The sequence below is a fragment of the Pseudomonas sp. NBB genome, assembly GCF_032701105.1.
Taxonomy (GTDB): Bacteria; Pseudomonadota; Gammaproteobacteria; order Pseudomonadales; family Pseudomonadaceae; genus Aquipseudomonas; species Aquipseudomonas asiatica.
This window is the reverse complement of record NZ_CP103994.1, coordinates 3523142-3580071: the sequence shown is the minus strand read 5'-3', so window position 1 is coordinate 3580071 and position 56930 is coordinate 3523142. Positions and strand designations below refer to the sequence as shown.

Genomic DNA, 56930 nt, shown 5'->3' with positions numbered 1-56930 from the left:
CAACACATCGCCGGCGACGGGGCTGCGGCCTGGGACATCCACTATCGCGCCCTGGCGCTGCAGGCCGAGGGTAGGGATATCCTGCTGCTTTCGGTGGGTGACCCGGACTTCGACACCCCCGCGCCGATCGTCGAGGCGGCCATCGACAGCCTGCGTTCGGGCCACACCCATTACGCCGATGTGCGCGGCAAGCTGGCGCTGCGCCAGGCCATCGCCAACCGCCACCGCCAGCGCAGCGGCCAGGCCGTCGATGCCGACCAGGTGACGGTGCTGGCGGGGGCCCAGTGCGCGCTGTACTGCGTGGCCCAGTGCGTGCTCGACCCGGGTGACGAGGTAATTGTCGCCGAGCCCATGTACGTTACCTACGAGGCGGTGTTCGGGGCTTGTGGCGCCAAGGTGGTACCGGTGCCGGTCAAGCCGGAGAACGGCTTTCGCGTGTGCCCGCGTGACGTGGCCGCGCGCATCACCCCGCGCACCCGCGCCCTGGCCCTGAACAGCCCGCACAACCCCTCGGGGGCGAGCCTGCCGCGCGCCACCTGGGAGGCGCTGGCCGAGCTGTGCATCGCCCACGATCTGTGGTTGATCTCTGACGAGGTGTATAGCGAGCTATTGTACGACGGCGAGCATGTCAGCCCTGGCAGCCTGCCGGGCATGGCCGAGCGCACCGCCACCCTCAACAGCCTGTCGAAGTCGCATGCCATGACCGGTTGGCGGGTGGGCTGGGTGGTCGGTTCGACCGAACTTGCCACCCATCTGGAAAACCTCGCCCTGTGCATGCTGTACGGTTCGCCGGACTTCATCCAGGACGCCGCCGTGGTGGCACTGGAGCAGCAGCTGCCGGAACTGGATGTTATGCGCGAAGCCTATCGCCAGCGTCGCGACCTGGTGTGCGAGCAGTTGGCCGACTGCCCGGGCATCAAGGTGCTCAAGCCCGATGGCGGCATGTTCGTGATGGTCGATATCCGCGAGACCGGCGTATCTGCCCAGACCTTTGCCGACTACCTGTTGGACAGCCAGGGCGTGTCGGTGCTTGCCGGCGAAGCGTTCGGTCCCAGCGCTGCCGGGCATATCCGCCTGGGCCTGGTGCTGGGCAATGCGGCGCTGATCGATGCCTGCCGACGCATCGCCTACTGTGCCGACGAACTGAAACGGGACTACGGCCATGCGTGAGTATGCGCGGCTGTACATCGACGGCGCCTGGCAGGTACCGAGCGGGCAGGGCATGGCCGAGGTGATCGACCCGGCCACCGAACAGGCCATCGGCCGGGTGCCGCTGGGCGCCGAGGCCGATGTCGAACGGGCGGTCATGGCCGCGCGGCGGGCCTTCGATGGCTGGTCGCGCACGCCGTCCAGCGTACGTGCCGGCTATATAACGGCGCTGGCTGCACAGCTGAAAAGCCGCGCGGCGGAAATGGCCTCGGTCATCACCGACGAGTTGGGCATGCCGGTGCAGTGGTGCCAGGCGGTACAGGTGGAGGGCCCGATTGCCGGGCTGGAGCAGTACGCCGAACTGGCCGGGCTGATGGATGAGGTGCGCGAAGTCGGCAACTCGCTGGTGTACCGCGAAGCCGTTGGCGTGTGCGCGTTCATCAACCCGTGGAACTACCCGCTGCACCAGATGGTCGGCAAGCTGGCGCCGGCTCTGGCCGCCGGCTGCACGGTGGTGGTCAAGCCCAGCCAGGAAACACCGCTGCATGCGTTCCTGCTGGCCGAGATGATCGAGGCCATCGGCCTGCCGGCCGGGGTGTTCAACCTGGTCAGCGGGCCGGGGGCCAAGGTTGGCGAGGCCCTGGCCCGGCACCCGCAGGTGGACATGGTGTCGTTCACCGGCTCCACCGGCGCCGGGGTGCGCGTGGCACAGGCGGCCGCGCCGACGGTGAAGCGGGTGTGCCTGGAGCTGGGCGGCAAGTCGCCGCTGCTGATCACCGCCGACGCCGACCTGCACGCGGCGGTGCGCCATGGCGTGCAGGACGTGATGATCAACTCGGGGCAGACCTGCACGGCCCTGACCCGCATGTTGCTGCCGGCCAGCCGCTACGCCGAGGCGCTGGAGATTGCCGAGGCCGAGACCCGTGCGCTGGTCATGGGCGACCCGCGTGACCCGGCCAGCTTCCTCGGGCCGATGTGTTCGGCAGGCCAGCGGCGCACCGTGCTCGACTACATTCGCCTGGGCCAGGAAGAGGGCGCGCGCCTGCTGTGCGGCGGTGATACGCCAGCCGGCTTCGAGCGCGGCTTCTACGTGGCGCCGACCTTGTTCGCCGATGTCGACAACCGCATGCGCATCGCCCAGGAGGAAATCTTCGGCCCGGTGCTGTGCCTGATCCCCTATGCCGACGAGGCCCAGGCGCTGGCCCAGGCCAACGATTCGCCGTTCGGCCTGTCCAGTGCGGTGTGGGCCGGTAGCCGTGAGCACGGCCTGGCCCTGGCGCGGCAGATACGCGCCGGGCAGTGCTTCATCAACGGTGGCGGGTTCAACTACCAGGCACCGTTTGGTGGCTACAAGCAGTCGGGCAACGGGCGCGAGTGGGGCGAGGAGGGCCTGGCCGAGTTCGTCGAGGTGAAAGCGGTGCAGTGCTGAGCACAGCTGGAAGACAACCTGTTTTGTGTGAGGAGAATGTTTGTGAATGTACTGATCGTCCACGCTCACCCCGAGCCGCAATCGTTCACTGCTGCCCTGCGTGACCAGGCCGTGGAAACCTTCCGCGCCCAGGGCCACCAGGTGCAGGTCAGCGACCTGTACGCCATGGGCTGGAACCCGGTGGCCAGCGCCGATGACTTCAGCCAGCGCGAGAACTCCGAGTACCTGGTGTATGCCCTGGAGCAGCGCCAAGGGGTCAAGCGTGGCGCCATTGCCGCGGATATCCGGCAGGAGCTGGACAAGCTGCTGTGGGCCGACTTGCTGGTGCTGAACTTCCCGATCTTCTGGTTCTCGGCGCCGGCCATGCTCAAGGGCTGGATCGACCGCGTGCTGGTGTCGGGGGTGTGCTATGGCGGCAAGCGCTTCTACGACCAGGGCGGTTTGGCGGGCAAGAAAGCGCTGGTGACCGTGACCCTGGGCGGGCGCGAGCACATGTTTGGCGACGGGGCGATTCATGGGCCGCTGGAGGACATGCTGCGGCCGATCTTGCGCGGCACGCTGGCCTATGTGGGGTTCGAGGTGCTGCCGCCGTTCGTGGCCTGGCATGTGCCGTACATCAGTGACGAGGCGCGGCAGGTGTTCTTGCAGCAGTACCGGCAGCGCCTGGAGCAGCTCCCGGACGACCAGCCACTGGTGTTCCCGCGCCTGGAGCAGTTTGATGAGGCGCTTTACCCACTAACCTGACTTTTCTCCTGTACCAGCCACTGGGGCCGCGTTGCGGCCCTTTCGCGACACAAGGCCGCTCCCACAAGGACTGCGCAGCCTTCGAAGCCGGCAGTGAACCTGTGGGAGCGGCCTTGTGTCGCGAAAGGGCTGCAAAGCAGCCCCAGAATTCTGTCGGCGTACGACATTCCGCCAAAAAGCGACCACCCACACATTCGGGGTATGTCCCCCTTCGGCAAATCCCTCGATAGTGCCCCCATCGGCTCGATCCCGAGCATTCACACGATGGAGTTGCCATGCGCAAGGTACTGAAGGTGATTGGCGGTCTGCTGCTGGCGTCTGGCGCCAGCCTGGCCCAGGCGGCAGAGGTGGACAGCGGTAACACGTTGCGGTTGTACAACTGGACCGACTATATCGGCGAAACCACCCTGGCCGACTTCGAGAAGGCCACCGGCATCAAGGTCATCTACGACACCTTCGACGGCTACGAAACGGTGCAGACCAAACTGCTCACCGGCCGCTCCGGCTACGACCTGGTCATGCTCAACGCTTCTCTGGTCCCCCCGCTGATCAGCGCCGGGGTATTCCAGGCGCTGGACAAGCAGCAACTGCCAAGCTGGCACAACCTCGACCAGCAGGTGGTGAACAACCTGCAAGGCTACGACCCCGGCCTGAAATATTCGGCGCCCTATACCTGGGGCAGCTCGGGGGTAACCTACAACGTCGACAAGATCACCGCGCGCATGCCCGATGCCCCCATCGGCTCGCTGGCCATGCTGTTCGACCCCAGGATCGTCTCGCGCTTCGCCGACTGTGGCGTCACCCTGATGGACGCGCCGACCGAAGTCATCCCGCTGGCCCTGCAGTACCTGGGCAAGGACCCACGCAGCGCATCACCGGCCGACCTCAAGGCGGCCGAACAACTGCTGTTGGGCATTCGCCCGTACATTCGCAAGTTCGATTCGGTCAACTACCTCACCAGCCTGCCCAACGGCGATGTCTGCCTGGCCCTGACCTGGTCCGGCGACTACGCCACCGCCCAGGCCCGCGCGGTGGAAGCGAAGAAGGACATCAAGCTGTCGTTCTTCATCCCCCAGGAAGGCTCGCTGATCTGGTTCGACAACCTGTACATCCCCAAGGATGCGCCGCACGCGGCCAACGCCCACCGCTTCATCGAGTTCCTGCTGCAGCCGCAGACCATGGCCAAGGTCACCGACTACATCCACTACGCCAACAGCAACGCCGCCGCCACGGCGCTGGTGCGCGACGAGATCCGCCAGGACCCGGCCATCTACCCCGACGCGCAAACCCGCGAGCGCCTGTTCGCGCAGAAAACCCAGAGCCCGAAGGACATGCGCGCCATCACCCGGGTCTGGAGCACGGTCAAGACCGGTTTCTGAACACTGCCCAACGATCACTGCCAAGGAGCTGCCCATGGCCACCCCAAGCAAAGCATTCGCCATTGCCCACGACCCGCTGGTGGAAGCCGACAAGGCCCACTACATGCACGGTTACCACGTGTTCGACGAGCACCGCGAGCAAGGCGCGCTGAACATCGTTGCCGGTGAGGGCGCCTACATCCGCGATACCCACGGCAACCGCTTCCTCGATGCCGTCGGCGGCATGTGGTGCACCAACATTGGCCTGGGCCGCGAGGAAATGGCCCTGGCCATCGCCGACCAGGTACGCCAGCTGGCCTATTCCAACCCGTTCTCCGACATGGCCAACGACGTGGCCATCGAGCTGTGCCAGAAGCTTGCGCAGCTGGCGCCGGGTGACCTGAACCATGTGTTCCTCACCACCGGCGGCTCGACCGCGGTCGACACTGCCTACCGGCTGATCCAGTACTACCAGAACTGCCGTGGCAAGCCGCACAAGAAGCACATCATCGCCCGCTACAACGCCTACCACGGCTCCACCACGCTGACCATGTCGCTCGGCAACAAGGCCGCTGACCGGGTGCCGGAGTTCGATTATCAGCACGACCTGATCCACCACGTGTCCAACCCCAACCCGTACCGCGCCCCGCACGACATGGACGAGGCCGAGTTCCTCGACTTCCTGGTGGCCGAGTTCGAGGACAAGATTCTCTCGCTGGGGGCCGACAACGTGGCGGCGTTCTTCGCCGAGCCGATCATGGGCTCGGGCGGGGTGATCATTCCGCCCACGGGCTACTTCCAGCGCATGTGGCAGCTGTGCCAGACCTACGACATCCTGTTCGTCGCCGACGAAGTGGTGACCTCGTTCGGGCGCCTGGGCACCTTCTTCGCCAGCGAGGAACTGTTCGGCGTAACCCCCGACATCATCACTACCGCCAAGGGCCTGACCTCGGCCTACCTGCCGCTGGGGGCGTGCATCTTCTCCGAGCGCATCTGGCAGGTGATCGCCGAGCCGGGCAAGGGCCGCTGCTTCACCCACGGCTTCACCTACAGTGGCCACCCGGTGTGCTGCACCGCGGCGCTGAAGAACATCGAGATCATCGAACGCGAGCATTTGCTGGAGCACGTCAAGGATGTTGGCGGCTACCTGGAGCAGCGCCTGCAAAGCCTGCGCGAGCTGCCGTTGGTGGGGGATGTGCGCTGCATGAAGCTGATGGCCTGTGTCGAGTTCGTTGCCGACAAGGCCAGCAAGACGCTGTTCGCCGACGAGGTGAACATCGGCGAACGCATCCACAGCAAGGCCCAGGCCAAAGGGCTGCTGGTGCGGCCGATCATGCACCTGAACGTGATGTCGCCGCCGTTGATCGTCACCCATGCGCAAGTGGACGAGATTGTCGAAACCCTGCGCCAGTGCATCATCGAAACCGCGCGCGAACTCACGGCGCTTGGCCTGTACCAGGGCCGATGAACCTGGCGCAAAGGGCTGTGCGCGGGCGTGCCTGGCAGGCTAGACTGCCGGGCATGACCCAGGCCTCTCCCGACACCCCGCTTACCCTTTCACTGGGCGCGCTGCAGCAATGGCATGCGGCGCTGCAGCGCGCACTGGCCCACAGCGAAACGCCCGAGGCGCTGGCGCATGTGGCAGCCGCCATCGGCCAGCTGGTGCGGGTGGAATCGATGATGATCAGCCTCGAGTGCCAGGGGCGGGCACCGCAACTGTTGTACCAGCAAGGCATCCCCGACCTGCACCGCGCCGCCGTGCTGGAGCGCTACTTCACTGCCGGCTACCTGCTCGACCCGTTCTGCCTGGCCGTGCAGAGCGGCCTGGCCGAGGGCTTCTACCACCTGCAGGAAATCGCCCCGGACAACTTCTTCGACAGCGACTACTACAAGGCCTACTACCTGGGTACCGGTTGCAGTGAAGACAGCTACTACATCGTCGATCTCAGCGCTGGCCGCAAGTTGTCGCTGAGCCTGTTCCAGGGCTGCAGCGGCACGCGCCTGAGTACGGGGCAGATCGACCTGCTGCGTGCGCTGGAGCCGATGGTACGCGAGCTGCTGGGGCGCTACGCCCGGCACCATCTGGAGCCCGGCCCCGCTTCGGCGGAGCGTGGCAGCCTGCAGGCGGCGTTCGACAGTTTCGGCTGCCAGGTGCTGACCGACCGTGAGCGGGAGGTGGCGCACATGATCTTGCGTGGGCATTCGGTGAAGTCCACCGCGCTGGAGCTGGGCATCTCGCCGGAAACCGTACGCATGCACCGCAAGAACCTGTACCTGAAGCTGGAGATCAACTCGCAGTCGGAGTTGTTTGCGCGGTTTATCGACTGGCTGCGCGGTGATCGCCTGGCGGTCTAGCAGCAAAGGAGCAACTGCCTTACTCAAATCTGAAAGCTGGCGCGATCCCTGTGGGAGCGGGTTCACCCGCGAAGCAGACACCGCGGTGGATGGCACGGGCTTCGCCCGTGTTCGCGGGTGAACCCGCTCCCACAGGTATAGCGCTGCCCCCAATAACTCTCAGCCCCTGCCTTTAGCCAGATAGGCCGCAAACTCCGCGTCCGGCACCATGCTGCCACCGGTCCCCCACACCAGATGCGTAGCCCGGCCCATGCGCCCGGCCGACAGGCCCATGCGCGCCAGGTACTCAGGCGCTTCAAGCACCCTGACCATGCCCGGCATCCCCGCCAGCGCCGAAGGCTCCAGCCGCGCATTCTCCTGGTCATGGGCCAATACCAACAGCCGGTACAGCGCCTCGTCGCTGACTGTGTAATAGCCATCGAGCAAACGCTGCATCGCCTTGCCGACAAAGCCGGAAGGGCGGCCCACCGCCAGGCCGTCGGCGGCGGTCAGGTTGTCGATGCCGAAATCCTGCACGCTGGTGGCGTCATGCAAACCGCTATACACCCCCAGGAACATGCACGGTGAGTGGGTGGGCTCGGCGAAGATGCAGTGCACATGGTCGCCCCAGATCAGCTTCAGGCCGAACGCCACGCCACCGGGGCCACCGCCGACCCCACAGGGCAGGTAGACGAACAAGGGGTGCTCGGCATCTACCTTGATGCCCGCGGCTTCGAACTGGGCGGCCAGCCGCTCGGCCGCCACGGCATAGCCGAGGAACAGGTGTGGCGAGTTCTCGTCGTCGACGAAGTAGCAGCCCGGGTCCGCCGCCGCCTGCTGGCGCCCTTGCTCCACCGCCACGCTGTAGTCGCTTTCGTACTCGACCACGTTCACGCCATGGGCGCGCAGTTTGTCCTTCTTCCACTGGCGGGCATCGGCCGACATGTGCACGGTCGCCTGAAAGCCCAGTCTGGCGCTCATGATGCCGATCGACAGGCCGAGGTTGCCGGTCGAGCCGACCGCAACCTTGTACTGGCTGAAGAATTGCCGGGCCTGGTCGCTGGCCAGTTCCCGGTAATCGCTGTCGAGGCTGATCAGGCCGGCTGCCAGGGCAAGGTCTTCGGCATGCTTGAGCACTTCATGAATACCGCCGCGGGCCTTGATCGAGCCAGAGATCGGCAGCTCGCTGTCGGCCTTGAGCCAAAGTGAACCGCTGGCAGGCAGGCCCGCTGCCTGCAGCAAGGTGGCATGCAGTTTGGGCAGCGGGCGCAGTGGTGACTCGATGATGCCGCCGGTGGCGGCGGTATCCGGGAACACGCTGGCCAGGTAGGGGGCAAAGCGTGCCAGGCGGGCACTGGCAGCACTGACATCGGCGGCGCTTAAACCGACGTCGGCCAGGGCTTGGGCGGCCGGGGCAATGTGCGGGTTGAACCAACGGGTTTCGCGCAGGGCCACCAGGTCGTCGATCAGGGGGTGGGAGCTGCACCATGCTTGCAGTGTCTTGCCGTGAATCATGCTGGGTATTCCTGTTGGTTGATGATGGCCGGGGTGTGACACAAAAGTGCGCCTACAGACAGACGCGGACCCTGTGGGAGCGGGTTTACCCGCGAAGAATTCAACTCGGTGCATGGCACGGGCTTCGCCCGTGTTCGCGGGTGAACCCGCTCCCACAGGGGGCAGGTGTTTAGCCAGACCGTTGATTCCAGGAGCGCGCCCTCATTCGGCCTGTTGTGCAATCAATGTCAGGCAGCGCTGCACGATCGGGCTCACATCGCCCTTGCGCCGGCTGAGGATGATCGGGCTGACGGCGCCGCTGTCGAGCAGGCTTACATATTCGATATCGGTGCGGTGCTGCTGTTGCACCGACGCCGGCACCAGGGTCACGCCCACGCCGACGGCCACCAGGCCGATGGCGGTCTGCAGTTCGTTGGCCCATTGGCTGACGTGGATGCTCATGCCGTGGTGGGCGAACAGTGCCAGCACATGGTCGGCATAGCTGGGCCGCGGGTTGGCCGGGTAGAGGATGAACGCCTCGCCAGCCAGCTGGGCAAGTGTAAGCGGGCTGCTCGCCAGCGGGTGATCCTTGGGCAATACCGCCACCAGCGGGTCCTCGCACAGCACTTGTTGGTGAATCGCCGGGTCATCGATGCGAATGCGCCCGAAGGCGATGTCGATGCGCCCGCTTTTCAGCGCCTCCACCTGCTGCAGCGTGGTCATCTCGTTGAGGCCCAGTTCCAGCTCGCTGTCCTGGCGCAGCTCGCGGATCAGCTCCGGCAGCACCTTGTACAGGGTCGACGGGGCGAAGCCGATCCCCAGCCACTGGCGCTGGCCCTGGCCAATGCGACGGGTGTTGTCGCTGATGTTCTGCAGCTGCTGCAGCACGGTGCAGCTCTGTTCGTAGAAGAAGCGACCCGCCTCTGTCAGCCGCAGCGGGCGCTCGCGCACTACCAGCAAGGTACCGAGCTGGTCCTCGAGTTGGCTGATCTGCCGGCTCAGCGGCGGCTGGGCAATGTGCAGCAGCTCGGCGGCGCGAGTGAAGTTCAGGGTTTCGGCCAGGACCTTGAAGTAACGCAAGTGGCGCAGCTCCATCAGACCTCCAGGGTATGGTGGGAGATTCATTCGATATTGGACGGCTATCAGGGTCTCGCGCAATCCTTGAACAAGCAAGTAAATGCACCACTCGGGCCCGCGGCTGGCAGCCCGAAACAACGGGACCTGGCAACAATGACAAGTGTGCTGATTGAACGTATCGAGGCAATTATCGTAGACCTGCCGACCATTCGCCCGCACAAGCTGGCGATGCACACCATGCAGCAGCAGACCCTTGTGGTATTGCGTGTTCGCTGCAGTGATGGCGTGGAAGGCATCGGCGAGGCCACCACCATCGGCGGCCTGGCCTATGGCTACGAAAGCCCGGAGGGCATCAAGGCCAACATCGATGCGCACCTGGCGCCGGCGCTGGTTGGCTTGCCGGCTGACAACATCAACGCCGCCATGCTCAAGCTGGACAAGCTGGCCAAGGGCAATACCTTTGCCAAGTCGGGTATCGAAAGCGCCTTGCTCGATGCCCAGGGCAAACGCCTGGGCCTGCCGGTCAGCGAACTGCTGGGTGGCCGCGTGCGCGACAGCCTGGAAGTGGCCTGGACCTTGGCCAGCGGCGATACCGCCCGGGACATCGCCGAAGCCCAGCACATGCTGGAGATTCGTCGGCATCGGGTGTTCAAGCTGAAGATTGGCGCCAACCCGTTGGCCCAGGACCTAAAGCACGTGGTGGCGATCAAGCGCGAGCTGGGCGACAGCGCCAGCGTGCGGGTCGACGTCAACCAGTACTGGGACGAATCCCAGGCCATCCGTGCCTGCCAGGTGCTTGGCGACAACGGCATCGACCTGATCGAGCAACCGATTTCGCGTATCAACCGCAGCGGCCAGGTACGCCTGAACCAGCGCAGCCCGGCACCGATCATGGCCGACGAGTCGATCGAAAGCGTCGAGGACGCCTTCAGCCTGGCTGCCGACGGCGCGGCCAGCATCTTCGCCCTGAAAATAGCCAAGAACGGCGGCCCGCGGGCCGTACTGCGTACCGCGCAAATCGCCGAGGCTGCCGGCATCGCCTTGTATGGCGGGACCATGCTCGAAGGCTCGATCGGCACCCTGGCTTCGGCTCATGCCTTCCTGACCCTGCGCCAGCTCACCTGGGGCACCGAGCTGTTCGGGCCGCTGCTGCTGACCGAAGAAATCGTCAACGAGCCGCCGCAATACCGCGACTTCCAGCTGCACATTCCACGTACCCCAGGCCTGGGCCTGACCCTGGACGAACAGCGCCTGGCGCGCTTCGCCCGCCGCTGAACGAACACACACAGAACCCTGTGGGAGCGGCTTTAGCCGCGAAGCAGGCGACGCGGTGGATGGCACGGGCTTCGCCCGTGTTCGCGGGTAAACCCGCTCCCACAGTGTTTGCGCCAAATCAGAGAAAGGAGATACCAGCATGCTGTTCCACGTGAAGATGACCGTGAAACTGCCGGTCGACATGGACCCGGCCAAGGCCGCCCGGCTCAAGGCCGACGAAAAGGAACTGGCCCAGCGCCTGCAGCGCGAAGGCACCTGGCGCCACCTGTGGCGCATTGCCGGGCACTACGCCAACTACAGCGTGTTCGATGTACCCAGCGTCGAGGCGCTGCACGACACCCTGATGCAGCTGCCGCTGTTCCCGTACATGGATATCGAGGTAGACGGTCTGTGCCGGCACCCCTCGTCGATTCACAGCGACGACCGCTGAGTCGCACCTGTCTACCTGACAAGAACAAGATGAGGCAAGCACGATGACCGTTAAAATTTCCCACACTGCCGATGTTCAGGCGTTCTTCAAGGAAGTGGCCGGCCTGGGCCATGCTGAAGGCAACCCACGCTTCAAGCAGATCATCCTGCGTGTGCTGCAGGACACTGCACGCCTGGTCGAGGACCTGGAAATCACCGAAGACGAGTTCTGGCATGCCGTCGACTACCTCAACCGCCTGGGTGGCCGTAACGAAGCCGGCCTGCTGGCGGCGGGCCTGGGCATCGAGCACTTCCTCGACCTGTTGCAGGACGCCAAGGACGCCGAGGCCGGCCTGACTGGCGGCACCCCGCGCACCATCGAAGGCCCGCTGTATGTGGCAGGCGCGCCGCTGGCGCACGGTGAAACGCGCATGGATGACGGCAGCGACCCGGGCGTGGTGATGTTCCTCCAGGGCCAGGTGTTCGATGCCGAAGGCAAGCCGTTGGCCGGCGCCACCGTCGACCTGTGGCATGCCAACACCCAGGGTACCTATTCGTACTTCGACACTACCCAGTCCGAGTACAACCTGCGCCGGCGCATCATCACCGATGCCGAAGGGCGCTACCGCGCGCGCTCCATCGTACCGTCGGGGTACGGTTGCGACCCGCAGGGACCAACCCAGGAATGCCTGGACCTGCTCGGCCGTCACGGCCAGCGCCCGGCGCATGTGCACTTCTTCATCTCTGCGCCCGGGCACCGGCACCTGACCACGCAGATAAACCTGGCCGGCGACAAGTACTTGTGGGATGACTTTGCCTATGCCACCCGTGACGGGCTGGTCGGCGAGCTGCGCTTTGTCGAGGATGCTGCGGCAGCGCGTGCTCGCGGCGTAGAGGGTGAGCGCTTTGCCGAGCTGGCGTTCGACTTCCATCTGCAGGCGGCCAAGGCGCCAGACGCCGAGGCGCGCAGCCACCGCCCGCGCGCGTTGCAGGGGGCCTGAGTGATGTTATCGCTCCGGTTGTAGAGGTCGTTGTGGGAGCGGGTTTACCCGCGAAGAATGCGACTCGGTGTATGGCACCGGCTGTGCCGGTGTTCGCGGGTGAACCCGCTCCCACAGGGGCCTGCTAAATCAATGAGTGATGTATTTGTGTTGGTTTTGCCTGGGCCTTTCCGTGCGGGGAGGGCCTGGGCTTTTTGCTGACAGGGGCGGTTGATCTAGAATCCGCCTTTTTACCCGAGCCCCTCACCATGCTGCCCATCGAACTGTTGGCAACCACTGCCGACCAGGCCCCGCTGATTCGCAACCTCTATCAGTTCTACGCCTACGAGTCCTCGGACTGGGAGCAGGAAGACGTCGAAGTGGACGGCCGCTTCTATATCCATGACGAGCACCTGCAACGTTACTGGGGGGCCGATGGCTGGGGCGCGTACCTGGTGCTGGCAGACGGTTTCATCGCCGGTTTCGTGCTGGTCGAACGCAGCGAGCTGCCGGGCATCGACGCGTTCGAACTGGCTGACCTGTTCATCCTGAAAAAGTACCGCCGACAGGGCATCGGCCGGGCGGTGGCATTGCAACTACTGGGCGGCGAGGGCGACTGGTTGATGCGCTGTTACGCACAGGACATGCCAGCCGTGGCCTTCTGCAATGCCGTGCTGGCCGAGCTGTCGCGCCCGGCGCAGCCCATAGCCCTGGATGACGAACCGGGCTTGCTCAATTTCCTGGTCGCGGGCGCCCGCCATTGAGGGGGTTGCAAGCCTTCGTTCGCTAATTGAAGGGATCGTGGCTTTTTGTGAGCTACTTCACAAAGTCGTCATCGAAGGCATAATGCCACCAATCCTTTTCATGCCTTTCGAAGGCCCAGGTAAAAGTCATGTCGCTAGTCGCAAGCCCCGACATCATGTACCGGCTGTTGATCCAGAGTGTGGTGGACTATGCCTTCTACCTGCTCACCCCCGAAGGTATCGTCGCCAACTGGAACCCCGGCGCCCAGCGCGCCAAGGGCTACCTGGCCGAGGAAATCGTCGGCAAGCACTACTCGTTGTTCTACACCGATGCCGAGCGCGCCGCCGGGCTGCCGGCGCTGAACCTTGAGCAGGCCCGCAGCACCGGGCGCTTCGAAGAGATCGGTTCGCGCCTGCGCAAGGACGGCACGGTCTTCCATGCCCATGTGGTGATCGACGCGGTGTACGACGATGCCGGGCAACTGGTGGGTTTTGCCAAGGTCACCCGCGACATTTCCGAGCGTCACCGGCAAGAGCTGGAACTGCTGCAGGCCAAGGAGCTGGCCGAGCAGTACAGCCAGGAAATGGCCAAGCTGTCGCAGTTCCTTGATTCGGTGATTGCCAACATCCCCGCCAGCGTCATTGTCCAGGACCTGGAGAGCCAGCGCATCCTGCTGGCCAACCAGCAGGCCGAACGCCTGTTCGGCGGGCCGCAGCGCAGCATGATCGGGCAGTTGCCCGGCGAGTGCCTGGCACCGGGCGTTGCCGTTTACCTGGAACAGCAACTGGCCCGTGGCGCCCGCAGCACCAAGGGGCATGCTGCCGAAACCCGGGTCGACACGGCCTGTGGCCCACGCACCCTGCGCAGCCGCACCTTGCTTAGCCAGAACCGTGAAGGCCAGGCCGACTATGTGTTGTTCGTTGCCGAAGATGCCACCGAAGAGCTGGCCGCCCACGCGCAGATCCACCACATGGCGCACCACGATGCGTTGACCGGGCTGCCCAACCGCACCCTGTTCAACGAACGCCTGCGCCAGGCCCTGTTGCGTGACAGCGAGCACGCCAAGCTGACCGCCGCACTGTGCCTGGACCTGGACAACTTCAAGAACATCAACGATTCGCTGGGCCACGCCTTTGGCGACAAGCTGCTGCGCGCGCTGGGCAAGCGCCTGCGCCGCGAGCTGCGCGAGCACGACACCCTGGCCCGCCTGGGCGGCGACGAGTTTGCCGTGGTGCTGACCGGCCTGGAAGGCCGGGAGGCCGCATGCAACACTGCGCAGCGCCTGATCAACGCGATCTGCCCACCGTTCCAGATCGAGGGTCACCAGTTCACTGTTGGGGTGAGCATCGGCATTGCCATTGCGCCGGAAGACAGCGACCAGGCCGAGCAACTGCTGGGCTACGCCGACATGGCGCTGTACGAGGCCAAGCGCAATGGTCGCAACCGCTACGAGTGCTTCAGCGTCGAACTGGACGTCGCCGCCCGCCAGCGCCGCCTGGTGGAAACCGACCTGCGCACTGCGCTGCACCTGGGCCAGTTGCAGCTGCACTACCAGCCGGTGGTCGACCAGCAGACCAGCAGCGTTACCGGCTACGAGGCGTTGCTGCGCTGGGAGCACCCGACCCGTGGCATGGTCATGCCCATGGACTTCATCCCCATCGCCGAGGAAACCGGGCTGATCCACGAACTGGGCACCCGGGCGCTGAACCTGGCCTGCCAGGAGGCGGCCAGCTGGGACAGCGAGCAGACGGTGTCGGTCAACCTGTCGGCAGTGCAGTTCAAGAATGCCAACCTGGTGCACACCGTGGCCCTGGCGCTGGCCGACTCCGGCCTGCCGCCACAGCGGTTGGAACTGGAGGTCACCGAGTCGGTGCTGCTGGGCAACAGCGAGGAAAACGTGCGTACCCTGCGTGCACTGAAGGACCTGGGCGTGTCCATTTCGCTGGACGATTTCGGCACCGGATACTCCTCGCTGGGTTACCTGCGTTCGTTCCCGTTCGACCGGATCAAGATCGACAAGTCGTTCGTGCATGACATGTGCGACAGCCGCGAGGCGATGTCGATCATTCGCGCCATTACCGACCTGTCCAACAGCCTGATGATCAAGACCACGGCCGAGGGGGTGGAGTCGGAGGAGCAGATGCGCCGGTTGGTGGCGGAGGGTTGCTCGCACTTCCAGGGTTACCTGTACGGGCGGCCGGCACCGGCGAACGAGCGGTTGAAGCAAGTCGTGACGCCGGCATAGTGCCCTTGCGCGGGCCTGCAGAATCACCGCAGCCGATCGGCCCGGCGCAGTACCTGTGGGAGCGGGTTCACCCGCGAAGCAGGCGACACGGTGGCTGGCACCGGCTGCGCCGGTGTTCGCGGGTGAACCCGCTCCCACATGGGCCGTGCAAGCTTTCAAGGCTTGATCAAGGCTTAGCTGTTCCAGTCTGGCGCAAACGCCGGGCTCACCACCCGCTGGTCCTTCGGCAACCCGGCGATCGCCGCGCGGTCCTCGTCATCCAGTTGCACGTTCGACGCCGCCAGGTTGGCCAGCTGGTTCTCGCGGCTGCCGGCCTTGGGGATCACCGCCACACCGTCCTGGTCCAGCAACCACTTCAGCGCCACCTGGCTGGGCAGTACGCCATGCTTGCGGGCGATCGCCTGGATCACCGGCTGCGCCGCCGCCTGCCCACGGGCCAGCGGGGTGTAGGCGGTGAGCAGCAGGTCGTGGCGGCGGGCATAGTCCAGCAGCGGTTGCTGGCCGAGCAGCACGTGGTATTCCACCTGGATCGCCGACAACGGCGCGCCCAGGGTTTCCACCACCTGGCGCAGCAGCCCCAGCGGGAAGTTGGCCACGCCGATGCTGCGCGCCTTGCCCTCGTCACGCAGGGCCACCAGGGTTTCGATGCTGCGGGCCAGGTCCCAGTCCTGGCTGGGCCAGTGGATGTGGAACAGGTCGACCTGCTCGGTACCCAGGGCGCGAAGGCTGTCCTCCAGCGACTGGCGCATGGCCTTGGGCGTCAGGCGATCCCACCATACCTTGGTGGTCAGGTGAATCTGCTCGCGCGGTACATCGCTTTCGCGCAGTGCCTGGCCGACGGCGGCTTCGTTGTCATAGGCAGTGGCAGTGTCTATGTGCCGGTAACCCAATTCAAGCGCCTGGCGCACGGCCTGGGTGCACTCGCTGCCGATCATTGGCCAGGTGCCCAGGCCGATCGCGGGCAGGGCCAGGCCGTTACGGGTGGTGAGCCTTTGCATGTAAATTCCTTGTAGGGTGTGCAGGGTTCGCATTCGATGGTCGGCGATCAGCACGGCACGGGCCATGCGCGTGGGGCGGAAAGTGGTCGATCAGCGAACAGAAATTGCAGTCGGCCTTGGCTGGCGGCGATTGAACTTCCTTATTCTTCGGCATCTCTTCTAAAATTCGAGCTGTTGCATCCGCCAGGCTATGCCTGCGCGGCCTTCCCTGGGCGCCGCATCCAGCCGCGCCGTCATCGAGAGTGCCATGAGTTCCAGCACACCGCTGTCCGGAGTCAACCAACCCCTGCGCGGCATCGCCCTGGTGGTGGTGGCGACGTTCCTGTTCGCCAGTCACGATGCCCTGTCCAAATTCCTGGGCGGCCTGTACCCGATCATCATGGTGGTGTGGGCGCGGTATGTGGTGCACACGCTGCTGATGGCCGGCATCTTCCTGCCCAAGGCCGGCCTCAACGTGCTGCGCACTCGCCGCCCTCTGTTGCAGACGTTACGCGCCCTGAGCCTGCTGAGTACCAGCCTGCTGTTCACCACAGGCCTGCAGTACCTGCCACTGGCCGAGGCCACGGCGGTCAACTTCCTTGCCCCGGTGCTGGTCACTGCGCTGTCGGCGCCACTGCTGAAGGAGCGGGTGACGGTGGGGCAGTGGGTGGCGGTGGTGATGGGCTTCATCGGAGTGCTGGTGGTGGTGCACCCGGGCGGGGCGATGTTCACCCCGGCCATCCTGTATCCGTTTGGTTCGGCGCTGGGCTTCTGCTTCTATCAGTTGCTGACGCGCATCCTGGCCGCGCATGACAGCCCGACCACCAGCAACTTCTATGCGGGGTTGTGCAACACGCTGGCGATGAGTGCGCTGGTGCCGTTCTTCTGGGAGATGCCGCGTTGGGACCATGCGCTGCTGATGCTGGCGCTGGGGGGCTTTGGCATGACGGCGCACCTGCTGCTGACCCAGGCCTTCCGCCATGCGGCACCTGCGTTGCTGGCGCCATTCAGCTATTGCCAGATCGTGTTCGCCGGGTTGCTTGGGTTGGTTGTCTACAGCCAGGTGCCGGACACCCTGAGCCTGGTGGGCATCTCGGTGATCTGCCTCAGCGGGCTGGGGGCGGCGTGGATGCAGCGGGGTAAGTGACAACCTGTAGTGGCCTCTTCGCGGGTAAACCCGCTCCCACAGGTACAGCGCAGTCCGCGGACAGGGCGCTGTATCTGTGGGAGCGGGTTCACCCGCGAAAGGGCCCTCAAACGCGACCCTTCAACAACGCCTGCAATGAATCGTCAAAGTCGCGCAAGGCATCCGCCTGCACCGCCCGCTCATCCTCGACCACCCTCGCCACATCGCCCAGGCTTTTGCTGGCCCGCCCCTCAGCGCGGCCGATATAGGTCAACTGGTCATCGAAAAAGCGCGCTACCACCCGGCTTTCGATCTCCGCACTGGCCAAACGGCTCTCGGTGTCCAGCAGCACGATCACGTCCGGGTGGTCGCCCAGCAGTGTGTCCAGGTCGTCATAGAAAGTCACCTCGGCAAACTGCTGCGCCAGTGACCGCGCCAGCCAGTCATACGCCTGGCTTTCGCTGCCCAGGGTCGCAACAGGGACACGTTGGCCATGGGCCGGTGCGGCTGCCTGGGTGCGATGGCTGCCGAGGTATTCGAGGGTCGCTTCTGCATCGCGGCCCAGCAGTACCGCCACCCGTTGGCCAGGGGCCAGGGCGACACTGGAAATGGCCGTGGCCGAATAGAAGTGCCCGTAAGGCTGCGTGTCGGTAGCTGCCGGGCTGGCACAACCGCCAAGGGCGGCCAGCAAGGCGAGCAGGGCAGCGATCATGCCGGTTTTCATGGGAGGCCTCATCAATCGGTGAATGCTGCCATCTTCCGCCCGGGCTGGCCGCAGCGGAACTTGATGGCATTCATGGTGGCTATCGATGAGGTCGATGCATCACTGCGTGGCCATGAACTGCAGGATGCGCTCGCGCAGCCAGCGCTCGGCCGGGTCATTGTCCTGGGCACCGCTCCAGACCATCGACAGTTCGGCCTCGGTGATGTCGAACGGCGCCGGGTCGGCGCGCAGGCTGCCGTCGTCGGCCAGGGCGCAGGCGGCATAGTCCGGCACCGTGGCGATCAGCTCGGTGTTGCGCAGCAGGGCGCGCAGGCTGCCGAACTGCGGCACCGCCAGCACCACCTTGCGGCAGCGGCCGATGCGTGCCAGGTCAAGGTCGATATTGCCACTCATGTCACCGGAGAACGACACCATCACATGCGGGCGGGCGCAGTATTCGTCGAGGGTCAGCGGGCCCGGGCGGTCATCGGCGCGCAGCACCCGCACGCCGATGTTGCGCAGCTTGCGGCGCTTGGCGGTGGCCGGCAGGTCCGTGGTGTAGCTCACGCCCACCGAAATTTCGCCGCTGGCCAGCAGCCCCGGCATCAGCAGGAAGTTGGCCCGGCGCACCACCACACTGATATTCGGGGCCTCTTCGCGCAGCGCCTGCAGCAGGGCCGGGAACAGGCCGAATTCGGCATCGTCCGACAGGCCCAGGCGGAACACGTTGCAGCTGTTGACCGGGTCGAACTCGCGGGCGCGGCTGATGGCGGCGGAAATCACATCCATGGCCGGCCCCAGCTCGGCGAAGATCTGCATGGCCCGTGGCGTGGGCTCCATGGCCCGGCCGTTGCGGATCAGCAGCGGGTCGTCGAACAGCTCACGCAGGCGGGCGAGGGCGGCGCTGACGGTGGACTGGGTGATGAACAGCTTTTCGCCGACCCGGGTCAGGTTGCGTTCGATCATCAGGGCTTCGAACAGTACCAGCAGGTTCATGTCGACGCGGCGCAGGTCGTTGCGATTCATGAGGGTACGGGTTCCGGGTTGGAAGGGTTGGCGTTGTATTGGAGCATGCGGACAGCTTGGTTGCCTTGTATGGATGTGCCGGCCTGTTCGCGGGCACGAACCTGACAGAGCCAAGCTATCGCCCCTCAATAGGCACTCTATTAGAACTCTGCCCAAGCTCGGCTAGTCTTTCCCCTGGCCCCGCGAATTCTGCCAGCGGGCGGCATGTCAGCACCTGTGTGCAAGACCACGCCAACCCCGTCATGACAGCTTCGCAAGCCCCGTGTAGACCTGATGAGGGGTAGCACGAGCCCACGCGCTCGGCTGAAAGAACACCTGGCATAGACCGGAAATCTGGATAACCGACCCAAAGGTACCCGCAGATGTCGAACGAATCGAAATGCCCGTTCCATCAAACCGCAGGTGGCGGCACCACCAACCGTGACTGGTGGCCTGACCAGCTCAACCTGAGAATTCTTCATCAACATTCCTCCAAATCCGACCCGATGGACCCGGATTTCGATTATGCCAAGGCGTTCAAGAGCCTCGACTTCCAGGCGCTGAAGAAAGACCTGACCGCCTTGATGACCGACTCCCAGGACTGGTGGCCCGCCGACTTCGGCCACTACGGCCCGCTGTTCATTCGCATGGCCTGGCACAGCGCCGGTACGTACCGTATTGGCGATGGCCGGGGTGGTGCAGGCTCTGGCCAGCAGCGCTTCGCCCCGCTCAACAGTTGGCCGGACAACGTCAGCCTGGACAAGGCCCGGCGGCTACTGTGGCCGATCAAGCAGAAGTACGGCAACAAGATTTCCTGGGCCGACCTGATCGTGCTCACCGGCAACGTCGCCCTCGAGTCCATGGGCTTCAAGACCTTTGGCTTCTCTGGCGGGCGCGCCGATGTGTGGGAGCCGGACGAAGATGTGTACTGGGGCTCGGAAAAGGTCTGGCTGGGCGGTGACACCCGCTACGGCAAGGCCCAGCCGCCCGGCAAGGGCGACCTGGTGGCGGAACCGGCCAAGCGCCCCGAGGAGCAGGGCCGTACCCTGGAGGGCGAGCGCAACCTGGAAAACCCGCTGGCCGCCGTGCAGATGGGCTTGATCTACGTGAACCCGGAAGGCCCGGAGGGCAACCCCGACCCGGTAGCCTCGGGCAAGGACATCCGTGACACCTTCGGCCGCATGGCCATGAACGATGAAGAAACCGTGGCGCTGATCGCCGGTGGCCACGCCTTTGGCAAGACCCACGGTGCCGGCCCTGCCGACAACGTCGGCCCCGAGCCGGAAGCAGCAGGCCTGGAGCTGCAGGGGTTGGGCTGGGCCAACAAGTTCGGTAGCGGCAAGGGTGGCGATACCATCACCAGCGGCCTGGAAGTGACCTGGACTTCCACCCCCACCCGATGGAGCAACGAATACCTCAACAACCTGTTCAACTTCGACTGGGAACTGACCAAGAGCCCGGCTGGTGCCCACCAGTGGCGGCCGAAGGAGGGCAAGGGGGCAGGCACCGTGCCGGATGCCCATGACCCGGCCAAGCGCCACGCGCCTTCCATGCTCACCTCCGACCTGGCGCTGCGTTTCGACCCGATCTACGAGCCGATCGCCCGCCGCTTCAAGGATAACCCTGACCAGCTGGCGGACGCCTTCGCCCGCGCCTGGTACAAGCTGATCCACCGCGACATGGGCCCATTGGCGCGCTATCTGGGCCCGGAAATGCCCAACGAAGAGCTGCTGTGGCAAGACCCGCTGCCAAAAGTGGATCACCCGCTGGTAGGCGAGCAGGACATTGCCGCGCTCAAGGCCAAGGTGCTGGCGGCGGGCCTGAGCGTTGGCGAGCTGGTGGCCACTGCCTGGGCAGCGGCGTCGACCTTCCGCGGTTCGGACAAGCGTGGCGGGGCCAATGGTGGCCGCCTGCGCCTGGCGCCGCAGAAGGATTGGGCGGCGAACCAGGGCACAGGCAAGGTGCTGGCGGCGCTGGAGAAAATCCAGGCCGAGTTCAATGCCGGTGGCAAGAAAATCTCCCTGGCCGACCTGATCGTTCTGGCCGGTGGCGCCGCAGTGGAAAAGGCTGCCAAGGACGCCGGGCACAACGTCAGCGTGGCGTTCCGCCCTGGGCGTGTCGATGCCTCCCAGGCGCAGACCGACGTCGAGTCGTTCGCCGTGCTGGAACCGCTGGCTGATGGCTTCCGCAACTTCACCAAGGCCCGCTACAGCGTCAAGGCCGAGAAACTGCTGCTGGACAAGGCCCAATTGCTGACCCTGACAGCGCCGGAACTGACCGTGCTGATCGGCGGCCTGCGCGTGCTCGGCGCCAACCATGGCGGCAGCCAACAGGGCGTGTTCACCGACAAGGTCGGTACCCTGAGCAACGACTTCTTCCGCAACTTGCTGGACATGGGCGTTGAGTGGAAGCCGACCTCGGCGGATAACGAAACCTTCGAAGGGCGTGATCGCAAGACCGGCCAGGTGAAGTGGACCGGTAGTCGGGTTGACCTGGTGTTCGGCTCCCATGCCCAGTTGCGGGCGTTGAGCGAGGTGTATGGCAGCGATGATGGTGGTGACAAGTTCGTGCGGGATTTCGTGGCCGCCTGGGAGAAGGTGATGGAGCTGGATCGTTTTGACCTGAAATAGCTTCGTCAGAAATGGGGGCGCTTTGCGCCCCTATCGCGACACAAGGCCGCTCCCAAAGGTTCGGCGCCGCATGTGGATTCGGCGCTGGCTTGTAGGAGCGGCCTTGTGTCGCGACAGGGCTGCAAAGCAGCCCCATGCTATCCGGGGGCTGGACCATTTCAAACTTCCTGTGCAAGCTGATGGACGACAGTGATTGCACACAGAAGGTGATCGTTCTTGAACCCCGAATCCATGCTGGCGGCATTGCCAGGCTACGCCATGTCGGCCGAGTCGATCCAGGTGCTGCCCGATGCCAAGGCCTACCGCGCCTGCCTGCTCGAGCGCATCCGCGCCGCAACCCGGCGTATCGTCATCGTTGCGCTGTACCTGCAGGAAGATGAGGCTGGCCAGGAAGTGCTGGATGCCTTGTACCAGGCCAAGGCCGCGCGGCCCGGGCTGGAAATCACCATCGTGGTCGACTGGTTCCGTGCTCGCCGCGGTCTATTGGGCGCCGGGCGCCAGCCGGGTAACGCCGCCTGGTACCAGGCCCAGCGCCAGCACCATGGGCTGGATATCGTCATCCATGGCGTACCTGTGCAGACCCGCGAGCTGTTTGGCGTGTTGCACCTGAAGGGCAGCATCATCGACGACTGCGTGATCTACACCGGCGCCAGCCTTAACAACGTGTACCTGCACCGTTTCGACCGTTACCGCCTGGACCGCTACCACCTGTTCCAGTCACCAGCGCTGGCCGACGCCATGGTCGGGTTGGTGCGTCGCCTGCTGCACCACACCGTCACACCGCGCCTCGACCTGCCGGCGCCACCCTCCACCCGCAGCCTGCGCGGCGACATCCGGCGCTTGCGCGCGCGGCTGCGACGCATGGCCTATGAGGCACCGGCCAGTGGGGCGGGGCAGGGCCTGCGGGTTATCCCGCTGTTGGGTGTGGGCCGTGGCAACCCGCTGAACCGTGCAGTGTGCGCCTTGCTGGCGGCGGCACGCACGCAGGTCATCATCAGCACGCCGTATTTCAACCCACCCCGGGTGCTGATGCGCGAACTCGACCATGCCCTGGCGCGTGGCGTGCGGGTGGAACTGATCGTTGGTGATCGCACGGCCAACGACTTCTATATCGCCCCCGGCGAGCCGTTCAGCGCCAGCGGCGCGTTGCCCTACCTGTACGAAGACAACCTGCGCGCCTTCACTCGACGTCGCCACGCTGCGATTGCCAGCGGCCAGCTGCAGGTGCGGATCTGGAACGACCCCGGGCATACCTTTCATGCCAAGGGCGTGTGGGTCGACCAACGCTATTCGTTGCTGACCGGTAACAACCTGAATCCGCGCGGCTTCAATCTGGACCTGGAGAACGGCCTGCTGATCGATGACCCGCAAGGGCAATGGCTGGGGCCTCGGGAAGCAGAGCTGGCCGAGCTGCGCCGGCATGCGCCGAAGATCGGCTCGGCAGAGGAGTTGGGGGCCAAGGCCGAGCACCCCAAGGATGTGCGCAGGTTCCTGCGGCGGCTGCGCTACAGCCGGCTGGAGCCGCTCATCAAGCGGGTGCTCTGAGGGAGTTCAAGCGTTTTTGTGGGAGCGGCCTTGTGTCGCGAAAGGGCCGCAAAGCGGCCCCAGACGTTGGTGTCACTACCAAAATTGCCGGGGCTGCTCTGCAGCCCTTTCGCGACGCAAGGCCGCTCTCATAGAACTGCACATAACTTATTGAATTAGCAGGGACCCTGTGGGAGCGGCTTTAGCCGCGAACACCGGCGCAGCCGGTGCCATGCACCGCGTTGGATTCTTCGCGGCTAAAGCCGCTTGTGTCTTCAAGGTCTCTTAAACTCGAAAGGGTGAGAGCAGTGGATGGCAGACTGAAAGCCAGGTGTGCTCTAAAGCACGAGTGGGAGCCTAGTCGCCATCCACCTCCCACTCTGACCTAAGCCCGAACAGTTGAATGAGTGGCGAACTCGCAGTCACAAGCTAGGGCTAAGTCAGAGTGCTCTCACTTCTTGAGTGTAAGAGGGCTTGGCGATGATTTCCTACTTCGTTGGTCTCGACGTTTCGAAAGCGACTCTGGATGTGGGCTTTCTTCCTGAAAGTATTCCCCAGTTCCAGGTCAGGAATGACTCTGAGGGCTTTGCGCAACTGATCGCATGCCTGAACGAGCTTGAGGTCGAACGGGTCTTGCTGGAAGCCACCGGTGGCTATGAACGGGCCGTATTCAAAGCCTTGCGACTGGAGGGTTTGAACGTCGTCAGGGTCAACCCCAGGCGCTGTCGGGACTATGCGAGTGCCATGGGCAAAATTGCCAAGACTGACAAGATCGACGCCCAGATGCTGGCGCGGTTTGCCAGGGACTTCGAGGACTTGCCGCAGATAGAGCCTAATCAAGATCGGGATGAACTGGGAGAGCTCATCAAACTCCGTGGCAATCTTGTCCAGCATCGGGATGATGACAAGCGTCGGATGAAACAAACCACTTCAGCTACGGCCATTACCGTTTATACCGAGCATGTCGCTTACCTGAATGATCAGATTAAGGCCTTGGACAAGGCGATTGAGCGTGCCTCGAACGTGCTGGATCGCACGACAGCCATGCGGCTAAGGTCTGTGAAAGGGATTGGCGTCATCAGTTGTGGCACCTTCATGGCCTACCTACCTGAGCTGGGAAGCGTGACGGGGCGCGAAATTGCAGCCTTGGCTGGGTTAGCGCCGTACAACAAAGACAGCGGCAAGAAGAGTGGCCCGAGGAAGATCGAAGGCGGGCGTTACAGAGTCCGCAAGGCGGCCTACATGTCGATCTGGTCAATGATCCAGCATGTCCCAGAAGTTAGAACCCGCTATGAAGCCCTGATAGCCCGAGGCAAGCGCGCAAAAGTTGCCGCAGTGGCGTGCATGCGCGTGTTGCTGGTGCGCCTGAACGCAATGCTGCGTGACGGAACGGAGTGGAAAGAGCTCAAGCCTCAGGTACCCGCACCCTGATCACGAACGAGGATCGATTTTCTACAAATGCGGGCTTCGCCAGCGACACCGCTACGCGGTATCGAGCGAAGCCCTGCCCGAATGGCACGCTTGAAAATAAATTTCTAAAGACAGTTGCTCCCACAGGGTACGAGGATCGCTTGCGAATTCAGTTATCTGTGCGACAGCGCAGCCCAAAGGGCTGGGCAATCTCCCACAGTGACCGCAGTCAGGCTGCTGCACCTCTGGCCTCAGCCACCTTTGTTTCCTGTTTGCCCCGCGGCTTGAGCCGCGACACCGCAAACAGCACTACCGCCAACCCGACGACCTGATACAGCGAAATCTCCTCGCTCAGGATCGCCCACGATGCCATCACCGTCAGCACCGGCCCCAGGTTGCCCACCGCGGCAGTATGGGTCGGCCCCAGGCGCTGTATCGCCAGCGCCACCCAGTAGATCGGCAACACCGTGGAAAACACCGCCATCAACCCGGCATTGGCCCACACTGCGCCTGGCAACTGCCACAACTGCCCGATCGGCGCCACCACCAGGTAATGCGCCAGCACCATCAGCGACGACGCAGTACCGCACAACCCGGCCAGGCGCATCGAGCCCATGCGCTTGAGCATCATTCCGGTGCCGGAGTAATACAGCGCGTAGGTCACCGCACTGGCGAACACCCACAGCGAGCCCAGCACTACCTGCTGGCCAGCCCCGGCCACACTGACGTCGTGGACAAAGGCAATGCCCAGCCCCAGGTAGCACAGGCCCATGGCCGACAAGGTGCGCAGGCTTGGCCGCTCACGCAGGGCGATGGCCTGGAACACCAGCACCAGGGTCGGGTAGGTGAACAGGATCAGCCGCTCCAGCCCGGCGCTGATGTACTGCAGGCCATAGAAGTCGAACAGGCTGGCCAGGTAGTAGCCCAGCAGCCCGAGCAACGCGACACGCAGCCCATCGCCCAGGTTGAGCGGTGCGCTGCCCTGACCACGGCTGGCCCATACCAGCCAGGCGAACATCGGCAGCGACAGCCCCATGCGCAATGCCAGCAGGCTGATGGCGTCCACCGCCCCTGCGGCATAGGCGAGCTTGACGAAGATGGCCTTGAAGCTGAAACCCAGGGCCGCCAGTACGGCGTACAGCGCGCCACTTTGCAGTTGGCGCTGGATCAGGCTGCGTAACGCGTTCATGGGGTACCCGCGGCAGAAGAAAGACAGGGTTATTCTGAACTGAAGGCAGCCCTACTAGCAGCGCTTTATCGAGGAATTGGCGATGAACCTGGCCATGCTGCCCGAACAGCCGCCGTGCGCGCCGAGCAGGAGCTGCCGGTGCGTCGGGTGGCCCTGTTGGAAAGCTGGGCCACCCTGGAGCTACGTTTGTGTTTCCGCGACTGGGAGCGCCTGAGCTCACATGGGCGGCAACTGGTAAGCTTTTTGTCCGGGCAACGGCTTACTGCGCAGGGGCCAGGCGAATACCACTCACCTGCACCTGGTCACCGGGCTTGAAGCGGGCATTGGGCGAGCGATAGCGCTGGGTACTGCCGTCGTCATGGCGTACCACGTAGGCTGCATCGCTGTGCCCGCTGCCTTGTTGCACGGCGGCGCCGCCAAATGCACCCAGGGCTGCACCGGCGATGGCGCCGAACGGGCCACCGAGCGCGGCGCCGACCATCAGGCCGGTGACGCCCCCGGCGCCATAGCCCACCGTGTTGTCGGGGCTTTCCGAGAGCACCTCGTCGGCGCAGGCGGGCAGGGCGATGGACAGGGACATTGCCAGAGGGAGGAGGATATTTTTCATGATGGTTATTTCCGCAAGGCAGGTAGTGGCGAAAGAGAATGGTTCAGCTTTCGTGCCAGCAGGGCAGCCCCTGCAGATGGGCGTGTTGCGCTGGTTCGTTGTCATAACGACAGCGGTTTTTGTGGTGCAAATGACACGCTGATGTCAATATGACATTTCACCCGCATGGGTATTGGCCAGGGCTGGGCTATCATTTGCAGGCTGGTGGTGCAAGGCTCCTCTGAAAAGTCATCACGAGCGCATACAATCGGGCCTTTTCCTCGTTAACCAGATAGGCCAATCCGTTTATGGCGCTTGATCCACCCACGATGCTGACTATCTCGATCGCCCTGGCTGCCGCGGCTGCGTTGTACCTGGCGATCGAGTGGCGCAGCGTTCGCGAGCCGTCGCTGCTGTTCTGGAGCGCAGGCTTTGCCACCATCACGATTGGTTCCACCCTGGCCTTGCTGCGCGGTATTGGTTTGTTGCTGATCGGCATCTGGTTCGCCAACGGCTTGCTGGTGGTGGCGCACTGGTTCTTCCTGATGGGCGTGTTGCGCTTCACCCAGGTGCGGCTGTCGCGTATCTGGTTATCGGTGGTGCTGGTGTGGTTCGCCTTGCTGCTGTTGCCTGTGGGGCCGCAGTGGTCGAAGGTGATGCTGATGGTCAACTCGTTGCTGGTGGCGCTGTTGACGCTCAAGGCCAGCTGGCTGTTGCGGCCGCATGGCAAGTCGCTGAGTGTTGGTGCCGTGCAGTTGCGCTACGTTTTGCTGGTTCATGGGTTGTTCTATGTGGCCAAGGCGATCATTGCGATCACACCGGGTACGCTGATTGACCTGGCCACCTTCGGTGGGTTGATCATTCAGGTTTCGTTGGTCGAAGGTGCGATGGCGATCATGCTGATTGCCTTGTCGATGACCGGCACCGTGCGCTACCGCCGAGAGGAGCGGATTGCCCGTCTGGCGGCCCGGGATCCGTTGACGGCGCTGTACAACCGGCGCGCACTGGAGGTTCGGGCGGGGCCTTTCTTCAAGGCAGTGGATTCGGCGCAGCCCGGGGCCTTGCTACTGATCGACATCGACAACTTCAAGCTGGTCAACGACCTGCACGGGCATGTTGCAGGGGACCGCTTGCTGATTGCCCTGAGCGAGATGATTCGCACAGTGCTGCCCGAGCGCTCGCTGGCGGCGCGGCTGGGCGGTGATGAGTTCGTCATTCTGCTGTGTGGTGCGAGCAGCGAGCGGGTCATGGAGCTGGGTGGACTGCTGCGCGAGCAGTTTCAGCAGTATGCAAGCAAGACGGTGCCTACGCCGCAGCCGGTCACCTTGAGCATCGGCGCCAACCTGTTCGACCAACCGCCGACGAGCCTGGCAGCCTTGATCGAGCAAGGGGATGTCGCCTTGTACCAGTCCAAGCGCGGTGGGCGCGACAGCATCCGCTTCGTCGAACGGCCGATGGCCGACCTCAGCCAGTAGCAGTTTTGCCTTTGCTTCTGCTTTTGCCTTTGCCTTTGCCTTTGCTTTTTGCTTTTGCTTCTAAGCGCGCGATAGTTCAGGCGCCGCCGATTGCGACTTCAGGAGGCCGAGCGAAGGGACTGCGGAGGGAGGTGACGGGCATGGATGCCCGTCAAGCGCTGAGGCCCCATGGATGGGGCCTGCAGCGCGTACTCCCGGGAGCAGGCCCGTAGCGAGGGGACCCCGGAGCGAAGCGTAGGGGCCGGATGATGGGAGCCGACGGTTTTTGGTTCCTTTTTGCCACGACAAAAAGGGACCCGCCGTAAGGGCGGAAAGGTGATTAAGCGCCACCATCGCGAATGAATGTCTACTAGATGTAAAGGCCCACATCCAAAAAGCCAAATAGCTGCAGGCCCCGTCCATGGGGCCTAAGCAAGAATGGCGAATCAGGTCACCACCTGGTAGCACGGTACATACGCCGCGCCGCCCGGCAGCTTCATCCGGTGCTGGTCGACGAACGCCTGCAACAGCCGTCCCAGTGGGTCCAGCACGGCGCTGTCGCCACGGATCTGATACGGCCCGTGTTCCTCGATCAGGCGGATGCCCTTGTCCTTCACGTTGCCGGCGACGATGCCGGAAAACGCCCGGCGCAAGTTGGCAGCCAGTTCGTGGGCCGGCAGCTCGCGGCGCAGGTCGAGGTCGGCCATGGCCTGGTGGGTCGGGTCGAACGGCCGCTGGAAGCTCTCCTCGATCTTCAGCAGCCAGTTGAAGTGGAAGGCATCGTTGCGCTCGCGGCGGAACTGCTTCACCGCCTTGAGCCCTTCGACCATGTGTCGGGCAACTTCCGCCGGGTCATCGATGATGATCTTGTACAAGCGATGCGCCGCTTCACCCAGGGTGGCGCCGACGAACGCGTGCAACTGTTGCAGATACGGCTCGGCGCTGCGCGGCCCGGTGAGTACCACCGGGAACGGCAGCTCCTGGTTGTCCGGGTGCATGAGGATACCCAGCAGGTAGAGGAACTCCTCGGCCGTGCCGGCACCGCCCGGGAAGATGATGATGCCGTGGCCGACACGGACGAAGGCTTCCAGGCGCTTCTCGATGTCCGGCAGGATCACCAGTTCGTTGACGATCGGGTTGGGCGCTTCGGCGGCGATGATGCCGGGCTCGGTCAGGCCCAGGTAGCGGCTGCCGTGCATGCGTTGCTTGGCGTGGGCAATGGTGGCGCCCTTCATCGGGCCCTTCATCACACCCGGGCCGCAGCCAGTGCACACGTCCAGCTTGCGCAGGCCCAGCTCGTGGCCGACCTTCTTGGTGTACTGGTACTCCTCGCTGCTGATCGAATGGCCACCCCAGCACACCACCATCTTCGGCTCCACGCCCGGCCGCAGGGTGCGAGCGTTGCGCAGCAGGTGGAACACGTAATCAGTGATGCCCTGGGAGCTTTCCAGGTCGATGCGCTGGCTGGCCAGCTCGCTTTCGGTGTAGACGATGTCGCGCAGGGCGCTGAACAGCATTTCACGGGTGCTGGCTATCATTTCGCCATCAACGAAAGCATCGGCCGGGGCATTCAGCAGCTCCAGGCGCACGCCGCGGTCCTGTTGATGAATACGCACCTCGAAGTCCTGATAGGCCTCGAGGATGGTCTTGGCATTGTCGACATGGGCGCCGGTGTTGAGGATGGCCAGGGCGCACTGGCGGAACAGGGTGTAAAGGCTACCGGTACCGACTTCACTCAGTTGCTGCACTTCACGTTGTGACAGCGTCTCCAGGCTGCCTTTGGGGCTGACGGATGCATTGATGACATGGCGTTGAGGCATCTAAGTCTTTCCTGTGCGGGTAAAACATCCTTCTTTGACAACACCATACCGAGAAATTTGGACGGCAACGAGGGGGAGCAACAAAAACCTCATCAGACCGAGCCGCCTGCTCCGCGGGTAAACCCGCTCCTACAGGTATCGCGTTGCTTTCAGAACCTGCGCCGTACCTGTGGGAGCGGGTTTACCCGCGAAGCAGGCGACTCGCTCTCAAATCATCCCAACAGCCTCTGCACGGCCAGGGTAATCGCCACGCCACCAAACACCAGCCAGAGGTTGAGAATCGCCCCGGTGGCCAGGGCCCGCGGCCCAGCCTGACGAATCTGGCTGAAGCGTGTCTCCATCCCCAGCGCGGTCATGGCCATGGTCAGGGCAAAGGTATCCAGGCTGTTGACCGCCTGCGTCACGCTGCCCGGCAACACCTGCAGCGAGTTCACCAGTACCAGCGCGAGGAAGCCGAAGGCGAACCAGGGCATGGCGATGCGCCCATTGCCCTGTGCCTGGCCCGGCTGGCGCGCGCGGCTGATCCAGAGGCCCACCACCAGCAGCACCGGTACCAGCAGCATCACCCGGGTCATCTTGACGATGGTGGCGATATGCGTGGCCTCGGGGCTGACGTTGCTGGCCGCACCGACCACCTGGGCCACCTCGTGAATGGTGCCACCCAGGAACAGCCCGGCGCCCATGGTATCCAGGTGCAGCCAGCCGGCATTGATCGCCAATGGGTAGAGGAACATCGACAGGGTGCCGAACAGCACCACGCTACCAACCGCCATGGCGCTTTTATGCGGTGCGCTGCGCAGGGCCGACTCGAAGGCCAGAACCGCAGCGGCGCCGCAGATGGCGCTGCCTGCGGCGGTCAGCAAGGCGGTATCGCGGTCCAGCTTGAACAGCTTCATGCCACACCACAGGCCGATCAGCAGGGTGCTGGACACCACCAGCAACGACACGATGAGCCCGGACCAGCCGACTTCGGCTATTTCCTGCAGGCTCACCCGCAGGCCGAAGAAGGCCACGGCAATGCGCAGCAGGCCGCGGGCGGAAAAGTTGATACCCGCCGCCCAGCTGGCGGGAACGCCGTCACGCAGTGCATTGCCGTAAAGCGCACCGGCGACAATACCGACGATCAGCGGGCTGATACCCAGGTTGGCGATGGCGGGCAGGGCGGCCAATTGGGTGACCGCAAGCGCGAACAGCGCGACGAACAGGATGCCATTGAGCCGCCCTCGGGTAGAGAGGGTAGGTGCAAAGGCGGGGTTGGACGGAGCCGTGGCCATGTGAGTCCTCCGGAAAGGTGTTTCGACATGGCTTACGTTAATCTGGTTATAAGCTTATAAAAAATCGTAATTTGGGATGGCAAATATCCGTTTAGCTGATATTTTTCATTCATGACCCCAGAACAACTGATAACGTTCGCCACCGTCGCCGAGCACGGCAACATCAGCCATGCGGCCCAGGCCCTGCATTTGTCGCAGCCGGCGGTGTCTGGCCAGCTCAAGCAGCTGCAGGAGGCCTTTGGCGAGCCGCTGTATCAGCGCGCCGGCCGTGGTGTGCGGCTTACAGCAGCTGGCGAGCAATTGCTGGCCCATGCCGAGCGCCTGCGCGAAACCTTCCGTCAGGCCCAGGCATTGCGCGAGGCCATGCGCGGGCTGGAGCGCGGTACCTTGCGCATCGGCGCCAGTACCACGCCGGCCAGCTACCTGCTGCCTTACCTGATTGCCGATTTCCATGCCCGCTACCCGGAGGTGCTGGTGAGCACTTCCAACGGCAATACGGCAGAAATCGTCGCTGCGCTCGACAGCGTCGATATCGCCCTGATCGAAGGGCCGCCTGGGCAGGAGCTGCCATTGGGTACGGCGGTGACGGCGTGGCGGGAAGACGAGATCGTGGCCATCGTGCCACGTGGTCATCCGCTGGCTGGCAGTGACCGACAGACGCTGGCGTCGCTGGGGGCTTACCCGTTGGTGCTGCGCGAGAGCGGCTCGGGTGTGCGACAGATCGTCGAGCGGGCATTTGCCCGCAGCGGCGTGGCGATGCGCGTGGCGCTGGAAATTGCTGGCGTGGAAGGGGTGAAGGAGGCAGTGCGAGCCGGGATGGGGATTGGCTTTGTGTCGGCGATGTCGATCCGACATGAGGACGGGGCGTTGCAGCGGTTGCAGGTTATGCCGCAGGCGTTGGTGCGGCGGTTTTCCATTCTGGTGCCGCATGCAGCCACCCCGTCGCGGGCTGCGGCGCGGTTTCTGGAGTTGTGTGTTGGTCTGCCAGAGGTGGGGTGATTGTGCTGGCCTTTTCGCGGGCTTGCCCGCTCCCACAGGTTTCTCACGGTTCTTGAATGCGGTGCGGTACCCTGCCGTTCGGCTCTCAAAGCGTGTTTATCCGTAACGGAAATCCGTACGATTCGAAAAGATCCCATACGTCCTCGCGATCGAAGAGCCGCCACCCCAATGCCGTGAACCGCGTCAGGTCATCCTCGCTGGGAAAGGAGTAGTAGGCCCCGGCAGATCGATCTTGAGACGTTCCCGTCATAGGCTCATCGCGCTCCAGTCGCCTGATTGCGTTCAGGATGAGACGCGCGCCTGGTTGATAAAGTGAAAGGATGTGCCACAGCAAGGAGCGCTCCTTTTCGACTGCCACCCTGGCAGTCTCAATGATGCGACCAACGTCAATGCCGGGACTGTCGATCCAATGGAGCGTACAGCCGATCTCCGGGTCCCCGTTCAGCAGCGCCCGGAAGGTCGCCAGAACACCTCGATACTGAGGCAAGAGGCCAGAGTGAAGATTGAGGACGCCACGTGACGGAATTGCCAGCGCTTCATTCTTCAGGATCTGACCAAAGCGGATTGAGATGAACAGATCTGCTCCCGCGTCCTGCAGCATTTGCAGGCCCGCAGGATCACTCAAGCTGGGCAATACCCGTACAGGAACCCCAAAGCGTTGCTGCAGTTCTGCAAAACCGAATCGATGCCCGCTGCTGACCTGGTCGCTCGATCCGATTAATCCAGGGGCCAAGGCATTGAAGAAGTCCTGCTCGATCAATGCTAGTTGTCCGAGCATGCGTGACACGTTCCTGGCCGATCCCACTCTCTCCGAGAGGAATATTCCCACTGTGCTCTCGTGAATCTCGGGCAACAGTAAATTGAGAGTGAGGTTGCTCTCTACGTCCCGGTTCACCAGAAAAGCGATTCGCAACTTTAGACCTCCGGCAGACCTGCCTTTCAATCAGTTTCGGTATTCAGACCGAGCATAGTTGCATTTTCGTCATTCAAGTTGACTCTGCCGTTTGCTCCCGGGCTCATGCCCGGGAGCGGCTATCAGGCGTCTGCTCAGTGGTGAGCGGCCAGCGCTTCCAATTCACGGATGACATCCCAGGGTTTGAGCACCAGCACATCACTTTCCATGGCATCAAGTACTAATTCGGCGGTGTTACCTAGCAGTACGCCACTCAGGCCTCTGCGCGCCACGCTGCCGAGAACCGTGAGGGCGGCGCCTAGCTGATGGGCGACATGCGGAATCAGCTGGTCGGCAGGGCCTTCCGCAAGGTGCAGGTGTTGGTCGTCGATATCGAACTCGTCCTGATAGCCCTGGCACTGCTCATGGTAGAAGGTCAGGATGCTTTCCTTGAGCTGGAATATGGGGTCGGCTGCCGACAGCATCGGGTAAGGGTAGGCGCTCATCATGTGCAGGCTGGCATGACTGAGGTGGGCGATGTCGTGGCCGTGGCTGAGGATGCCAACCTGCAGCACACGATGCTTGAGGTCGTCGCTGCCGGCGTCAATGGCTGTAAGGATGGGGCGCTCTGTCCAAGGATTGGCATGCTTGACCATCAGCACCGGGCTCGGGCACCGGCGCAGCAAGTGCCAAAATGGTCAGGGCCAGGTCATCGTGCTGGTGTTGGGCCAACACCACCAGGGCGTTACGGGTGGTATGCATGGCGCCTCCCTGTACATTGAGTACGTTTTGGGGATGGCGCGGACGCTTCTCTAGGGAAACTCCGAACAAGTTGCTCATCAGTCGGAAATGGGCGGCTTAGGGATGCCGAAAAGCCCGCTTTTCAGTCGCTGATTATTGGATAACCAAGGCAAAGCCTTGGTTATCCGGACTCACGGGCGCACCTCTCCCGCAGCAGGCAATAATTGCCGGCGCACCATCCACAGATTCGACAGGGCAAACAGCGTGGTCAGTTGCGCCGTGTTCTTGGCCAAGCCGCGAAAACGAGTCTTTACATAGCCGAACTGGCGTTTGATCACCCGGAACGGGTGCTCCACCTTCGCACGCACTTGCGCCTTGGCCTTTTCGATCTTGCGCTTGGCTTGGTAGAGCACGCTGCGTTTGCTCAAGTGTTTGTAGGTGCTGCGGCGGGCAGCGACCTGCCATATCACCTGCCGTCCCTCGTGTTCTGGCCGCTTTTCCACGCCTGTGTAACCCGCATCCGCACACACGACATTCTCTTCGCCATGCAATAGCTGAGCGACCTCCGTCACGTCAGCTACGTTCGCGGCGGTGCCATGAACGTGATGCACCAGACCCGATTCAGCATCCGCGCCGATGTGGGCCTTCATGCCGAAATAGTACTGGTTGCCCTTCTTCGTTTGATGCATTTCAGGATCGCGCTTGCCTTCCTTGTTCTTGGTCGAACTGGGCGCGTGGATGATGGTCGCGTCGACAATGGTGCCCTGGCGCAACGACAGGCCCTTGTCTTGCAGGTAATTGTTGATGGTTTCCAGAATGCCGGCTGCCAACTGATGCTTCTCCAGCAGGTGCCGGAAGTTCATGATCGTCGTGTCTTCGGGGATCGGAGCGCTGAGCGTCAGACGAGCGAACTGGCGCATCGAAGTGATCTCGTACAGCGCCTCTTCCATGGCGGGATCGCTCAAAGAGAACCAATTCTGCAGCAGGTGAATGCGCAGCATGGTTTCCAGAGGATAAGGCTTGCGGCCACCGCCAGCCTTTGGGTAGTGAGGCTCGATCAACGCCACCAGTCCACTCCACGGTACCACCTGTTCCATCTCGGCCAGGAAACGCTCGCGACGGGTTTGCTTGCGCTTGCCGGCGTACTCGAAATCGGAAAAGCTCATCTGACTCATGGGATGGCGGACTTGTAGAAGGCAGTTGGACGGAGGGCTATTTCAGCACAGGTCAGATGGCCTGTGCTGACTTGATCGGAGAATCCCTAGTTGTCCCTGCGATAGGCATACGCGTCGATTATCGCGACTACATTCGGTTCACCGGATTCGGGAGCCGAATCTGCCTCTGCCAAGCATTGTCTCGCGTCGTGGTCGGGCATAACGCTAGTGCGCTGAACACGCCACGACTGGCAAGGTCATGAATGGACGGTATGTCCGGTAGTAGCGCCCGGTACTTTAGAGCCGCCTCCTTGCTCGGCCCGCCAATGGGGGGATCGCTGACCGGCCATATGACCAGTGAGTTTGGCGCGTACAGGACGATTGGGCAATGCAATCCGTCGCCCGCGTTATTCCAAATGGAAGTAGTGCCATATACGGTAGATATCGAGCCAAGTACAGTAAGCCCTGAGCTTTTGTGATGTGCAACCAGCTCTGATTTATCGCAGTACAAAGGGCGAGGAGTGGAAACGTTTAATTACAACATGCGTGTGCGCTTCCACTCGAAGAAGGGTGCCACCCTTCAGCAATTGAAAACATGTTTGAGGTACGCCACGAAGTTTTCATCCCGGCACTGTGTCTTGCCCGGGCTGTCGGAAATCTTGGCCACTGGTGCCCCATTGCAGGCCGTCATCTTGATCACGATATTCATCGGCTCCACGCCCGGGATATCGCAGGTCAGCCTGGTACCAATGCCAAAGCTCACATTGATCCGCTCATGCAGCGCCCGGTACAACCCCAGCGCCTTGGCAAGGTCCAGCCCGTCGGAAAAGATCAGGGTCTTGCTCTTGGGGTCGATCCCCAGCCGCTCATAGTGGGCAATGGCCTTTTCCGCCCAGGCCAGCGGATCACCCGAATCGTGCCGCAGGCCATCGAACAGCTTGGCGAAGTACAAGTCGAAGTCGCCCAGGAACGCGTCCATGGTAATGCAGTCGGTCAGGGCGATGCCCAGCAGCCCCCGGTACTCCCGCACCCAGCATTCCAGCGCGGCAGCCTGGCTGTCGACCAGGCGCGGGCCGAGTTGCTGGTGAGCCATGAACCACTCGTGCGCCATGGTGCCGATCGGCTTGAGCTGGTATTCGCGGGCCAGGTGCACGTTGCTGGTACCGACAAAGCGGCCCGGGAAGTCACGCTTCAGAATGTGCACCACCTCTTCTTGCACCCGGTAGGAGAAGCGCCGCCGGGTGCCGAAGTCGGCCAGTTGGAAACCGGCCAGTTCTTCGGCGCTGGCCTCGGCCTTCAGCCAGTCGAGGTTCTGATACAGGCGCTCGCGGACCTGCTCGATCACCACCTCGCGATAACGGTAGCGGTTGCGCACCTCGCTGATGATCGCCAGCAGCGGGATCTCGTAGAGAATCACGTGCAACCACGGCCCGCGCACGCGAATCGCCAGTTGCCCGGCATCATCCAGCCCCACCTGCACATAGCGCAGGTTGAAGCGGAACAGGCTGAGAAAACGGATGAAATCCGGTTTGATGAACGGGATCTTCTCCAGGTAGGCGAGCTGGTCATGCGTGACGCTGACATCGGCCAGTTGCTCGACCTGATACCGGATTTCCGCCAGGTAAGGTGCGAGGTTCTCGCCGTTACGGCAGCGAAACTCCCATTCCACCTCGGCATTGGGGTAGTTGTGCAGCACCGCCTGCATCATGGTGATCTTGTAGAAATCGGTGTCCAGCAGGTTCTGGATGATGCGTGGGCCGAAAACGCTGTCGCTCATGGGCGGTCTTCCTTGATCAGAGAGAGCTGGTAGTCGAGCGCGGCTTCGTCGCCGCAGAGGATCACGCCCTCGGCGGCCAGGGCGCCACATGCTTCGATGGCGCCTGCCTGGGTGAGGGCGCGGCAGGCCGGCAGGTACAACAGCACCTGGAAGCCGGCCTGGCGCAATTGGCGCGCAGTGGTCCTGACGCAATAGTCCAGGGCCAGGCCACCGACGATCACCGCGCCCACCTGCTGCACCTTGAGGTACTCGATCACCCCGGTGGAGCGGCGTTCGGCCAGGTCGTGGTAGCAGGCGCCGTAGGGGTGCAGGTCGGGCTCGACGCCTTTCCATACGAAATAGTCATAGTCGATGGGGGCCGGCAGGCCGGGCAGCAACTCGAAGCCGGGTGTGCCGGGCACGCAGTGGCTGACCCAGGTCAGGTCGGCGTTGGCCAGCTGCAGGGGCTGCAGCATGTGCGCGGGGTCGGCGACTACCCAGGCGGCGTTGGCCGGGTGGGCGTCCTTGCTGCCCAGGCGCAGGTCGGCGCGTAACGCCATGGTATTAAGATCTACCGCGATTTCATCGCCTTCAGGAACCGGCAGTTCTTGTGGCACGTTGTTGGTGAAGCCGTTCTGGGCGTCGACATCGAAACTGGCGATCTTCATGGCGGTTCTCCTTGCTGACATGGCTATATAGTTCACCTGGTGTATTAAGTATGTCAAGTGCCATCTTGTTCGGGATTTGTTGTTGCCTTACTTATACACCCTGGTGGATTATGAAGGCCTTGAACAAGGAGTCCCCCGGTGAATGCAGTCGAAGTCCTGGCCAGCGTCGATATCGTCGCCCTGCGCATGGCCCCCGAAGCTCAGCATCTGCAGGTGCTGTTGCACCGTCGTGAGCGTGAACCGCATGCCGGCCAATGGGCCTTGCCCGGGGTGATCGTCAATGGCCGCACCCCCGACACCAGCCTGGAAGCTGCGGCCGAGCGTGCACTGCGCGAGAAAACCCAGGTTGTACCGTGCTACATGGAACAGGTAGGTACCGAGGGCAATGCCTTTCGCGACCCGCGTGGATGGTCACTCAGCACCTACTACCTGGCTTTGCTCGAGCCCGGGCAGGCCGTCGAGGGCGAGCAACTGGCGTTTTTCGACTTGGACAGCGTATTGGCGCGCAAGGTGCTGTTGCCCTTTGATCACAACCTGTTGGTGGAGCGCGCCCGTGAGCGGCTGGCGGCGAAGACGGTGTACAGCAGCCTGCCGCTGTACCTGCTGGCGGAGAAGTTCACTGTGCTGGATGCGCTAGGCGCGATGCAGGCTTGCCTGGGGCAGGCGGTGAACAACACCTCGCTGCGCAAACGCCTGGAGCGCTTGCGCGAGCTGGGGTGGGTGAGGGACACCGGGGAGAAGAACCAGCCCAGGCTGGGCCGGCCGCAGCAGTTATATCAGTACACGCCACAGGGGGAGCGGGCGTTCATGTTCGATCGCAGTCTGCTGCCTGAGGGCGCTTAGTCGCTTGCATCAGTGTGCGCAGCGGTTGGCATCCTGTTCTCCGCGGGTGCCTGGCGCGCCGCGTCACTCGTCGCTGTAGTTCATGATCGACAACAGGCGGATGGGTACTTGCACCAACTGCTCGGGGCCGTGCGGGGTCTCGCCGTCGAAGGTCAGGCTGTCACCGGCCTGCATGTGATAGAGCTGGTTGCCGTGCCGGTACACCAGTTCACCCTCCAGCAAGTGGAGGAACTCGGTGCCGGGGTGGGCGAAGGTCGGGAACTCTTCGCTGGCGTCGTCCATGGTCACCATGTACGCCTCGAAGTTCTTCTTCGGCCCCCTGGCGTGATTGAGCAAATGGTAGGTGTGGCCTTTCTCGGTACCGCGGCGCACCACCTCCAGCCCTTCACCGGCTTTCACCAACAAGGCATTGCCGTCGGGCTGGTCATATTGGCTGAACAGCTTGGCCATCGGCATGCCCAGCACATCGCACAGGCGGCTGAGGGTGTCGAGGCTGGTTGATACCTGGGCGTTCTCGATCTTGCTGAGCATGCCTTGGCTGATGCCGGCGATGCGCGCCACGTCGGCGAGCTTGAGGGACTGGGCCTGGCGCTGGCGCTTGATCTGCAGGCCCAGGTACTGCTCCAGGCGAAGGCGCGGTTCGGTTTCGGTTTCGGTTGGCATCGAATGTCCTGCACGGTTTCAGTTCAAGAATAAAGTTTTCGCACTGGGAAAGTGCGAAATGCAGCTACGGTGGCTGCATCTTTCCTCGGGTGAAAACAAGTTTCCCATAAATGGAGCATGGAAATCTGCTTGGGTTTTGGGTTGCCGGTGCGGACCTCTTCGCGGGTGAACCCGCTCCCACAGGCGCGCGAAGAGACCCGAACAGGCACAAGGTTGCACCCTGAACAAAGTTGGCAAGCGCATTGCATTCCTGCTAGGAAAGTAAGTTTCTCATGCGGAATCATTGCCCCTTGCCCAGGAGTGTTCAACCCATGTTGCCAGCAGAAACCCAGCGCACCCTCGATCAGCACGGCATCAAGTACGTGCTGGCACAGTTCGTCGATATCCATGGCTCGGCGAAGACCAAATCGGTGCCGGTCTCGGGCCTGAAGATGGTGGCCGAGGAGGGCGCCGGCTTTGCCGGGTTCGCCATCTGCGGCATGGGCATGGAGCCGCACGGCCCCGACTTCATGGCCCGCGGCGACCTTTCCACCTTGATCCCGGTACCGTGGCAGCCCGGCTACGGCCGGGTGGTGTGCGTAGGCCACGTGAACGGCCAACCCTGGCCCTACGACAGCCGTCATGTGTTGCAGCAGCAGGTGCAGCGCCTGGCCGACAAGGGCTGGACCCTGAACACCGGCCTGGAACCCGAATTCAGCCTGTTCCGCCGCGACGAGGATGGCAAGCTGCAACTGGTGGATGCCTCCGACAACCTCGACAAGCCGTGCTACGACTACAAGGGCCTGTCGCGTTCGCGGCTGTTCCTCGAGCGCCTGACCGAGGCGTTGCAGCCGGTGGGCTTCGACATCTACCAGATCGACCACGAGGACGCCAACGGCCAGTTCGAGATCAACTACACCTACAGCGACGCCATGGAGTCGGCCGATCGCTTCACCTTCTTCCGCATGGCCGCCGGCGAGATCGCCAACGACCTGGGCATGATCTGTTCGTTCATGCCCAAGCCCGACCCCAAGCGCGCCGGCAATGGCATGCACTTCCACCTGTCGCTGGCCAGCAGCACCAACAAGAACCTGTTCCATGACCCGTCCGACAGCAGCGGCATGGGCCTGTCGAAGCTGGCCTACCACTTTGCCGCAGGCCTGCTGGCCCATGGCCCGGCGCTGTGCGCCTTCGCCGCACCCACGGTCAACTCGTACAAGCGCCTGGTGGTCGGCCGCTCGCTTTCCGGCGCCACCTGGGCCCCGGCGTTTGTCGCCTACGGCGCCAACAACCGCTCGGCGATGGTGCGCATCCCTTATGGCCGCCTGGAGTTCCGCCTGCCGGACGCTGGCTGCAACCCCTACCTGGTCACCGCCGCGATCATTGCCGCCGGCCTCGATGGCATCGACCGCCAACTGGAGCCGGGCGAGATGTGCAACGAGAACCTCTACAACCTGAGCCTGGAAGAGATTGCCGCACGTGGCATCAAGACCTTGCCGCAGTCGTTGAAGGAAGCCGCCGACGCCCTGGAGGCCGACCCGCTGTTCCGCGAAGTGCTGGGCGCCGAGATCGTCGATGAGTTCATCAAGCTCAAGCGCATGGAGTGGGTGGAGTACTGCCGCCACGTCTCCGACTGGGAAATCCAGCGTTACACCGAATTCTTCTGAGCGCCCCCAATCCCTTGGGCAGCCAGCACGAAAGCGGTCGCCCACTGCCTAGTAAGGAGCATCATCATGTGTGGAATCGTAGGTCTGTACCTGAAAAAACCCGAGCTGGAAGCCCAGCTCGGCAAGCTCTTCGAACCCATGCTCGAAGCCATGACCGACCGTGGCCCGGACAGCGCCGGCTTTGCCATCTACGGCGACGAAGTGGCCGATGGCTGGGTCAAGCTGACCCTGCAGGCCACTGACGTCAACTACCCCTGGGCGGCCCTGATGGGCCAGCTGGAAGGGCGCCTGGGCTGCTCGCTGGACTGGTTCCAGAACGCCAGCGCTGCAGTGCTCAAGGTACACACCCGCGAGGCGTCGGCCCGCCAGGCCCTGAGCGAACTGGCCCCTGACGTGCGCATCATGAGCGCCGGGCAGAGCATCGAGATCCTCAAGGGCATGGGCCTGCCGGCGGAAATCTCCAGCCGCTTCGGCCTGGCCGGCATGAAAGGCAGCCACATCATCGGCCATACCCGCATGGCCACCGAAAGCGCCGTGACCATGGAGGGCAGCCACCCGTTCTCCACCGGCGCCGACCTGTGCCTGGTGCACAACGGCTCGCTGTCCAACCACTTCCGCCTGCGCCAGAAGCTCAAGCGCGAAGGCATCAGCTTCGAGACCGACAACGACACCGAAGTGGCCGCCGGCTACCTGACCTGGCGCCTGCAGCAGGGCGACAGCCTGGCCCAGGCCCTGGATGGCGCCCTGGAAGACCTGGACGGCTTCTTCACCTTTGCCATCGGCACCCGCAATGGCTTTGCCGTGATCCGCGACCCGATCGCCTGCAAACCCGCCGTGCTGGCCGAGACCGACGACTACGTGGCCATGGCCTCGGAGTACCAGGCACTGGCCAGCCTGCCGGGCATCGAGCACGCCAAGGTCTGGGAACCGGCCCCGGCCACCCTGTACGTCTGGGAACGCGAAAGCGCCTGACCTGCCACCGAACCACTGGAGAACCACATGAATACGATCGACCTTTCCAGCACCTCGGTGCGTGTCCTCAACCAGTCCCTGCACGGTGAGGTGCAGGACCACGAATGGCGGGTGACCCACCCCGACGGCAAGCACAACCTGGCCGTGGGCATCAACGCCGCCGTGGCCGTGGATATCGAAGGCCACGCCGGCTACTACTGCGCCGGCATGAACCAGCAGGCCAGCGTCACCGTGCATGGCAACGTCGGTGTCGGCGTGGCCGAGAACATGATGTCCGGCACGGTACGGGTCAAGGGCAGCGCCTCCCAGGCCGCCGGCGCCACAGCCCATGGCGGGCTGCTGGTGATCGAGGGTGATGCCGGCGCGCGCTGCGGTATTTCCATGAAGGGCGTGGATATTGTCGTCGGCGGCAGCATCGGCCACATGAGCTGCTTCATGGGCCAGGCCGGGCGTTTGGTGGTGTGTGGCGATGCCGGCGATGCGCTGGGCGATTCGCTGTACGAGGTGCGCATCTACGTCAAGGGCTCGGTGCAGTCACTGGGTTCGGACTGCATCGAGAAAGAGATGCGCGCCGAGCACCTGCAAGAGCTGCAGGAACTGCTGAACAAGGCCGGCCTGGACCACAAGGCTGCCGATTTCAAACGCTACGGCTCGGCTCGCCAGCTGTACAACTTCAAAGTCGACAACGCCAGCGCGTACTGATCCAGGAGCATTCCCCATGAGCGAGCAATTCCCCCCGGTACTGCGTGAGTCGGCCACCTTCGACCGCCTGACCATCCAGGAAATCCAGCGTGCCGCCGAAACCGGCATCTACGACATCCGCGGCGGCGGCACCAAGCGCCGCGTGCCGCACTTCGACGACCTGCTGCTGCTCGGTGCCAGCGTGTCGCGCTACCCGCTGGAAGGCTACCGCGAGAAGTGCGGCACCGATGTGCTGCTGGGCACCCGCTTCGCCAAGAAGCCGATCCACCTGAAAATTCCGGTGACCATCGCCGGCATGAGCTTTGGCGCGCTGTCGGCCAACGCCAAAGAGGCCTTGGGCCGTGGTGCGACCATCGCCGGCACCAGCACCACCACTGGCGACGGCGGCATGACCCCGGAGGAACGCGGCCAGTCGCAGCACCTGGTGTACCAGTACCTGCCGTCGCGCTACGGCATGAACCCCGACGACCTGCGCAAGGCCGATGCCATCGAGATCGTCCTCGGGCAGGGTGCCAAGCCGGGCGGTGGCGGCATGCTGCTGGGCATGAAGGTAACCGAGCGCGTGGCCGGCATGCGCACCTTGCCGATCGGCGTCGACCAGCGTAGCGCCTGTCGCCACCCGGACTGGACCGGGCCGGATGACCTGGCGATCAAGATTGCCGAGATCCGCGAGATCACCGACTGGGAAAAACCCATCTACGTGAAGATCGGCGCCAGCCGCCCGTACTACGACGTGAAGCTGGCGGTGAAGGCTGGTGCCGATGTGATCGTGCTCGACGGCATGCAGGGCGGTACCGCCGCGACTCAGGAAGTGTTCATCGAACACGTTGGCATCCCGATTCTGCCGGCCATTCCGCAGGCAGTGCAGGCGCTGCAGGAAATGGGCATGCACCGCAAGGTGCAGCTGATCGTTTCCGGGGGTATTCGCAATGGCGCCGACGTGGCCAAGGCCATGGCCCTCGGGGCTGATGCGGTGGCCATTGGTACTGCGGCGTTGATCGCGCTGGGTGACAACCACCCTCGGCTGGATGCCGAACTGAAGAAAATCGGTTCTGCGGCCGGTTTCTATGATGACTGGCAGAACGGCCGCGACCCGGCCGGCATTACCACCCAGGACCCGGAGCTGGCCAGGCGCCTGAACCCGGAGGAGGCCGGGCGCCGGCTGGCCAACTACTTGCGGGTGCTTGTGCTGGAGGCGCAGACCATGGCGCGGGCGTGTGGCAAGTCGCACTTGCACAACCTCGACCCGGAGGACCTGGTGGCGTTGACCGTGGAGGCTGCGGCGATGGCACGGGTGCCGTTGGCGGGGACCGCCTGGGTGCCGGGGCAGGCGCAGTATTGAGTTGACCGTCGGGGGCCGCTTTGCGGCCCTTTCGCGACCCAAGGCCGCTCCTACAGGGGACCGCGTATCGCCCCCCTGCAGGAGCGGCCTTGGGTCGCGATGGGCTGCAAGGCAGCCCCAGAGCACCTCCACCATTCACACAGGAGTGACTCCATGAAGCACCTCACCCTCGCTGTAATGTTGTTAGCCCTGACCACCCGGGCCCACGCCGCCGACCCCACCCTGGACACCGGCAACACCGCCTGGATGATCTGCGCCGCGATGTTCGTGCTGATGATGTGCATCCCGGGCCTGGCACTGTTCTACGGTGGCATGGTGCGGGCCAAGAACTTCCTCTCGGTATTCACCCAGTTGTTCGCGGTGGCCGGGGTGATCGGCATTCTCTGGGTGCTGTTCGGCTACAGCCTGGTGGTAGACACCACCGGCATGGTCGAGGGCCAGCTGACCCTCAACAGCTTCATTGGCGGGCTGGGCAAGGCGCTGATGCTGGACATCGGCCATGACAGCCTGGTCGGCACCATCCCCGAAGGCGTGTTCGCAGTGTTCCAGCTGACCTTCGCCATCATTACCCCGGCGCTGATTGCCGGTGGTTTTGCCGAACGCATGAAGTTCAGTGCTTCGTTGCTGTTCATGGCCGCCTGGTTCGTGCTGGTGTACGCGCCGATCGCGCACATGGTCTGGGGCGGGCCGGGGGCGTTGATGGTCAACTGGGGTGTGCTGGACTTTGCCGGCGGTACCGCCGTGCATATCAACTCCGGCGTGGCAGCGCTGGCTGCGGCGTTGATGCTGGGCAAGCGCAAGGGCTACCCGCAGGTGGCCATGCCGCCGCACAACCTCGGTTTCACCCTGGTGGGCGCCGGGTTGCTGTGGGTGGGCTGGTTCGGCTTCAACGTCGGCTCGGGGCTCGCGGCCAACCAGGCGGCAGGGGTGGTGATGCTGGCGACCATGGTGGCGGCCTGTGCGGGGATTGTCGGCTGGTTGCTGACCGAGAAGGTGGCGCATGGTCGGCCGACGGCCTTGGGTGCGGCTTCAGGGGCTTTGGCAGGGTTGGTCGGCATTACCCCGGCCTGTGCATTCGTCGGGCCGTTGGGCGCGCTGGTGATCGGGTTGTTGACCGGGGCCATCTGCTTCTTTGCCGTGACCCGGTTGAAACAGGCGCTGGGTTATGACGACAGCCTGGATGTGTTCGGCCTGCATGGCGTGGGCGGAATGGTCGGCGCGATCCTTACCGGGGTCTTTGCCGCGCCTGCGTTGGGCGGCTATGTGGAGGGTGCATCACCGGTCGGGCAGGCATTGGTGCAGTTGAAGGGGGTGGCGTTCACCTTCGTGTATTGCTTTGTGGTGAGTTGGGCGATTCTGGGGGCGATCAAGCTGACCATCGGCCTTCGGGCCAGCCGGGAAGAGGAAGAACAGGGGCTGGACCTGGCGGAGCACAATGAGCGGGCCTACAACCTCTGATTGATGTGTTGCCTGTACCGGCCTATTCGCGGGTAAACCCGCTCCCACAGGGAAAGCACAGATCCTGAGACGTGCGCTATCCCTGTAGGAGCGGGTTCACCCGCGAAGAGGCCGGGACAGTTTGAATCAGTGCCCCATGGCCACCTTGGCACTCATCTGCCGGCGACGGTAGGCGCTATCACGGCTGGCCAGCCACCAGTAAAGCGGCGAAGTAACCGCCAGCCCCACCAGCCACGACAGGTCCGCTCCGTTGATATGCTCGGAAATCGGCCCGACATACAGCGGCGTGTTCATGAACGGGATCTGCACCACGATGCCCACGGCATAGGCGATCAGCGCCTGCGGGTTGTAGCGCCCGTAGATACCGCCATCGACCTGGAAGATCGACTGGATATCGTAGTCACCCTTGTGGATGGCATAGAAGTCGATCAGGTTGATTGCTGTCCACGGCACCAGCACCACCAGCAGCACCAGCACCATGTCGACGAAGTGGCCGATGAAGTCCGCCGAGGCGAACACCGCCACCACGCAGCAGGCCGTCAGTACTACCAGCGACAGCACGGCGCGGCTCTTGGCGGTGGGGATCCAGCGGTGGGCGAAGGTTTGCACCAGGGTGATGATCGACAGCACTGCGCCATACAGGTTGAGTGCGTTGTGGCTGATCACGCTGAGCAGGAACAGCACCAGCATGATCGGGCCGAGGGTACCGGTGGCCAGCTTGACTGCATCCATGGTGTCCATGCCGGCCGGGATCGCCAGCACCGCCACGGCGCCGAAGATGAACGACAGGCTCGAACCCAGGGCCGAGCCCAGGTAGGTAGTCCAGAACGTCGAGCTGACCTTCACGTCCGCCGGCAGGTAGCGCGAGTAGTCCGACACGTAGGGTGCAAAGGCGATCTGCCACAGCGCCGCCAGTGACACGGTGGCCAGCCAGCCGGCCAGGTTGAAGCCGCCGCGGGTGAGGAAGTCGTCGCTTTGCACGTGGCTGAAGATGTAGCCGAAGCCGACCACGATGCCGATACCCAGCACCCAGGTGCCGATGCGGTTGAGCACGTGGATGAAGCGGTAGCCGATGATGCCGATGATGCCCGAGCCCAGCGCACCGATGACGATGCCCACCGGTACCGGCACGGCATCGACCACGCCGTGCAGCGACTTGCCGGCGAGGACGATGTTGGAGGCGAAGAAGCCGATGTACATGACCCCGGCGATCACCACCACCAGCAGCGCGCCGAGCGAGCCGAACTGGGCGCGGCTCTGGATCATCTGCGGGATGCCCATCTGCGGGCCCTGGGCCGAGTGCAGCGCCATCAGTACGCCACCGACCAGGTGGCCGACCAGGATCGCGACGATGCCCCACACCAGGTTCAGGTGGAACAGTTGCACACCCAGCGCGCCTGTGACGATGGGTAGCGGCGCTATGTTGCCACCGAACCACAGTGTGAACAGATCCCTTACCTTTCCATGGCGGTCTTGCGGGGGCACGTAGCCGATCGTGTGTTTTTCTATGAGGGGTGCCGAATTGGCTGCACTGGTCATGACTGACTCCAAGGCAAGGTAGGGCATCGGGAGCTGCCCGGGGGCGTGCCGGCGAAGGGCGACGCGTTCTTGTTGGAGCGATGATGCGGGGCGCGGGGATAACGAGAAATTAGTAAATATGTGCCCATAAACCTTAAAAAACCTAAGGCTGACAAAAGGTTAAGCGGGGGACGGTAGCAAGGAGGGTGCCAGGGTGCGGGAGGGCTTGGGCTAGAGGGGTTTGGGCAATAAGGAGGTAAGAAGCGGTGTGCTTTTCTGGGGCGCCGTGCGCGTTTGCAGGGCAGATAAAAATGTCGCCCGTGTCGGCCCTTTCGCGGGTAAACCCGCTCCCACCTTGACCGCATTGATTTCAAGTCATGCGCATTACCTGTGGGAGCGGGTTCACCCGCGAAAGGGCCGGCTCAGGCAACAACGCTACATCGGCAACAACCGATCCTGAATCACCTCTTTCATCACCAGCGTCGAACTCAACCGTTTCACATTGGGAATGCTGGTCAGCTGCTCGTCATACAGCTTCTGGAACGCCGGCAAATCCTTGGCCACCACATGCAGCAGGTAATCCGGGTCGCCAAACAGCCGCTGCGCCTCGACGATCTGCGGGATTTCGGCCAGCGCCGCTTCAAAGTCCGCTACCGGCTGGCGAGTGACTTCGCGCAAGGTCACGAATACCAGCGCGGCAAAGTTTAACCCCAGGGCGCTCGGCGCCAAGCGGGCGTGATAGCCAAGAATCGCCCCGGACTCCTCCAGCGCCTTCAAGCGCCGATGGCAGGGCGACAGGCTGAGCCCCACTCGGTCAGCCAACTCGGTCACCGATAGCCGACCGTCTTTTTGCAGTTCGGCAAGGATTTTTCGATCTGTCCTGTCCATCGAGAAGGATCTTCCAGTAATTGAGGGCTGTTGGGGAATATACGAAAGAAAATCCCTCGGCGGAATCCGTAATCTTTCGTCATCCCAAAGCAGTGGAAAAAGGAAGATTCAAGTGGCTCTCAGTGTTCTGACGGCGTTCTGGGCCGTGTCGATGCTGTTCGTGATTACGCCGGGCGCGGACTGGGCCTATACCATTTCGGCCGGCATGCGGGGGCGCTGGGTAATGCCCGCGGTGGCGGGGATGTTGTCGGGGCATTTCCTTGCGACCCTGGTGGTGGCGGCAGGGGTCGGCAGCCTGCTGGCCGGCCACCCGCTGGCGCTGACCTTGCTGACCCTGGCGGGGTGTAGCTACCTGCTGTGGCTGGGTGGCAACCTGCTGCTGAGCCCGGCCTTGCCGGCGGCCGGGCAGGATGGTGCGGGGGAGTCGGGGTCTCGCTGGGCATTGAAAGGGTTTTGCGTCAGTGGCCTGAACCCGAAAGTGTTTTTGCTGTTCCTGGCGTTGTTGCCGCAGTTCACCGACCCGCAGTCGAGCTGGCCGGTGCCGTTGCAGATCTTGCTGCTGGGCCTGGTGCACCTGTGCAGCTCGTTGGTGATCTACTCGCTGGTCGGTTATGGCGCCAAAGCCGTGTTGAGCACCCGGCCGGGGGCGGCGAAGCTGGTCGGGCGGGTGTCGGGGGTGGCGATGATCACGGTGGCCCTGGGCTTGATAGCCGGCCAGATCAGCTGACTCACTGGCGTGCGTTGGCCGCTCCTACAGGTTGCCGCGTTAACCTGGCAGGCGAGAGCCAAGGGTAAAGACGACATGCATGGCCTTGGATAAACTCGCAGCACTTCAACGCACAACCAGGATGTGCCCCATGCCCGAAACCACGCAACTGCTCACCTTCGCCCTGATCTGCCTCGGCATGGTCCTGACCCCAGGGCCGAACATGATCTACCTGATCTCCCGATCGATCTGCCAGGGCCGCAAGGCCGGCCTGATTTCGTTGGGTGGTGTGGCCCTTGGCTTCGTCATCTACATGTTCTGCGCCGCGCTGGGCATCACCGCCCTGGTGATGGCCGTGCCTTTTGCCTATGACGCGCTGCGCATCGGTGGCGCGCTGTACCTGTTGTACCTGGCCTGGCAGGCGCTGCGCCCTGGTGGCCGGTCGCCGTTCCAGGTTCGCGACCTGCCTGCCGACAGCCCGCGGCGGCTGTTCACCATGGGCTTTGCCACCAGCCTGCTAAACCCCAAGATCGCCGTCATGTACCTGTCGTTGATGCCGCAGTTCATCGAGCCGGGGCATGGCAGCGTGCTGCTGCAGTCGCTGGTGCTGGGGTCGACGCAGATCGCCATCAGCGTTTCGGTCAATGCACTGATCGCGATCATGGCCGGGTCGATCGCCGTATTCCTCGCCGGTCGCCCGCTATGGCAGCAGGTTCAGCGCTGGCTGATGGGTACGGTGCTGGCGGGCCTGGCCGTGCGCATGCTGGCCGAAGGGCGGCGTTGACCGCTAGGCCTCAGGCGGCGGCTCCTGGGGCAGGTACAAGGTAAAAGTGGTGCCCTGGCCCGGCACACTCTTCACCTGCACATCGCCCCCGGACTGCCTGGCGAAACCGAACACCTGCGACAGCCCGAGCCCGGTGCCTTCACCCGGTGCCTTGGTAGTGAAGAACGGGTCGAAGATACGCTCCAGCAGTTCGGTGGCAATGCCGACACCGCTGTCGCTCACCGAAATCGCCGCGAACGGGCCCGGCTGTGGCGCCTGGCCGCGCAGGGCGGGCAGTGACTGGTCAGCCTGCAGGCGCAGCTGCAAGGTGCCTTCGCCGGCCATGGCGTCGCGGCCGTTGAGCATCAGGTTGATTACCGCGGTTTCCAGTTGATTGAGGTCGGCGCGGATATGGCAAGGCGCCTGTGGCAACTGCAGCTCGACCTGGATCCGCGCACCGGTGGCAGTGTCGAGCATGTCGGCCATGGCCTCCAGCCGTGGCCCTGCCTCGAACACTTGCGGGCTCAAGGCCTGGCGGCGGGCGAAGGCCAGTAATTGGCCGGTCAGCTTGGAACCGCGGTCGACAGTGTCGGACATGGTCTTGAGATAGCGTTCGCGACGCTGTGCATCGAGGTTGGGGCGCTGCAGAAAATGCAGCGACGAGCGAATGATGGTCAGCAGGTTGTTGAAGTCATGAGCCACGCCACCGGTAAGTTGGCCAATGGCTTCGAGCTTCTGGGTCTGGCGCAGCACGGCTTCTGTGTGCAGCAACTGGCTGGTGCGTTCATCCACGCGCTGTTCGAGGGTGGCATTCAGCGCCTCCAGTGCCGCCATGGCTTCGCGGACCTCGGCGTGGGCCTGTACCCGCTGGATATGCGCCCAGCAGCGCTCGGTGACTTCACTGATCAGCGTCTGTTCATAGTGGGTCCACTCCCGTGGCACCTTGTCGTGTATGGCCATCAGCGCGGTCAGTCGGCCGCCTTTGATCAGGGGCATGCAAATGGTCGCGGTAATGCCGATGGCCTGGAAGGTGGCAGCTTCCTCCGGGGACAGCTCGCTCAGGTTGTCCTGGATGACCAACGGCAGGCCATTGCGCAGGCGGCCGAGCGCCAGCTTGCCAAAATCCTGCAACCGATAGCGGCCCAACAGATGCGGCGAGCCGGGCGCCACGGCGTCACCGCAGATGGTGAAACCGTCTTCGTCGGGCTCCATCACCGCATAGGCGCAACTCGACAGTTGCAGGTGCTCGACCAGCATGCGCGTGGTAGTGGCAAGGATCTGGTCCGGGTCGGTGGCGTCTGCCACGGCGCGGCCCAGGTCGTCGAGGAAGTTCAGGCGCTGGTTGGCGAGCACGCTGGCGGTGGTTTCGGTGACTGTATCGAGCATGCCCAGCACCTTGCCGTCGTGGTCGCGTATGGGGCTGTAGCAGAAGGTGAAATAGGCCCGTTCGGGGCCGCCGTTGCGGTCGATGACGAGCGGGAAGTCTTCGATGTACACCGCCTCGCCGGCCAGGGCGCGGTTGGCCATGTGGCCGATGTCGGCCCAGGCCTCCTGCCACACGGCGCGGAAGGGGATGCCCAATGCCGAGGGCTTTTGCCCGAGTATCTGCGAGAAGGCGTCGTTGTGCAGGGTGAGCAGGTCAGGGCCCCAGAGCACGGCTTGCGGAAAGCGCGAGGCCAGGCACAGGGCCAGGCTGGTTTTCAGCGGGTCGGGCCAGTGCTCCAGCGGGCCCAGCGGGGTGGCGGCCCAATCGTGGTTGCGGATGCGCTCGGCCATCAGACCGCCGCCGTCTAGCCATTTTGCCATGTGCACTGCTGGTCCTTTTGCGTAAGGCCTTAAGGGTGCACCGAGAATAGACGCTTGGCGAGGGTTTTGTGTTACGTGTACCGGCCTCTTCGCGGGCTTGCCCGCTCCCACAGGGATAGCACATTGCTCAAGCTTTGCGCCTTACAGGTGGGAGCGGGCAGGCCCGCGAAGAGGCCGGCCCAGGCTAGCGAATGAAGTGCACCTTGCCAGTGTCGTCATTGCCCATGTAGATGCCATAAACCCCAGCCTGCCGCTCGAGGATATAGCGCTCGAGAATCTGCCGGATTGCCGGATAGTAGATTTCATCCCACGGGATCTCGTCCGGCTCGAAGAACCTGTAGGCCAGCGTTTCCGCCCCGTACTGCCCGGTTTCCTCGGTGGCGATGGCGCGGAAGATGATGTAGACCTCGCTTATCTTCGGGACGCTGAAGATCGAGTACGGCGAGACGATTTCGGCACGTACGCCGCTTTCTTCCCAGACCTCGCGCAGGGCTGCCTGCTCGGTGGTTTCGCCGGCCTCCATGAACCCGGCCGGCAAGGTCCAGGTGCCGGGGCGCGGCGGGATGGCGCGCTGGCACAGCAGGTACTTGCCATCACGCTCGATGATGCAGCCGGCGATGATCTTCGGGTTGATGTAGTGGATGTAGCCGCAGCCGGTGCAGTGCAGGCGTTCGTGGGTGTCGCCTGTGGGAACGCCCCGGGCCAGTTCCGTGGTGCAGTGCGGGCAGTAGCGCGGGGCGTTGGGCATGATCGGTGGCCTGTGGGTTGCTTATATGCGGGGATCCTTCAAGGCCAGGGGCTCGACCATCTCGCGCACCTTGACGTTGTCATCCTGCTTCTGGCGCAGGTAGTCCAGGGCCACCTTGGCGGCGGCGCGGACGTGGTCGACCGAGGCCTGGTGGGCAACCAGCGGGTCGCCGCTCTTGATCGCCTCGACGATCTTTTCCATTTCGCGGTTGCTGGCGCCGCGGCGGTTCTCCTGCGACACCGAGGTGGCGCGCAGGTAGCTGATGCGCGCCTGCAACTGGCGCAGCTGCTGGGCGGCCACCTGGTTGCCGGAGCCTTCCAGCAGCACATCGTAGAACCCTTGTACCGAGTCCAGCACCTGTTGCAGTTCGCCTTCCTCGAGGGCTTCGCGGTTGACCTCCAGCGCGCGTTCCAGGGCGCGGATGTCCTTGGCCTTTGCGTTCAGGGTGAACAGCTGCACGATCAGGCCTTCGAGCACGCAGCGCAGCTCGTAGATATCGCGGGCGTCTTCCAGGGTGATGATGGCCACGCGCGGGCCCTTGGCGTCGGCAAATTCCACCAGGCCTTCGGATTCCAGGTGGCGCAGGGCTTCACGCACCGAGGTGCGGCTGACGCCGAGGCGGTCGCAGAGGTCGCGCTCGACCAGGCGATCGCCTGGCAGCAGGTGGAAGTTCATGATCGCGGCGCGCAGCTTGTCGAGCACGATTTCGCGCAGGGTAACGGGGTTGCGATTGACCTTGAAGCTGTCGTCGAGTGGCTGGCGTTTCATCAAGTGCGCTCTTAAAGAGGCTGCCCGGCCGCAACCGCAACAGCACCACGAACCTTGGGTGCTCCTTGCGTGGGTTCGAACAGCCCGGTGTTAACGGGTTGACTCCGCATCGGCTTCAGCGAACGCTTCGCGGGCCAGGCGGAAACTGTCCACCGCCGCGGGCACGCCGCAATAAATGCCGACCTGGAGCAGGATCTCGCGAATCTGTTCACGGCTCAGGCCATTACGCAAGGCGCCGCGAATGTGCAGCTTGAGCTCGTGGGGCCGGTTGAGCGCGGAAATCATGGCCAAGTTTATCATGCTGCGCTCTTTGAGCGACAAGCCTTCGCGGCCCCAGACGTGGCCCCAGCAGTATTCGGTGACCAGCTCCTGCAACGGCTTGGTGAAGTCGTCGGCGTTCTGGATCGAGCGGTTGACGTAGTCCTCGCCCAGTACCTGGGTGCGGATCTGCAGGCCTTTTTCGTACTTTTCATTGCTCATGTGCAGTACTCCGGATTTAAACAGGGTCATTTGCGTTGGCTTCTTCGCGGGTGAACCCGCTCCCACAGGTACTGCACAGGTTTCAGCATCTGTGCGATCCCTGTGGGAGCGGGTTTACCCGCGAAGAAGCCAACGCCGAGCTCAAGGTCCATCAGCCCAGGGGCGGCAGGGCGCCCAGCTTGCCCTTGTGGTACACCATCGGGGTCACCGGCTCGGCCGGCAGCACCAGGTTCTTCACCGCGCCGACGATGATCGCGTGGTCACCGCCGTCGTACTCGCGCCACAGCTCGCATTCGATGATCGCCGTGGCCTTGGCCAGCAGCGGGTTGCCCAGCTCGCTCAGGTGCCAGTCGATGCCTTTGGCCTTGTCCTTGCCCTTGCCGGCGAAGGCATAGGCCTCGGCGGTCTGGTCGGCGGACAGCAGGTGAATCGCGAACTGCTTGCTGTCACGCAGGATGGGGTAGGTGTCGGAGGCGTAGTTGGGGCAGAACAGCACCAGCGCCGGGTCGATCGACAGCGCGCTGAACGCGCTGGCGGTGATGCCGACGATGCCACCGTCGGCGTCCAGGGTGGTGACCACGGTGACGCCGGACGGGAACGAGCCCATCACGTCTTTGTAGATGCCTGGTTCGATCATCTCGTGCTACCTCTTAGCGCATCACAAACGGGTCGGGCATCGGCGCCGTGGACAGGTTGATCCACACCGTCTTCAGCTCGGTATAGGCCAGCACCGAATCGATGCCGCTCTCACGGCCGTAGCCGCTGTTCTTGAACCCGCCGATCGGCGCCATGGCCGACACGGCACGGTAGGTGTTGACCCAGATGATCCCCGAACGCACGTCGCGGGCCAGGCGGTGGGCACGGCCCAGGTCGCGGGTCCAGATGCCGGCGGCCAGGCCGAACTGCGAGTCGTTGGCGATGGCCAGGGCCTCTTCCTCGGTCTTGAAGCGGATTACCGCGGCAACCGGGCCGAACACCTCTTCCTGCATGATGGTCATCGAGTTGCTGTCGCACTCGAACAGGGTCGGCTCGTAGAACCAGCCATCACCCTCGACCTCGGCACGCTTGCCGCCCATGTGCAGCTTGGCGCCTTCGGCCTTGGCAGCGGCCACCAGGCCTTCGACCACGGCCAGCTGTTGCGCGGTGGCCATGGGGCCCATTTCGCTGGCATCGTCCTGCGGGTTGCCGATGCGGATGCGCCTGGCGCGGGCGATCAGGCGTTCGACGAACTCGTCGAAGATCTCGTCCTGCACCAGCAGGCGCGAGCCGGCCACGCAGCTTTGCCCGGAGGCAGCATAAATGCCTGCCACGGCGCCGTTGATGGCGCTGTCCAGGTCGGCATCGGCGAAGATGATGTTCGGCGACTTGCCGCCCAGCTCCAGCGACAGCTTGGCGAAGTTCTCGGCGCTGCTGCGCACCACGTGGCGGGCGGTGGCGGCGCCGCCGGTGAAGGCGATCTTGCGCACCAGCGGGTGGCGGGTCAGCGCCGCGCCGGTGCTGGGGCCGTAGCCGGTGACCACGTTGACCACACCAGCCGGGAAGCCGGCCTCGAGGGCCAGGCGGGCCAGCTCGAGGATGGTCGCCGAGGCGTGTTCGGACGGCTTGAGCACGATGGTGTTGCCGGCGGCCAGGGCCGGGGCCAGCTTGATGGCGGTGAGGTACAGCGGGCTGTTCCACGGGATGATCCCGGCCACCACGCCGATCGGCTCGTGCACGGTGTAGGCGAACAGGTCGGGCTTGTCCAGCGGCAGGGTGCCGCCTTCAAGCTTGTCGGCTAGGCCTGCGGTGTAGTGGAAGAACTCTGGCAGGTAGCCGACCTGGCCGCGGGTTTCGCGGATCAGCTTGCCGTTGTCACGGCTTTCCAGCTGGGCCAGGTGTTCCTTGTTTTCGGCAATCAGGTCACCCAGGCGACGCAGCAGCTTGCCGCGCGCGGTGGCGGTGATGCTGCGCCACTCCTTGCTGTCGAAGGCGCGCTGGGCGGCCTGCACGGCCAGCTCGACATCGGCCTCGTCGGCGTCGGGCAGTTGCGCCCAGGCCTGGGCGGTGGCCGGGTTGAGGCTGTCGAAGGTCTTGCCGCTCTGGGCATCGCGCCATTGGCCGTCGATGCACATCTGGAAACGAACGAGGGTCATGCAACAATCCCCTTGGCGGATTCGGTGAGGGTGCGGGCTTGCGCGAGGAAGTCCAGCAGCATCTTGTTGACTTCACGCGGTGCTTCCACCGGCATCATATGCCGTTGCTCGGCGAGGACCACGCTGTGTGCGCCAGGAATGCTGGCGGCGAGCTGGCGGGTCATGGCCGGGGTGGAGCCCGAGTCGAGTTCGCCGGTGGCGATCAGCGTCGGCACCTGGATGCTGGCCAGGTCGGCGGCGCGGTACATGTCCTGGGTGGCGAACAGCGAATAAGTGGTGTGGTAGCCCTGCGGGTCGTTGCTCGCCAGCACCTGGCGAATGGCGGCGACCTGCGCCGGGTTGGCAGCCTTGTATTCACGGCTGAACCAGCGGTCGAGCGCGGCGTCGACGTTGGCGTCGGGGCCAAGCTGCGCAGCCTGGGCGGCGCGGGCGATAACGCCGGCACTCTGCTCGGGGGTGCGGTTGAACACGCTGTTGAGCACTACCAGTGCAGCCAGGCGCTGTGGGTATTCGAGGGCGAACGCCCGGGCGACCAGGCCGCCCATGGAAAAGCCGATCACGGTGGCTTGCGCGATCTGCAGGTGGTCGAGCAGTTCGGCGAGTTGCGCGGCATAACCTTCCAGGCCGATGTCGGCGGCTGGCAGCGCGCTCTGGCCGTGGCCGAGCATGTCGTAGGCGATGACGCGGTAGTCGTTGGCCAGGCCAACGAACTGACCGCCCCACATTTCCTTGTTCAGGCCCACGCCGTGGATCAGTACCACAGGTTGGCCCTGGCCGACGGACAGGTAGCTGGTGCCGGCGGGTGTGCGTTCAGCGACAGGCTGAATCATGGAGGGCGCTCCTTGAAGGTCGGGCGCGGCGGGTAAGCACGCCACGCCCCGGCCCGTCTTGGTTGTTGTTATTGAGCGTTGGCTTTTTCGGCAGCCAGTTCTTCCAGGTCGATGTAGCGGTTGCCGATGCGCGGGTGCAGGCGGCCACCGTCGGAGGCGCCCAGGACCACGACGATCTCATCGGCACGCGGGGCATCTTCGATCTGCATTTCCAGGGTGATGTAGTGCGAACGCAGGCCTTCGTCGTCCTTCTGCATCATCGGGATCTGGATCGAGGTGCCCGGGCCGCCGCGCTTGTTGGTGAAGCTCAGGTAGCTCTTGGCCTGTACCGCTTCACGGTAGTGGTTGCCGAAGCGCAGGGTGTGGATCACCGCCGAGGCGTGTTCGATTTCGCCGTCGGCACCGACGACTGCGGCCTTGCCGTAGGCTTCGATCTTGTCGGCGCCGCCGATGGCTGCAGTCAGGCGCTCGACCATCAGGGCACCCAAGTCCGAGCAGTTGGCACGGATTTCCGGCTTCAGATCTTCAACGAAACCGCGACCGGCCCATGGGTTCTTGATCACGACGGCCAGGCCGACCATGGTCACCGGCTTGTCGGTGGCCTTGCCGCCTTCGATGCGGGTCTCTTCGGAGTAGGTGACGATCTTGCGGATTTCGAAACTCATGGGTGGCTCCTGGTGAGGGTTATCAGCTCTTGTTGTCTGATGGTATACCATAATATTTGTTGTGCAAGAGGTGGCTGGAAATTTCTCTTGCGAGGGGACGAAAGGCGCTGTGTATCGGGGTTTTTGTGGCGTTCTGTACCGGCCTCTTCGCGGTGAACCCGCTCCCACAGGTACCCCACAGGGTTCATGGTCTGCGCCATACCTGTGGGAGCGGGTTTACCCGCGAAGAGGCCGGTACAGGCAACGGATCAATCCCCCAAAAAAAGCCCGCTCCCGCGGGCCACAGGGCCCACGGGAGCGGGCGCGTCCCGCAATGTTTCAGGTAATGGGAAATCAGGCGAACGCCGGCACCACTTCCTTGATGAACAGCTCCAGCGATTTCTTCTTCTCGGCGTGGGGCAGGCTGTTGTCGCACCAGAAGCTGAACTCGTCGACGCCGAGTTCCTGGTAGTACTTGATACGCGCGATGATCTCTTCCGGCGTGCCGATCATGGTGTTCTTGCGGATGTTCTCCAGCTCGAACGCCGGCACTTCTGCGAACTTCGATTCCGGGCTCGGCTCGAGGAAGCCGTTGACCGGGGTGGTCTTGTTGCCGAACCAGGCATCGAAGGTGCGGTAGAAGCGCGAGATGGCCTGGGCGCCGACTTTCCAGCCTTCCGGCTCGGCCGGGCTGTGCACGTGGGTGTGGCGCAGCACCATCAGTTGCGGGCGTGGCACGCCCGGGTTGTTGTCCAGGGCGGCCTGGAACTTGTTCTTCAGGTCCAGCACTTCCTCGTCACCCTTCATCAGTGGGGTGACCATGACGTTGCAACCATTGGCCACGGCGAAGTTGTGCGAGTCCGGGTCGCGGGCGGC

The 56930-nt window shown here is 63.7% G+C and carries 51 protein-coding genes and 1 pseudogene (2 of these 52 running past the window's edge); 26 read left to right on the top strand and 26 right to left on the bottom strand.

Annotated features, from left to right (window positions below; all coding sequences use genetic code 11):
- The 6 genes from NY023_RS16660 to NY023_RS16635 form a co-directional block, all read left to right on the top strand.
- Window positions 1–1170, top strand: the 3' portion of a protein-coding gene (locus tag NY023_RS16660; RefSeq protein ID WP_013973075.1) for a pyridoxal phosphate-dependent aminotransferase. The gene continues 21 nt to the left of window position 1, outside the view; 1170 of the gene's 1191 nt are visible here — the last part of the coding sequence; the start codon falls outside the window, past its left edge; the stop codon is at window positions 1168–1170.
- Window positions 1163–2578 carry an aldehyde dehydrogenase family protein gene (locus NY023_RS16655; protein WP_013973074.1) on the top strand — a complete coding sequence of 472 codons (1416 nt, stop codon included), beginning with the start codon at window positions 1163–1165 and terminating at the stop codon, window positions 2576–2578. The genes NY023_RS16660 and NY023_RS16655 overlap by 8 nt, the downstream gene beginning before the upstream one ends.
- 42 nt (window positions 2579–2620) lie before the next feature.
- Complete coding sequence (locus NY023_RS16650) at window positions 2621–3322, top strand: NAD(P)H-dependent oxidoreductase (protein ID WP_024087323.1); 702 nt, start codon at window positions 2621–2623, stop codon at window positions 3320–3322.
- A 275-nt stretch (window positions 3323–3597) separates the two neighbouring features.
- On the top strand, window positions 3598–4701 hold the full coding sequence (locus NY023_RS16645; RefSeq protein ID WP_013973072.1) for a polyamine ABC transporter substrate-binding protein: 1104 nt from the start codon (window positions 3598–3600) through the stop codon (window positions 4699–4701).
- A gap of 34 nt (window positions 4702–4735) precedes the next feature.
- Window positions 4736–6148 carry an aminotransferase gene (locus NY023_RS16640; protein ID WP_013973071.1) on the top strand — a complete coding sequence of 471 codons (1413 nt, stop codon included), beginning with the start codon at window positions 4736–4738 and terminating at the stop codon, window positions 6146–6148.
- Between the two features lie 53 nt (window positions 6149–6201).
- Window positions 6202–7035: a helix-turn-helix domain-containing protein gene (locus NY023_RS16635; protein WP_013973070.1), complete on the top strand. Its 834-nt coding sequence runs from the start codon at window positions 6202–6204 to the stop codon at window positions 7033–7035.
- 159 nt (window positions 7036–7194) lie between these two features.
- On the opposite strand, the gene NY023_RS16630 is transcribed toward NY023_RS16635, so the two are convergent.
- Together NY023_RS16630 and catR are read right to left on the bottom strand one after the other, a co-directional pair.
- Window positions 7195–8529 (bottom strand): D-serine ammonia-lyase, encoded by a 1335-nt coding sequence (locus NY023_RS16630; protein ID WP_013973069.1) that lies wholly within the window; start codon window positions 8527–8529, stop codon window positions 7195–7197.
- A gap of 201 nt (window positions 8530–8730) precedes the next feature.
- A complete protein-coding gene (gene catR / locus NY023_RS16625; RefSeq protein WP_013973068.1) occupies window positions 8731–9603 on the bottom strand; it encodes an HTH-type transcriptional regulator CatR in 873 nt (290 codons plus the stop codon).
- Between the two features lie 135 nt (window positions 9604–9738).
- Between catR and NY023_RS16620 the strand changes: the two genes are divergently transcribed.
- From NY023_RS16620 to NY023_RS16600, 5 genes are all read left to right on the top strand, one after another.
- Window positions 9739–10860: a muconate cycloisomerase family protein gene (locus tag NY023_RS16620; RefSeq protein ID WP_039613887.1), complete on the top strand. Its 1122-nt coding sequence runs from the start codon at window positions 9739–9741 to the stop codon at window positions 10858–10860.
- Window positions 10861–10999: 139 nt separating this feature from the next.
- The gene (gene catC, locus NY023_RS16615) at window positions 11000–11290 is read left to right on the top strand and encodes a muconolactone Delta-isomerase (RefSeq protein WP_013973066.1); all 291 of its coding nucleotides are present in this window, start codon (window positions 11000–11002) and stop codon (window positions 11288–11290) included.
- 43 nt (window positions 11291–11333) lie between these two features.
- Complete coding sequence (catA, locus tag NY023_RS16610; protein WP_013973065.1) at window positions 11334–12269, top strand: catechol 1,2-dioxygenase; 936 nt, start codon at window positions 11334–11336, stop codon at window positions 12267–12269.
- Between the two features lie 248 nt (window positions 12270–12517).
- Window positions 12518–13012: a GNAT family N-acetyltransferase gene (locus tag NY023_RS16605; RefSeq protein ID WP_013973064.1), complete on the top strand. Its 495-nt coding sequence runs from the start codon at window positions 12518–12520 to the stop codon at window positions 13010–13012.
- Between the two features lie 128 nt (window positions 13013–13140).
- Complete coding sequence (locus tag NY023_RS16600; RefSeq protein ID WP_024087319.1) at window positions 13141–15237, top strand: putative bifunctional diguanylate cyclase/phosphodiesterase; 2097 nt, start codon at window positions 13141–13143, stop codon at window positions 15235–15237.
- Between the two features lie 173 nt (window positions 15238–15410).
- Here NY023_RS16600 and NY023_RS16595 read toward each other — a convergent pair whose 3' ends face one another.
- Window positions 15411–16235 (bottom strand): aldo/keto reductase, encoded by an 825-nt coding sequence (locus tag NY023_RS16595; protein ID WP_044047083.1) that lies wholly within the window; start codon window positions 16233–16235, stop codon window positions 15411–15413.
- A gap of 247 nt (window positions 16236–16482) precedes the next feature.
- On the opposite strand from NY023_RS16595, the gene NY023_RS16590 reads away from it, so the two are divergent.
- Window positions 16483–17361: a DMT family transporter gene (locus tag NY023_RS16590; RefSeq protein WP_015270753.1), complete on the top strand. Its 879-nt coding sequence runs from the start codon at window positions 16483–16485 to the stop codon at window positions 17359–17361.
- A gap of 106 nt (window positions 17362–17467) precedes the next feature.
- Here the strand turns inward: NY023_RS16590 and NY023_RS16585 are convergent, their stop codons facing one another.
- Both NY023_RS16585 and NY023_RS16580 read right to left on the bottom strand, forming a co-directional pair.
- The gene (locus NY023_RS16585; RefSeq protein WP_013973060.1) at window positions 17468–18064 is read right to left on the bottom strand and encodes a hypothetical protein; all 597 of its coding nucleotides are present in this window, start codon (window positions 18062–18064) and stop codon (window positions 17468–17470) included.
- Window positions 18065–18163: 99 nt separating this feature from the next.
- Window positions 18164–19069 (bottom strand): LysR family transcriptional regulator, encoded by a 906-nt coding sequence (locus NY023_RS16580; protein ID WP_013973059.1) that lies wholly within the window; start codon window positions 19067–19069, stop codon window positions 18164–18166.
- A gap of 362 nt (window positions 19070–19431) precedes the next feature.
- Here NY023_RS16580 and katG point away from each other — a divergent pair, with 362 nt between their 5' ends.
- The 3 genes from katG (at window position 19432) to NY023_RS16565 (ending at window position 24633) form a co-directional block, all read left to right on the top strand.
- Window positions 19432–21678 (top strand): catalase/peroxidase HPI, encoded by a 2247-nt coding sequence (gene katG, locus NY023_RS16575; protein ID WP_013973058.1) that lies wholly within the window; start codon window positions 19432–19434, stop codon window positions 21676–21678.
- 216 nt (window positions 21679–21894) lie between these two features.
- Window positions 21895–23223 carry a CDP-diacylglycerol--serine O-phosphatidyltransferase gene (pssA, locus tag NY023_RS16570; protein WP_316927852.1) on the top strand — a complete coding sequence of 443 codons (1329 nt, stop codon included), beginning with the start codon at window positions 21895–21897 and terminating at the stop codon, window positions 23221–23223.
- A gap of 459 nt (window positions 23224–23682) precedes the next feature.
- Window positions 23683–24633 carry an IS110 family transposase gene (locus tag NY023_RS16565; protein ID WP_013970357.1) on the top strand — a complete coding sequence of 317 codons (951 nt, stop codon included), beginning with the start codon at window positions 23683–23685 and terminating at the stop codon, window positions 24631–24633.
- A gap of 208 nt (window positions 24634–24841) precedes the next feature.
- Here the strand turns inward: NY023_RS16565 and NY023_RS16560 are convergent, their stop codons facing one another.
- Together NY023_RS16560 and NY023_RS16555 are read right to left on the bottom strand one after the other, a co-directional pair.
- Window positions 24842–25801 (bottom strand): DMT family transporter, encoded by a 960-nt coding sequence (locus tag NY023_RS16560; RefSeq protein ID WP_013973054.1) that lies wholly within the window; start codon window positions 25799–25801, stop codon window positions 24842–24844.
- A 259-nt stretch (window positions 25802–26060) separates the two neighbouring features.
- On the bottom strand, window positions 26061–26408 hold the full coding sequence (locus NY023_RS16555) for a hypothetical protein (RefSeq protein ID WP_024087314.1): 348 nt from the start codon (window positions 26406–26408) through the stop codon (window positions 26061–26063).
- Here NY023_RS16555 and NY023_RS16550 point away from each other — a divergent pair.
- A complete protein-coding gene (locus NY023_RS16550; RefSeq protein ID WP_024087313.1) occupies window positions 26407–26550 on the top strand; it encodes a hypothetical protein in 144 nt (47 codons plus the stop codon). The two genes, NY023_RS16555 and NY023_RS16550, sit on opposite strands and share 2 nt — an antisense overlap.
- Window positions 26551–26716: 166 nt before the next feature.
- A complete protein-coding gene (locus NY023_RS16545) occupies window positions 26717–27862 on the top strand; it encodes a GGDEF domain-containing protein (RefSeq protein WP_013973052.1) in 1146 nt (381 codons plus the stop codon).
- A gap of 425 nt (window positions 27863–28287) precedes the next feature.
- Here the strand turns inward: NY023_RS16545 and ppnN are convergent, their stop codons facing one another.
- Window positions 28288–29661, bottom strand: coding sequence for a nucleotide 5'-monophosphate nucleosidase PpnN (gene ppnN / locus NY023_RS16540; protein WP_003258655.1), 1374 nt, complete (start codon window positions 29659–29661; stop codon window positions 28288–28290).
- Between the two features lie 212 nt (window positions 29662–29873).
- A complete protein-coding gene (locus NY023_RS16535) occupies window positions 29874–30935 on the bottom strand; it encodes a YeiH family protein (protein ID WP_013973051.1) in 1062 nt (353 codons plus the stop codon).
- Between the two features lie 111 nt (window positions 30936–31046).
- On the opposite strand from NY023_RS16535, the gene NY023_RS16530 reads away from it, so the two are divergent.
- Entirely contained in the window at window positions 31047–31934 is an 888-nt protein-coding gene (locus NY023_RS16530) for a LysR family transcriptional regulator (RefSeq protein ID WP_013973050.1), read from the top strand.
- A gap of 85 nt (window positions 31935–32019) precedes the next feature.
- On the opposite strand, the gene NY023_RS16525 is transcribed toward NY023_RS16530, so the two are convergent.
- The 5 genes and pseudogenes from NY023_RS16525 to NY023_RS16505 form a co-directional block, all read right to left on the bottom strand.
- A complete protein-coding gene (locus NY023_RS16525; RefSeq protein ID WP_230397101.1) occupies window positions 32020–32712 on the bottom strand; it encodes a formyl transferase in 693 nt (230 codons plus the stop codon).
- Between the two features lie 269 nt (window positions 32713–32981).
- Window positions 32982–33518 (bottom strand): annotated as a pseudogene (locus tag NY023_RS16520) (universal stress protein); the annotation flags it as partial.
- A gap of 240 nt (window positions 33519–33758) precedes the next feature.
- Window positions 33759–34742: an IS5-like element IS2000 family transposase gene (locus NY023_RS16515; RefSeq protein WP_013973047.1), complete on the bottom strand. Its 984-nt coding sequence runs from the start codon at window positions 34740–34742 to the stop codon at window positions 33759–33761.
- 559 nt (window positions 34743–35301) lie between these two features.
- Window positions 35302–36498, bottom strand: a complete 1197-nt coding sequence (gene pncB / locus NY023_RS16510; RefSeq protein ID WP_013973046.1) for a nicotinate phosphoribosyltransferase — start codon at window positions 36496–36498, stop codon at window positions 35302–35304.
- On the bottom strand, window positions 36495–37145 hold the full coding sequence (locus tag NY023_RS16505) for an isochorismatase family protein (protein ID WP_013973045.1): 651 nt from the start codon (window positions 37143–37145) through the stop codon (window positions 36495–36497). Before NY023_RS16505 ends, pncB begins: the two co-directional genes overlap by 4 nt.
- Before the next feature lie 138 nt (window positions 37146–37283).
- On the opposite strand from NY023_RS16505, the gene NY023_RS16500 reads away from it, so the two are divergent.
- Window positions 37284–37988 (top strand): NUDIX hydrolase, encoded by a 705-nt coding sequence (locus NY023_RS16500; protein WP_013973044.1) that lies wholly within the window; start codon window positions 37284–37286, stop codon window positions 37986–37988.
- A 63-nt stretch (window positions 37989–38051) separates the two neighbouring features.
- Here NY023_RS16500 and NY023_RS16495 read toward each other — a convergent pair whose 3' ends face one another.
- Window positions 38052–38651: a helix-turn-helix domain-containing protein gene (locus tag NY023_RS16495; protein ID WP_013973043.1), complete on the bottom strand. Its 600-nt coding sequence runs from the start codon at window positions 38649–38651 to the stop codon at window positions 38052–38054.
- Between the two features lie 311 nt (window positions 38652–38962).
- On the opposite strand from NY023_RS16495, the gene glnT reads away from it, so the two are divergent.
- The 5 genes from glnT to NY023_RS16470 all read left to right on the top strand — a co-directional run bounded on the left by glnT (window position 38963) and on the right by NY023_RS16470 (window position 44771).
- Complete coding sequence (gene glnT / locus NY023_RS16490; protein WP_013973042.1) at window positions 38963–40297, top strand: type III glutamate--ammonia ligase; 1335 nt, start codon at window positions 38963–38965, stop codon at window positions 40295–40297.
- A 66-nt stretch (window positions 40298–40363) separates the two neighbouring features.
- Window positions 40364–41269, top strand: a complete 906-nt coding sequence (locus tag NY023_RS16485; RefSeq protein WP_013973041.1) for a class II glutamine amidotransferase — start codon at window positions 40364–40366, stop codon at window positions 41267–41269.
- Window positions 41270–41296: 27 nt separating this feature from the next.
- Window positions 41297–41971 (top strand): protein glxC, encoded by a 675-nt coding sequence (locus NY023_RS16480; RefSeq protein WP_013973040.1) that lies wholly within the window; start codon window positions 41297–41299, stop codon window positions 41969–41971.
- 16 nt (window positions 41972–41987) lie between these two features.
- Complete coding sequence (locus NY023_RS16475) at window positions 41988–43313, top strand: FMN-binding glutamate synthase family protein (RefSeq protein ID WP_013973039.1); 1326 nt, start codon at window positions 41988–41990, stop codon at window positions 43311–43313.
- A gap of 153 nt (window positions 43314–43466) precedes the next feature.
- Window positions 43467–44771 (top strand): ammonium transporter, encoded by a 1305-nt coding sequence (locus tag NY023_RS16470; RefSeq protein ID WP_013973038.1) that lies wholly within the window; start codon window positions 43467–43469, stop codon window positions 44769–44771.
- Window positions 44772–44897: 126 nt separating this feature from the next.
- Here NY023_RS16470 and NY023_RS16465 read toward each other — a convergent pair whose 3' ends face one another.
- Together NY023_RS16465 and NY023_RS16460 are read right to left on the bottom strand one after the other, a co-directional pair.
- The gene (locus tag NY023_RS16465) at window positions 44898–46310 is read right to left on the bottom strand and encodes a purine-cytosine permease family protein (protein WP_025338785.1); all 1413 of its coding nucleotides are present in this window, start codon (window positions 46308–46310) and stop codon (window positions 44898–44900) included.
- 414 nt (window positions 46311–46724) lie between these two features.
- Window positions 46725–47177, bottom strand: a complete 453-nt coding sequence (locus NY023_RS16460) for an Lrp/AsnC family transcriptional regulator (protein ID WP_015270735.1) — start codon at window positions 47175–47177, stop codon at window positions 46725–46727.
- Window positions 47178–47289: 112 nt separating this feature from the next.
- Between NY023_RS16460 and NY023_RS16455 the strand changes: the two genes are divergently transcribed.
- Both NY023_RS16455 and NY023_RS16450 read left to right on the top strand, forming a co-directional pair.
- The gene (locus NY023_RS16455; RefSeq protein ID WP_044047082.1) at window positions 47290–47904 is read left to right on the top strand and encodes a LysE family translocator; all 615 of its coding nucleotides are present in this window, start codon (window positions 47290–47292) and stop codon (window positions 47902–47904) included.
- 130 nt (window positions 47905–48034) lie between these two features.
- Window positions 48035–48667, top strand: a complete 633-nt coding sequence (locus NY023_RS16450; protein ID WP_023660833.1) for a LysE family translocator — start codon at window positions 48035–48037, stop codon at window positions 48665–48667.
- A 3-nt stretch (window positions 48668–48670) separates the two neighbouring features.
- On the opposite strand, the gene NY023_RS16445 is transcribed toward NY023_RS16450, so the two are convergent.
- The 9 genes from NY023_RS16445 to NY023_RS16405 form a co-directional block, all read right to left on the bottom strand.
- Complete coding sequence (locus NY023_RS16445; protein ID WP_044047081.1) at window positions 48671–50452, bottom strand: ATP-binding protein; 1782 nt, start codon at window positions 50450–50452, stop codon at window positions 48671–48673.
- Between the two features lie 184 nt (window positions 50453–50636).
- On the bottom strand, window positions 50637–51200 hold the full coding sequence (locus tag NY023_RS16440; protein WP_013973032.1) for an NUDIX hydrolase: 564 nt from the start codon (window positions 51198–51200) through the stop codon (window positions 50637–50639).
- 21 nt (window positions 51201–51221) lie between these two features.
- Window positions 51222–51968 (bottom strand): GntR family transcriptional regulator, encoded by a 747-nt coding sequence (locus NY023_RS16435; protein WP_013973031.1) that lies wholly within the window; start codon window positions 51966–51968, stop codon window positions 51222–51224.
- A 90-nt stretch (window positions 51969–52058) separates the two neighbouring features.
- Window positions 52059–52448 (bottom strand): carboxymuconolactone decarboxylase family protein, encoded by a 390-nt coding sequence (locus tag NY023_RS16430; RefSeq protein ID WP_008100863.1) that lies wholly within the window; start codon window positions 52446–52448, stop codon window positions 52059–52061.
- Window positions 52449–52599: 151 nt separating this feature from the next.
- Window positions 52600–53085, bottom strand: coding sequence for a flavin reductase family protein (locus NY023_RS16425; RefSeq protein WP_003258675.1), 486 nt, complete (start codon window positions 53083–53085; stop codon window positions 52600–52602).
- Window positions 53086–53098: 13 nt separating this feature from the next.
- Window positions 53099–54580 carry an aldehyde dehydrogenase gene (locus NY023_RS16420; protein ID WP_024087305.1) on the bottom strand — a complete coding sequence of 494 codons (1482 nt, stop codon included), beginning with the start codon at window positions 54578–54580 and terminating at the stop codon, window positions 53099–53101.
- Window positions 54577–55410: an alpha/beta fold hydrolase gene (locus tag NY023_RS16415; protein ID WP_013973028.1), complete on the bottom strand. Its 834-nt coding sequence runs from the start codon at window positions 55408–55410 to the stop codon at window positions 54577–54579. The genes NY023_RS16420 and NY023_RS16415 overlap by 4 nt, the downstream gene beginning before the upstream one ends.
- 68 nt (window positions 55411–55478) lie before the next feature.
- The gene (locus NY023_RS16410; RefSeq protein WP_003258678.1) at window positions 55479–56075 is read right to left on the bottom strand and encodes an amino acid synthesis family protein; all 597 of its coding nucleotides are present in this window, start codon (window positions 56073–56075) and stop codon (window positions 55479–55481) included.
- A gap of 333 nt (window positions 56076–56408) precedes the next feature.
- On the bottom strand, window positions 56409–56930 hold the 3' portion of the coding sequence (locus NY023_RS16405; RefSeq protein ID WP_013973027.1) for an LLM class flavin-dependent oxidoreductase. The gene runs 519 nt beyond the window's last position; only the last 522 of its 1041 coding nucleotides appear in the window; its start codon lies off the right edge, out of view; its stop codon occupies window positions 56409–56411.

Excerpts from the sequence above, each read along its gene's own strand:
- NY023_RS16655 (WP_013973074.1), top strand. The coding sequence starts at position 1,163 with ATGCGTGAGTATGCGCGGCTGTACATCGACGGCGCCTGGCAGGTACCG.
- NY023_RS16645 (WP_013973072.1), top strand. The coding sequence starts at position 3,598 with ATGCGCAAGGTACTGAAGGTGATTGGCGGTCTGCTGCTGGCGTCTGGC.
- NY023_RS16640 (WP_013973071.1), top strand. The coding sequence starts at position 4,736 with ATGGCCACCCCAAGCAAAGCATTCGCCATTGCCCACGACCCGCTGGTG.
- NY023_RS16635 (WP_013973070.1), top strand. The coding sequence starts at position 6,202 with ATGACCCAGGCCTCTCCCGACACCCCGCTTACCCTTTCACTGGGCGCG.
- NY023_RS16630 (WP_013973069.1), bottom strand. The coding sequence starts at position 8,529 with ATGATTCACGGCAAGACACTGCAAGCATGGTGCAGCTCCCACCCCCTG.
- catR (WP_013973068.1), bottom strand. The coding sequence starts at position 9,603 with ATGGAGCTGCGCCACTTGCGTTACTTCAAGGTCCTGGCCGAAACCCTG.
- NY023_RS16620 (WP_039613887.1), top strand. The coding sequence starts at position 9,739 with ATGACAAGTGTGCTGATTGAACGTATCGAGGCAATTATCGTAGACCTG.
- catC (WP_013973066.1), top strand. The coding sequence starts at position 11,000 with ATGCTGTTCCACGTGAAGATGACCGTGAAACTGCCGGTCGACATGGAC.
- catA (WP_013973065.1), top strand. The coding sequence starts at position 11,334 with ATGACCGTTAAAATTTCCCACACTGCCGATGTTCAGGCGTTCTTCAAG.
- NY023_RS16605 (WP_013973064.1), top strand. The coding sequence starts at position 12,518 with ATGCTGCCCATCGAACTGTTGGCAACCACTGCCGACCAGGCCCCGCTG.
- NY023_RS16600 (WP_024087319.1), top strand. The coding sequence starts at position 13,141 with ATGTCGCTAGTCGCAAGCCCCGACATCATGTACCGGCTGTTGATCCAG.
- NY023_RS16595 (WP_044047083.1), bottom strand. The coding sequence starts at position 16,235 with ATGCAAAGGCTCACCACCCGTAACGGCCTGGCCCTGCCCGCGATCGGC.
- NY023_RS16590 (WP_015270753.1), top strand. The coding sequence starts at position 16,483 with ATGAGTTCCAGCACACCGCTGTCCGGAGTCAACCAACCCCTGCGCGGC.
- NY023_RS16585 (WP_013973060.1), bottom strand. The coding sequence starts at position 18,064 with ATGAAAACCGGCATGATCGCTGCCCTGCTCGCCTTGCTGGCCGCCCTT.
- NY023_RS16580 (WP_013973059.1), bottom strand. The coding sequence starts at position 19,069 with ATGAATCGCAACGACCTGCGCCGCGTCGACATGAACCTGCTGGTACTG.
- katG (WP_013973058.1), top strand. The coding sequence starts at position 19,432 with ATGTCGAACGAATCGAAATGCCCGTTCCATCAAACCGCAGGTGGCGGC.
- NY023_RS16565 (WP_013970357.1), top strand. The coding sequence starts at position 23,683 with ATGATTTCCTACTTCGTTGGTCTCGACGTTTCGAAAGCGACTCTGGAT.
- NY023_RS16560 (WP_013973054.1), bottom strand. The coding sequence starts at position 25,801 with ATGAACGCGTTACGCAGCCTGATCCAGCGCCAACTGCAAAGTGGCGCG.
- NY023_RS16550 (WP_024087313.1), top strand. The coding sequence starts at position 26,407 with ATGATGGTTATTTCCGCAAGGCAGGTAGTGGCGAAAGAGAATGGTTCA.
- NY023_RS16555 (WP_024087314.1), bottom strand. The coding sequence starts at position 26,408 with ATGAAAAATATCCTCCTCCCTCTGGCAATGTCCCTGTCCATCGCCCTG.
- NY023_RS16545 (WP_013973052.1), top strand. The coding sequence starts at position 26,717 with ATGCTGACTATCTCGATCGCCCTGGCTGCCGCGGCTGCGTTGTACCTG.
- ppnN (WP_003258655.1), bottom strand. The coding sequence starts at position 29,661 with ATGCCTCAACGCCATGTCATCAATGCATCCGTCAGCCCCAAAGGCAGC.
- NY023_RS16535 (WP_013973051.1), bottom strand. The coding sequence starts at position 30,935 with ATGGCCACGGCTCCGTCCAACCCCGCCTTTGCACCTACCCTCTCTACC.
- NY023_RS16530 (WP_013973050.1), top strand. The coding sequence starts at position 31,047 with ATGACCCCAGAACAACTGATAACGTTCGCCACCGTCGCCGAGCACGGC.
- NY023_RS16525 (WP_230397101.1), bottom strand. The coding sequence starts at position 32,712 with ATGCTCGGACAACTAGCATTGATCGAGCAGGACTTCTTCAATGCCTTG.
- NY023_RS16515 (WP_013973047.1), bottom strand. The coding sequence starts at position 34,742 with ATGAGTCAGATGAGCTTTTCCGATTTCGAGTACGCCGGCAAGCGCAAG.
- pncB (WP_013973046.1), bottom strand. The coding sequence starts at position 36,498 with ATGAGCGACAGCGTTTTCGGCCCACGCATCATCCAGAACCTGCTGGAC.
- NY023_RS16505 (WP_013973045.1), bottom strand. The coding sequence starts at position 37,145 with ATGAAGATCGCCAGTTTCGATGTCGACGCCCAGAACGGCTTCACCAAC.
- NY023_RS16495 (WP_013973043.1), bottom strand. The coding sequence starts at position 38,651 with ATGCCAACCGAAACCGAAACCGAACCGCGCCTTCGCCTGGAGCAGTAC.
- glnT (WP_013973042.1), top strand. The coding sequence starts at position 38,963 with ATGTTGCCAGCAGAAACCCAGCGCACCCTCGATCAGCACGGCATCAAG.
- NY023_RS16485 (WP_013973041.1), top strand. The coding sequence starts at position 40,364 with ATGTGTGGAATCGTAGGTCTGTACCTGAAAAAACCCGAGCTGGAAGCC.
- NY023_RS16480 (WP_013973040.1), top strand. The coding sequence starts at position 41,297 with ATGAATACGATCGACCTTTCCAGCACCTCGGTGCGTGTCCTCAACCAG.
- NY023_RS16475 (WP_013973039.1), top strand. The coding sequence starts at position 41,988 with ATGAGCGAGCAATTCCCCCCGGTACTGCGTGAGTCGGCCACCTTCGAC.
- NY023_RS16470 (WP_013973038.1), top strand. The coding sequence starts at position 43,467 with ATGAAGCACCTCACCCTCGCTGTAATGTTGTTAGCCCTGACCACCCGG.
- NY023_RS16465 (WP_025338785.1), bottom strand. The coding sequence starts at position 46,310 with ATGACCAGTGCAGCCAATTCGGCACCCCTCATAGAAAAACACACGATC.
- NY023_RS16460 (WP_015270735.1), bottom strand. The coding sequence starts at position 47,177 with ATGGACAGGACAGATCGAAAAATCCTTGCCGAACTGCAAAAAGACGGT.
- NY023_RS16450 (WP_023660833.1), top strand. The coding sequence starts at position 48,035 with ATGCCCGAAACCACGCAACTGCTCACCTTCGCCCTGATCTGCCTCGGC.
- NY023_RS16445 (WP_044047081.1), bottom strand. The coding sequence starts at position 50,452 with ATGGCAAAATGGCTAGACGGCGGCGGTCTGATGGCCGAGCGCATCCGC.
- NY023_RS16440 (WP_013973032.1), bottom strand. The coding sequence starts at position 51,200 with ATGCCCAACGCCCCGCGCTACTGCCCGCACTGCACCACGGAACTGGCC.
- NY023_RS16435 (WP_013973031.1), bottom strand. The coding sequence starts at position 51,968 with ATGAAACGCCAGCCACTCGACGACAGCTTCAAGGTCAATCGCAACCCC.
- NY023_RS16430 (WP_008100863.1), bottom strand. The coding sequence starts at position 52,448 with ATGAGCAATGAAAAGTACGAAAAAGGCCTGCAGATCCGCACCCAGGTA.
- NY023_RS16425 (WP_003258675.1), bottom strand. The coding sequence starts at position 53,085 with ATGATCGAACCAGGCATCTACAAAGACGTGATGGGCTCGTTCCCGTCC.
- NY023_RS16420 (WP_024087305.1), bottom strand. The coding sequence starts at position 54,580 with ATGACCCTCGTTCGTTTCCAGATGTGCATCGACGGCCAATGGCGCGAT.
- NY023_RS16415 (WP_013973028.1), bottom strand. The coding sequence starts at position 55,410 with ATGATTCAGCCTGTCGCTGAACGCACACCCGCCGGCACCAGCTACCTG.
- NY023_RS16410 (WP_003258678.1), bottom strand. The coding sequence starts at position 56,075 with ATGAGTTTCGAAATCCGCAAGATCGTCACCTACTCCGAAGAGACCCGC.